This window comes from Streptomyces sp. NPDC037100, assembly GCF_055606225.1.
In genome coordinates, this window is the sequence record NZ_JBVJSX010000002.1 from 398,558 (window position 1) to 454,727 (window position 56,170).

The following is a 56,170-nucleotide window of genomic DNA, read 5'->3' on the forward strand; positions in this document are numbered from 1 at the left end:
CGCGGTCCTGCTGCGGATGACCAACACGTCGGTCCGGGTGGACTGGTCGAGCGTGCTGTCGATGACCGGCATCGGCGCCGGCGTCGTCCTCGTGGTGACCCTGCTGAGCCTGCCGCCGCTGCTGAAGCTGACGCGAGCGGACGGGCTTCGGACGGAGTAGGCCTTCGTACGGGCCGTCAGGCGTCCCGGTCGACGACCCGCACGGGCAGCGGCCGCAGGGCCTGGCGCAGGGCGGCCGCCAGTTCCTCGTACTCCCCGCCCCGCGCGGCCCCCGCCCGCATCGCCAGCGCGATCCGGCGGGTGGGGGCCGGGTCGGCGAAGTACCCGGTGAGGAGCTGGTTGCTGCGGGAGGTCTCGACCTTGAGGGCGGTGCGCGGCAGCAGGGTGACGCCGAGCCCGCCCGCGACGAGCTGGACCAGCGTGGACAGCCCGGCGGCGGTCGTGGTGACCGGCACGTCGTCGCGGCCGGCCTCTCGGCAGATGTCGAGGGCCTGGTCGCGCAGACAGTGCCCCTCGTCCAGCAGGAGCAGGTTCAGCTCGCGCAGCGCCTGACGCGGGATGCCCTCCCGGCCGCCGAGCCGGTGGTCGAGCGGGGTGACGAGCACGAAGTCCTCGTCGAACAGCGGCAGTTCGGTGACGCCCGGCACGCCCAGGGGCACGGCGAGCAGCAAGAGGTCGAGCCGGCCGCCGGCCAGGCCGTCGAGCAGGCTGGCGGTCTGCTCCTCGTGCACCTGGAGGTCGAGGTGCGGATACCGCTCGTGGACGAGCCGCAGCACCGTCGGCAGCAGATAGGGCGCGACCGTCGGGATCACTCCGAGCCGCAGCACCCCGGTGAAGGGCGCCCGGACCGCCTCGGCCTCCTCCATCAGCGCGCCCACCTCCCCCAGAACCGCCTTGGCCCGTACGGCGATCCGCTCACCCTCGGGTGAGAGCAGCACCTTGCGCGTCGTACGCTCGAGGAGCGTCACTCCGAGTGTTTCCTCCAGGGCCGACACGGCGCCCGAGAGGGCGGGCTGGCTCATGCCGATCGCCGCGGCCGCGTCCCGGAAATGAAGGTGCTCGGCCACCGCCGCGAAGGCACGGAGCTGGGCGAGACTGGGCTGCCTGCGCTTATTACCGACAGTCACTGATAGCTACCTCCGATCAACTCGACCGAGTGTAGCTATTTCCGTAATCAATCGAGCCTGTGCCAACATCAACACAGTCCAACCCATGGGAAACCCCCGCGATCCGGGAGTTTCTTCGCTGCAAGGAGTGTGTGTGCTCACCGTCGGTGACAAGTTCCCCGAGTTCGACCTGACCGCCTGCGTCTCGCTGGAGAAGGGCAAGGAGTTCCAGCAGATCGACCACAAGACCTACGAGGGTCAGTGGAAGGTCATCTTCGCGTGGCCCAAGGACTTCACCTTCGTGTGCCCGACCGAGATCGCCGCCTTCGGCAAGCTGAACGAGGAGTTCGCCGACCGCGACGCGCAGGTCCTCGGCTTCTCCGGTGACTCCGAGTTCGTTCACCACGCCTGGCGCAAGGACCACGACGACCTGCGTGACCTGCCGTTCCCGATGATGGCCGACTCCAAGCACGAGCTGATGCGCGACCTCGGCATCGAGGGCGAGGACGGCTTCGCCAAGCGCGCGGTGTTCATCGTGGACCAGAACAACGAGATCCAGTTCTCGATGGTGACCGCGGGCTCGGTCGGCCGTAACCCGAAGGAGGTCCTCCGGGTCCTGGACGCCCTCCAGACGGACGAGCTGTGCCCCTGCAACTGGTCGAAGGGCGACGAGACCCTCGACCCCGTCGCGCTGCTCTCCGGGGAGTGATCTGACATGTCGCTGGATGCCCTGAAGTCCGCGATACCGGACTACGCCAAGGACCTGAAGCTCAACCTGGGCTCGGTCATCGGCAACTCCGACCTTCCGGCCCAGCAGCTGTGGGGCACGGTGCTGTCGACGGCCATCGCCTCGCGCTCCCCGATCGTGCTGCGCGAGCTGGAGCCGGAGGCGAAGGCGAACCTGTCGCCGGAGGCGTACACGGCGGCCAAGGCCGCCGCCGCGGTGATGGCGATGAACAACGTCTTCTACCGCACCCGCCACCTCCTGTCGGACCACGAGTACGGCACCCTGCGCGCGGGCCTGCGGATGAACGTCATCGGCAACCCCGGCGTCGACAAGGTCGACTTCGAGCTGTGGTCCTTCGCGGTCTCCGCCATCAACGGCTGCGGCATGTGCCTCGACTCCCACGAGCAGGTGCTGCGCAAGGCCGGTCTCGACCGCGAGGTCGTCCAGGAGGCCTTCAAGATCGCCTCCGTGATCCAGGCGGTCGGCGTCACGCTGGACGCCGAGGCGGTTCTGGCCGAGTAATCCCCGGCTGCCCGCCTCACCCTCGCAGGGCCCCGCCCACCTGACCGGTGGACGGGGCCCTGTCGGCGTTCCGGCTATTCCGCGGGGGGCGGGGCCGGCTCCGCGCTCATCGCCGTGGCCCCGCGCGGTCGCACCGAGTGCCGCAGCGCCGACTTCTGTGAATACGACCGCAGATACCCGGCGACCGTGTTCGTCACCGCGACCAGCGGCACGGCGACCACCGCACCGCCGATCCCGGCCACCATTCCCCCGCACGCCACCGCCAGCACCACTGCCAGCGGATGCACCCGCACGGCCCGCCCGAGGATGAACGGCTGCAGGATGTGCCCCTCGATCTGCTGCACCGCCAGCACCACCACCAGGGTCATGACGGCCGTGAACACCCCCTGGGTGACCAGCGCGACGACCACCGCCAGCGCCCCGGAGACCACCGCGCCCACCAGCGGGATGAACGCGAACAGGAAGATGAACACCGCCAGCGGCACGGCCATCGGCACATCGAGGAAGTAGATCCCCAGGCCGATGAAGATCGCGTCGATCATCGCGACGATCACCGTGCCCCGCACATACGCCGTCAGCGTCCGCCACGCCGCCGGACCGGCCCCGGCCACCCCCGGCCGTGCCGCCGCCGGCACCAGCTTCAGCGTCCACTCCCAGATCCGCTTGCCGTCGTAGAGCAGGAACAGCGTGCAGAAGACCGTCAGCAGGATCCCGGTCAGCGCCTCGACGACGACCGTCACGCCCTCCAGACCCGCCGAGGTGATCTGGTCGGTGTTGGCCCCGACCGCCTCGCGCAGGTTCGTGGCGATCTCGTTGATCTGCTTGTCCGTGACGTGGAAGGGGCTGTTCAGCAGCCAGTTCCGCAACTCGTCGATGCCGTCCTGGATCTGGCCCGAGAGGTCGTCGATGTTCTCCATGACCTGCCAGGTCACGAACCAGCCGATGAGGCCGATGACGACGAAGCCGAGGACGGCCGTCAGCGCGGTCGCCGGTCCGCGCGGCACGCCATGGCGCCGCAGCCGCGCCACCGTCGGCTGCAGCATCGCCGTGATGAGCAGCGCGATGACGAACGAGAGCACCACGAGCTGGACGGCGCTGATGACCCGCATCAGCACCCAGAGGGTGCCCGCGAGGACGAGGAGCCGCCAGCCGGCCTCCGCCGCGACCCGCACGCCCCACGGCACGGCCAGCGCGGGATCGGGGCGGGCGGCGATGTCGGGGGCGTAGTCCGGGGGCGGCGGCACGTGGTCGTCGGCGAGCATCGGGGAGTCGGCGTCGTCCCGCTCCCGTTCGGCCTCGGCGCGGCGCTCGTTGTACCGCTCGCTCATCTCGGTCAGCCCGGCACCGAGCCGGCCGAGCCACCCTGGCACTCGCGACATGATCCGTCCTTTTCCCCCGTCTTGGCGCGCCACTCCCCCGAGGAGCCGTTCGTCCGACCGTACATGGCGCGAGCCCCGCACCGGACGACGGTGCGGGGCTCGCGCGAAGGACGGGATCGGCCGGGGCCGGTCGGCTCAGTACCAGTTGTTGGCCTGCCAGAACGACCAGGCGTCACAGGGGCTGCCGTAGCGGTCGTTCATGTAGCTGAGGCCCCACTTGATCTGGGTGGCCGGGTTGGTCTGCCAGTCGGCGCCGGCGGACGACATCTTGGACCCGGGCAGCGCCTGGAACATGCCGTAGGCCCCGGAGGAGGGGTTGACGGCCTTGTAGTTCCAGTCGGACTCGTGGTCCACGATGTTGCTGAAGCACTGGAACTGGCCCGACGGCACCATCTGCCGTGCCATCGCCTGGATCTGGGCGATGCTGTAGGAGCTCGCGACGGGGAAGTCGGAGACGTCCTTGGAGCGGCTGGCGGCGGCCTTGACCTCCGCGCGCTCCTTGGCTGCCTCCTCGGCGGCCTTGGCGGCCTTCTCGGCGGCTTCCTTCTTGGCGACGGCCGTCTCGGCGGCGGCCTTGCGGGCTGCCTCCTCGGCGTCCTTCTTGGCGCTCGCGTCCGCCTGGATGGCCTGCGCGTCGGCCTGCTGCGTCAGGGACGCGGTCTGCACCTGGGCCTGCTGACCCGCGGGGATGTCCGCGAGCAGGGTGGCGCCGCTGGCTGCCGCTTCGGCGTCGTTGTTCTGCGCGGTGCTGCCCGAGGCAACTCCGACGACGCTTCCGACAGCGGTGACCGCCGTGGCCGAAGCCACTGCGAATCCCCGGACCGAGATCCGGCTCACACGGTTTTCCTTCCAGCATCGCCCGCTTCGGTGACCCTCGCGGACGCAATCGTGCCCCTGGCACTGGCCTCCCCAACTGCGGGGTCACGGGAGGCGCGGGCCCGGTGGGCAACTCCCCCGAGGGGAGCGCCGCGTGTTGCTCGGGCGGCATACGACATCGCTATGCAGTTGATGCTGTTGCTCTTGTGGTGCCGTACCGCTGGGGGTACAGGTGTGTCGTATGCGGGGCCTGACAGGAGAGAGACTCTGCCGTAACACGGCGGGGCAAGGCAATTCCGAGTTGCGTGTGAAAGCTCACATCCCGTTTGGCGCAGGGAATTCCACGGAACGGCCACACGCGAAGGCGCCGCCCGGCTAGGCTCTTGGCCTTCTCCGGACGGCGCCAACTATCGCATAAGCGCTACTACTTACTGCGGTCGGTCAGATCTGCCCGTCTTCGAGCATTTCGGTCACAAGGGCGGCGATCTGGGACCTCTCGGACCGCGTCAGGGTCACATGCGCGAAGAGGGGATGCCCCTTCAGCTTCTCGACGACGGCGACGACACCGTCGTACCGGCCGACCCTGAGGTTGTCCCGCTGAGCCACGTCATGGGTGAGAACCACCCGTGAATTGGCCCCGATCCGGGACAGAACGGTAAGAAGCACGTTCCTTTCCAGCGACTGGGCCTCGTCCACGATCACGAACGCGTCGTGCAGCGAGCGGCCCCGGATGTGGGTGAGCGGCAGGACCTCCAGCATCCCGCGCGCGGTGACCTCCTCGATGACCTCCCGGGACGTGACCGCCGACAGCGTGTCGAAGACGGCCTGTGCCCAGGGGCTCATCTTCTCCGCCTCGGAGCCCGGCAGATAGCCCAGCTCCTGACCGCCCACCGCGTACAGCGGACGGAAGACCATCACCTTCTGGTGCTGACGGCGCTCCAGCACCGCCTCCAGACCGGCGCACAGTGCCAGCGCCGACTTGCCGGTGCCGGCCCGGCCGCCCATGGACACGATCCCGACGTCCGGGTCGAGCAGCAGGTCGAGCGCGATCCGCTGCTCGGCGCTGCGGCCCTTGATGCCGAACGCCTCACGATCCCCACGCACGACCCGGATGGTGCCGTCGGGCGTGACCCGTCCGAGCGCCTTGCCGCGCTCCGACTGGATCATCAGGCCCGTGTGCACCGGCAGGCCGGCGGCCTCGGGGACGTGGACGTGCCCCTCCTCGAAGAGGATGTCCACCTGCTCACCGGGCAGGGTCAGTTCGGACATTCCGGTCCAGCCGGAGGAGTCCGTGATGGCGAGTTCCGCGCGGTACTCCTCGGCGAGGAGCCCGACGGAGGACGCCTTGATCCTGAGCGGGAGGTCCTTCGACACGACGGTGACGTCGAACCCCTCGGCCTGCAGGTTGCGGGCGACCGCGAGGATGCGGGAGTCGTTGTCCCCCAGGCGGTAGCCGCTGGGCAGCACGCTGGGGTCCGAGTGGTTGAGCTCGACACGGAAGGTCCCGCCCAGATCTCCCGTCGGGATGGGTGCGTCGAGGCGACCGTGCCGGACCCGGAACTCGTCGAGCAGGCGGAGGGCCTGCCGGGCGAAGTAGCCGAGTTCGGGATGGTGCCGCTTCGCCTCCAGCTCCGTGACCACGACGATGGGGAGCACGACCTCGTGCTCGTCGAAGCGGTTCAGGGCGTTCGGGTCGGCCAGCAGGACGCTGGTGTCGAGAACATAGGTGCGCCGGTCGGGCTTGTGGCGCTTTGTGCTGGTCACCACGGAAGGACGTACCCCCTCGGATGAGGTCGGGGAGCGACGGTATGGAGCTGGACCGGTCGTCGGCCGCCCTGCGCGGGCCGAGAACCGGCCCTCCGCCTCTTCGTCCGTGCTGTGACCGCACGATCGGGCTGGTGCAAAGGGCCTCCCGGGCGGACGGCCCCGTGCCGTCCGCTGAGATCCGACACCCGTGGTTCGGGCGTCGACCTGTCTGGGTTATGCCCTCGAACGAGCGTCGCCATGCCACGGCATATGACGGCGAGCCGGTGAACTCGGCGTTACAGGCGTCGCCAAGGGGGTACCGGGAGGTGTTGTGACGTGGGACGTCCTGCGTCCGGGTGCCCGTCTGCGGGTACGTCAGCCGCCGTAGCGCCGGTGGCGGGCGGCGTAGTCGCGCATGGCCCGCAGGAAGTCCACCTTGCGGAACGCCGGCCAGAACACGTCACAGAAGTAGTACTCCGAGTGCGCGGTCTGCCAGAGCATGAATCCGGACAGCCGCTGCTCGCCGCTGGTGCGGATCACCAGGTCGGGGTCGGGCTGGTGACTCGTGTAGAGGTGACGCCCGATCATGTCGATGTCGACGGCCTCGGCGAGCGCCTCCATCGAGGTGCCCTTGTCCTGGGCGTCGAGCAGCATCGACCGCACCGCGTCGGCGATCTCCTGGCGTCCGCCGTAGCCGATGGCGACGTTGACCACTATGCCGTCGACGTTCGCGGTGGTCTCCTCGGCCTCCTTGAGGATCGTCTGCATCCCCGAGGGCAGCAAGTCGGGCGTGCCGACGTGGTGCACGCGCCAGCGGCCGTCGGCTGCCAGGGTGCGTACGACGTCCTCGATGATGCCGAGCAGGGGGACGAGCTCTTCCTGCGGCCGGTCGAAGTTGTCCGTGGACAGGAGCCAGAGGGTGACGACCTCGACGTCGGTCTCACTGCACCAGCCGAGGAACTCCTCGATCTTCCCGGCCCCGGCCCGGTGGCCGTCGACAGTGCTGGAACCGGCGGCTTTCGCCCAGCGCCGGTTGCCGTCCATGATGACGCCGATGTGCTTGGGCACCTGAGCGTGGTCCAGGTGACCTTCCACCCGGCGTGCGTACAGCCTGACCAGCAGGCCGCGCAGCTTGTCGCGCAGGTTCACGTGATTGTCAGCCCCTCCGTACGGATCGGACAGGCCGCGGCGTGCGGCCCTGTCGTGGCCGCGGGCGGTCCCTGCCCGTATGGCGGCCCCCGGAGGCGAAGCCTACCCTCGCCGCGGCCGTGGGCCGCCAACGGGGGCGGAACGAACGGTTCCGGCCGATGGTTCGAGCCGCCCGGCGGGCCAAGAAAAACGGGCCGGTCCGTGGGGGGGAGACGGACCGGCCCGAGGGGGGGTTTCCACCATAACCCTTCGTGAGTGCTGCTGCGTGCATCGGCGTGCCACAACTACTCTCCGGAGCCGCCCGGCGACGCGGCGATGCTCACGGAAGCCCTCGTTCAGGGCTCACTTCTGGCCGAAACACCGCGCATACGCTGGGGAATCGGGCTCCTGGGGGCGGAATCCGGAGGATTTGACGCACCTTGGGGCCCAGTCGGGTGACTTGTCACGGCATCCCCCCGATGGGTGAACCGGCCGCACACGCCCCCTTGACCGTCACCCGCCCTTCACCGCCCCCGGGTCGGCTCCGATTCGCCGCTTTGCCGACTCGACATCGCCGGTGGCCCGAATCGGCCGGGAGGCCCTGGCACCGCGCAGCCCCCTCCACTGCGCGGCACCGCCCGCGCAGCTTTGCTCACGCGAATTACCCTGGTCCGAACCTACGTGAGCGGCAGCGCGGAGGCGAGCTGTGAGCGATAACGATGTGAAAACCCTCGTCGGAAGATGCGCAAGTGCAGTGAGTGAAAGGAGTGACGCGCGAGCGGCATGGGCCGAGTCGGGGCGCAGGTCGCCATATAGGACGCAATCCGTCCTCTTTCTCGCCTGGCGTCGCACCATGACGACGACCGTGAAGACCGTGAAGATCACGTGGGACGCGGCGAGCGCGCGCCGGGCGGAGCGGCAGTTCCTGGCCGGGCCGGCCGGGACCGGCACACCGCGGCACACCGGTCGCCGAGGTGGTCGGCGCGATGCCGGGCGCGCACGCGCAGGTGCTCTCCGCGGCCGAGCTGTCGGTGGGGATGCGGGCGGACGGCGTGACACGGGCGGACGTACGGGCCGCCCTCTGGGACGACCGGTCCCTGCCGGCCGCATCGAGGAAGTCCTCTTCAAAGGGACACCGGCGTGGGTGGCGGCGGGCGACACCGACTTCCCGGAGGGCCCGGCGCGGGGTGTGCGGCTGCTCCCCTTCTTCGACGCGTACGTCATCGCCGGGCAGCCCCGGGAGCGGCTGTTCCCCGGGGCGGCGTACGAGCGCGCCCTCGGGGGCGGCCAGGCGGGCACCTACCCGGCGCTGCTCGTCGACGGTGTCGTGGCGGGGGTGTGGCACCAGCGGCGACGCGGCCGTCGTACGACCGTCACGGTCGAGCCGCTCGTCCGGCTGACGGCACGGCAGGAACGGGAGCTGGGCGAGCAGGTGGAGCGGGTGGGTGAGGTGCTGGAGGCTGCGCCGGAGCTGGTGGTGGGGAAGGTGACGGTCGGGCCGCACGCGTGAGGACGCGGGCCGCGGCGTCAGTCCGGCTTGCGTGCCTCGAAGAGGTGGCGGGTGCTGTGGGCGACGAAGGGGCCCTCGGCGCGGATGCGCTCGTGCAGCTCCCGCAGCCGCTGCTCATATGCCTCGACGGTGAAGCCGGGGACCATCCGGACCACCTTGCGCAGGAAGTGCACGACCGCGCCGATGTCATGGAACTCCATGCGCAGCCGCTCCGCCCGCAGATCGCCGACGTCGAGCCCGGCGGCCTCGGCGTCGGCACGCTCACGGTCGGGATGACGGGCGCCGCGCACGCCGTCCGGCTGGGGCCCGAGGAAGTACTCGACGAGTTCGAAGACGCTGCTCGGGCCGACGTGCTGGGCGAAGTACGTCCCGCCGGGCTGGACGGGGGCGTCACGCGATTTCCGCTCAAGCGAGGACGAGCATGACGTGCTCGTTGTCGCCGTGCCGGACAGTGCCGGTCCGCTGGAAGCCGTGCTTCTCGAGGAGGCGTACGGAGCCGGTGTTGTCGATGACGGGATCGGCGTGCAGGGGCCGGTTCCGCTCCCGCTCCAGGAAGAGGGCGAGGGCCCGGCTGCCGATGCCTCGGCCCCAGTACGGGCGGCCGAGCCAGTACCCGAGGAAGCGGCGGTCCGCGTCCCACCAGGCGACGACGCTGCCGGCGACTTCACCGTCGACGGTCACGGCCTGCACGAAGACGGTGTCGTCCCCGAGGACCTTGGTCTTCCAGTGCCGCAGGAACGCCTCGCGCGGCCGAGGGGTGAACCTCGACCGCCGAACGGCTTCCGGATCGTGCTCGTACGTCAGGAAGAACTCGAGGTCGGCCTCCACCACGTCTCGCAGGCGCACGTCCGCGTCGTCATCGCTCATGCCCGGAGTGTGGCAGCGACCACTGACAACGGGCCTCAGGGAACGAGCGGGCCTCAGGGAACGAGCGGGCCTCAGGGAACGAGCGGACGCACCTCTTCCGCCGCGAACCGCACGAACCCCTCCGGGTCGGGTTCGTCCGCCGTCGGTTGCAGGACGACGCGGTCGGCCCCGGCCTCGACGAGCCGCTCGACGGCCTTCGCGACGGCTCCGGCGTCCCCGGCGACTCCGAGGTCCGGTACGGAGTCGACTCCCTCGGCGACGAGTTCCGCACGCAGCCGGGTTTCGGCGTCGGGCCCGGTGGCGGTGAGCAGGTAGACGACGACGGGGTGGTGCCCGGCCCCACGGCCGGCCGCCGCCCGCCCCTCCTCGACGAGCCGCCGTGCCTTGCGCACGCCCTCGGCGTTGGTGGAGGCGGTGAGGATGGTGCCGTCGGCGGCCTCGCCGGTGAGCCGCAGCGACCGCGGCCCGGTGGCCCCGGCCAGCACGCCGCTGGGCGGGCCGTCCGGCGGCCAGTCGAGAGCGACGTCGTCGAGCTTGACGTACCGCCCGTCGACCGTGACCCGCTCGCCGGCCAGCAGGGCCCGCAGCGCGAGGAGATGCTCTCGCAGCAGGGTGACGGGCGACTCCACGCGGGCGCCGACCTGCCCCATCCAGTCCTGCACACCGTGCCCCACACCGAGGATCGCCCGCCCGGGGAACATCCGGTGCAGCGAGGCGGCCTCCATGGCGGTGATGGCCACGTTCCGCAGCGGCACGGGCAACAGCCCGACCCCGACCCGCACGCGCTCGGTCCACGCGAGGGCAGCGGCGGCGGTGGAGATACCGCCTTCTCTGAAACAGTCTTCCCAGAGCCAGAGCTCATCGAGCCCGGCGTCATCGGCGACCTGGGCTACAGATCGGATTCGTTCTGGGGCGAGTTGGGGACGGAATACTGCACCTAGTGCGGTCATATGTTCCTCCTATCCAGCGCAGATCGGCTTCACAACTCCCATAGTGGGAGGTAGCGAGCGCCTGACACGGCTGTGGCTGTCCCACAACCACAGGTGCGGGACATCACTCCGCACCCGCTACGAACGCTGGGCCGACCTCCATCAAGGCCAACTGGCACTGGGCTGCGCCATCATCTGCCTACACCGACTCGGCAGATCGCTCCGGGACAATCCGCAAACCGTGGTGCTTCTCAGCTGCAAGCAGCATAGCCAGCGGGTGATCGGACAGTTGTAGCCATCGTCATCGACTGCCCCAATCCATCAGGGCTCGCCGACTTCTACGGGAACTGCTGTCACTCTCACGGCATTCCAACGAACAGGGCCTGGCCGTCGTTCATGGCGGCCGAGATGGTGGCCATGTCCGTGATCACGTTGGTGACGTGGTCTCCGAGCGGCGCTCCTGTTCTGACCGTTTGCGCTGGCGGCATAACGCGTGCGTCCGGCCGAATTCAGGGTCTGGGACCAGGGCGCGCAGGCGCCGAGCCGCGGTGCTTCCGTCGGTTGTCATGACAGCGCGACTGCCATCCTGGACCAAGCGTGTCGGCACGTCGTCTGGAGAGGGCGGCCCACTTGCGATGAGCGTCAAGTCGCTGGTGGTCTCCCCTCTTCTCTCCTTCATCTGCGACTTCGCCTCGCCTCGCTGGAGAATGCCGCCCATCAAAGCCATCCTTGCTTCGCTGCGTTCACACCGGCTTGGAATCGGCTGGCCGCTCCGAGTCTCTCCATCAGGTGAGACATCATTCGGCGCACCGTACGCAAGGAGACGCCGAGCTTGCGAGCGGCTGCTTCGTCTGTGTCTCCGGCCGCGATCATCCCGAGCAGGGTTTTCTCTACCGGGGTGCATCCGTTGCTGTCAGCGAGTGGTTGTTCGCCGAAGTCGGTTCCCGCGGCCCAGGTTTGCTCGAATAGTGCACGCAGTGCTGTCACTACGCCGGCGCTGCGTACTTCGAGGGCGCCTGCACGGGGGGTGGCGGGGTCGAGGGGAACGATGGCCGCCCTGCTGTCTACGATGATCATTTGAATGGGCACCGTGGGTACTGTGCGCATATGGCCGCCGTGAGAAATGAGCCATCGTGCGTAGGCAAGGGTGTCGGCGTCGTTGCGGAAGCTCTCGCGGCACACCGCCTTTATGACGACTCCTCGCTTCAGGGCCTGCTCGTTCAGGGGGGTTGCGGCATTTCGCGCGTCGGGACGGTGCGCGCCGCCGGGGTTCAGGGAGAGGCATTCGGACTCAGTGGTCTTCTGGAGTTCCTCTAGTCGCGCCCGTACCGCGTCGATTCCCTCGAGGCGTGTGGCGGCGTCAGTCTCGCGACTTGTCCGGTGCTCCGCGGCGATGGCTGCGATCTCGGCGCGAGCCTTCTCCACCTGGGCGCGGCGGCCTGCGAGGTCCGCTTCGGCTGAGGCGAGGAGGGTCGACAGTCCTACTTCCGGGCTGACGGGACGAAGTCTGCCGCTGAACTGGTCCGACGGCTTGAGCAAGGCGAGCACCGCAAGTTCGTCCAGGGCTGCTCGGATGGCGGCTTCGCTCAATCCGGTGTCCTCTACCAAGGCTGTGACGCCGTGATCCGGCTGGCGAAGCGTTGCCCGGTAGACGACCTCGGCGTCGCCCGACAGCCCAAGTGACTGAAGCATGACGATCTCTGCCCCCCGTGATCATGGTTTCCCTATGCGGAAAGGCTTTCTCAGGGGTTGATGCGGATCAAGAGCCATTGGAGACAACGTTCCATCTGCCTGGCGAGATGGCTCCAAGGTGCCAGTCACCTTGAGGACGGCCGCCCACTAGTGACATGCCCGTTGGGGTCGGCCAGTCTTAAGCCATCGAAACGCAACACCCCGCAAAACGGGGTGGGGCGGGATAAGCACCGCAAAGTATTCAAACTACGGGGGGAACCTGCCATGCTCCGGATCGTCGCCGCAACACTCGTGACCGCCGCGCTCCTTACGGCGACCGAAACCGCTGGTGCCGCTGTGGGGCAACTGTCGACAGGCACTCAGCGCACAGCGGCCGGCGATGGATTCGGCTGGGGCGACAAACCTCGAAAGGGTGCCGCCGGCGATGGATTCGGCTGGGGTGGCTCCCGTGACAGCGCCTCTCTGCGACACCTCTGATCGAGCGCGACCGGGTCGGTCGCGACACCGGAGATGTCATGCACATGATTAGCGTCCAGTTGGTCAGCCCCCGTGAGTGGCCTGTCCCGGACATGCTCACTGACCTGTTCACCTCCTACTTCCTGCCAGCAGATCACATCGAGCACCTCTGGACCCGAGCAGGCCGCGGCCAGATCGACTTGGTTCTTTTCCTCCTGGCGGAGTGTGAGGCCGAGGCACTTCTCACCGCCCGTGCTGCCTGTCTGAGAGCACTCGCGAGCGCACAGCTCCGGGGCTGGCGACTCTCAGACGACCTGCACTTCACCGACAAGAGCCCTGACGGCCCCGGCGACTTCGACGAGTGACGCCCTTGCGGTAAGTGGCCCCGCGCCCTTCCTTCCACTACGGCCAACGCGTCGGCCACACCCCACAAACATCAGCAGAAGGGAACAGCCATGCTCGAAACGGCCGAGAGCGAGCCGGCCGCAGCGCTGGAACGGACAACCGAGCGCCGCCACATCGACACCTTCCATGTCCCTGACGACGTTACGAGCCTGGGCTTCTCCCTTCCCGGGGTCCGACTCGAGACGACGAACACGACCGACGGTGACGGTACTTACGGCGTGGTGCGCGTGGTCCGCATCACCAACGGCCCCGGCATCACTGACTACGTCACGCACGAGACGGACTTCACCTACTCCACCTTCGGCATCCACGTCGGCCAGGACGACCGACTCACCTTCTTCGGCGACGGCCAGCGCATCAGCGTGCACCTGATCGACTGTCGGGAGGACTCCCCTCAGCTCGGCGATGAGATCACCATCAATATGTCCGTGTCTCCTGACCGCGTACTGATCATCCCCAAGGGTGTCGCCCACACGCTCGACGGACTCGGCGGCGTGGTCACGCGCGACGAACCCGTTTGGTACGCAGATCAGAATCCGGACTGGGAACCGGACAACGACCTCATCTCCTTCCTGCGCACCGCCCCGACCGCACCAGTCGTGCAGACCAACCGCCATGAACTGCCGGTCTCCGCGCACATGCTGCTCTCGCGCATGTCTCAGCGAACCAACCAACAGGTCCGCGGCGCTTATGCCGCCCGCTTCCGGGTGTCCATCGGCGGCAAGACGACCTACGCGACGATCAGACCCAACTGGCGAGCGGCGGAGAGCGAGCCGGACGAACACGGGATGACCGGCCGGAACAACTTCGTGCTGACCGGCCCGGAATCCTTCACCGTTGTTCCGTCGACGGACAGCTGCACATCCGACGTTCTTGAAATGGAACTCGGCAGCGACAGCCGATTCGTCCGTCACGAGTACTCCAGCCGCCGGCTCACCTGGCTGGGTGGCAGCACGGACGCCCAGATCGAGGTGGTCGACGCTGACGGCCACCAAACCGCAGTGCAACTCGGCGACCCCACCATCGGTGCCCGCATCCCCCCCGGCACCTGGTACCGGCTGACCGGAAACGGCCGCATCTGGCTGCGCTCCGAAATGGAGCTCCTGGACCTTCCTTACGGGCCGGAGCACCAGCTCGGACGTGACGCCACGACAGCGGCTCCCTCCGAAGTAGGCCGCAGCAGACTCGAGCAGGAAAGCGACCGCTACCTGCCCGGCGCCACCCTGCATGCGCTGGCGCGCATGGAGGCCAAGGCGATCTCTCTCACCCACCGCTGAAAGGAAACCACCATGTCCATCACCACCACTGAGACCACGGCCTGGAAGAACGACCTCAACACCATGATCGAAGAGGTCGCGGACCCCGCCGCCCGAGCCGCTCTGGACAGCCTCCGCTCGGCTCTCGAGCCCTACTTCGAGACGCCGGAGTACTTCCGCAGCGTCCTCGGCAAGATCTCCAAGTCGGTGATCGACGCCGGCGTCGAGGAGGAGATCACCTCTCGCGCCTTCGGCAGCGTCGAGGAGTTCCAGGCTGCCCTGCCGGAGGGCGTCACGGTCAGCACCCTTCAGTAAGGCCTCTGCACTCGGGGGCGGGTGCGCCAAGCAGGTGCGCCCGCCCCCGCACACGTCCAGGAAGGATCCACGTCGTGCCTTCTCTCCCCAAGCCGCATGTGATCATGACCAAGACCCGGGCCACGGGGCACGACTCCGGCCTCCCGGGCGCACGGCACATCCGGTCCTCGCGCAACGACCGGCCCTACCACTACATGGTGCACAGCCAGCACTTCGCCTACGAGGAGTATGCCCTTCACCTCGGCCAGTACGACCGGTTGTCCTTCTATGGGGACGTCGACGCCCGGCCCGTCAAAGTGCACATGTACGACTGTCGCGAGAACTCGCTGGAGTACGATCGCAAGCTGGAAGTCGACGTGCCGGCAGACGGATCGAGTGTCCTGGCGATCCCTCCGGGATACGCGCACTGGTTCGAGGATCTCGGCGGCGTGACGACCCGGAACGACTACTCCATCCTCGGCCCCGCTGATCCGTCCTCGCCCTGGAACCCCCTTGAGGACAATGCCACCTACTCTGTGGACTCCATGCGAGTCTCACGGCCGAAGACCATCGCCAACTCGGTCGAACTGCCCACCCAGGCCCAGTTCCTGATGTCCAGGGCAGTGTCACAGAGCTGGCGGGGAGGGGCTACAGAACGAGGGGTCGTCGCCACGACCATGATAAACGGCCAACTCCACCGCTACTTCCTGGACACAGACCTCACCGGGCAACAGCCCGAACTGCCGACGTCGCAACTGGCCACTGTGTCAGCCGAGGTCGGCTCCTATCAGCACATCCGCGACGATTCGTTCGGCATCGGCTCCAACATCAGCAGCGGCCTGGCCGACACCATGGTCTTGGACATCCCCGCCGCATGGCCGGACGTTTTCAGCAGCCACCCCAACCTCACGCTGAAGCTGTCTGCGCTGCTGTACGACAATCCCGAGATGGAACTTCACCTGATCGACCGGCGCTGCGACTCCCCCACCTTCGGAGACGAACAGATCCTCCCCTTCCCTCGTGACCCGCGCGTGGTGCTCACCATCGCGCCCGGCGTGCTGATGCGAGTCCGCGGCACAGGCACCCTTCACTACCGGGTCGAGTACGAAGTGCACGGCTCTCAAGGCGCGAAGATGCCGAGGCTGTTCGAACCAGTTCCCTCCACTGCGTTACTGCCCTCTTATGACGCCCCAGGCGCCCCGCTCGGCGACGATGTCGTTCGAGAGCTGGCCTACCGATGACCTCCACCACGCAACAGCCGCAAGAACACACGGCCCGCTTCAACGCTCCCCGCTGGCTCGGGCTGTTGCTCGTGGTGCTCGCAGCACTCGTGCTGGCTCGCTCACTGAGCGAGGGCATCTACGACATCGCCTTCGCCAACCTCGCCCTGGACTTGACCGGCGCCGTCAGCACCGTCGGCCTGGTGTACTGCGTCGGGTACGGCGTCGAAGTCGTCGCCTCTATTGTGGCCGGCCCTCTGCTGGACCGCGGGAACCCCAAGGGCGTCCTCGTCGTCTCCTACCTGGTCAAGATCGGCGTCTTCGCCCTCATCGGTCTCGGATCGTCGTTCCTCTCCTCCCACCTGTGGGCGATCGTCGTCGCCGCGGCAGCAGTGGATCTCGTGCATCACATCGGAGAGATGGCGCTGTTCGTGCTTCTCCCCAGGCTCCTCGACGCGAAGACCCTGGTGCGGGTGCAGGGCATCTCCGGCAGTGTGCGCTCAGCCAGCGAGCTCGTCTCCCCCGTCGTGGCCGGCGGAATCATCGTTCTGCTCCCCGGCTCCAAGGGGCTCCTCGCCGCGGCCGGTCTACAGGTCCTCGCCCTGATCTTCTTCATCGCATTCATCGCCGTCGTGTCCCGACGTCCGGCTGTCCCCGGCGAGGACACCGTCGCGGGCAGCGAGTCTGACGCAGACCCCGAGTATTCAGCCGAGCCGGTCTCCCGGCGCACGGTCGCCAAGACCATGGTGGCAAGCCGCGCATGGCGGCGCTTCGCCGTGTTCCACAGCCTGTCCGTGCTCGCCCTTTCCACGGTGATCCTGTCCCTGCTTTCCCTTATGAGGGACACCCTGGACATGTCAGCGGCCCGCGCCGGATCCTTCCTGGCATGCTCCACCATCGGAGCCATCCTCGGCGGCCTGATCGTGGCCAAAGCCGGCCCCGACGGCATCTACCCCAGCATGCGATGGGCTCCAGCAGTTGCCGGTACCGGTGCACTGATTGCAGCGTTCCTCGGCCACTCGCAATGGCTCCTCGCCGCCGGATTGATCCTTTTCGGCCTCGGCTTCACCGTCTATCTTCGGTCAGCCGGCCTCGTCGTCCAGCTGCGTGCACCCTCAGCCATCCTCGGTACCTGGGATGGGCTTCTCGACGCCGTCATTCGCGTCGTATCCGCCGCTGCCATCCTGGCCACAGGGTTCCTCTTCGACCAGGTCGGAGGACGACCTGTGTACCTGGTACTGGGGGCCCTGCTCTTCCTGGTGGCCGGGCTCTGGTCCAGCTTCGGCACGCGGGACAGGGAAGGTCTGGGCACCACGCCCCTGCACGCCAAGCCGTCCCGTTCCTGAACAGCATGCCGCTCGACACTCATGCACTCAGTCGATCGGGCGGGCGGGGCGATCACCCTTACGGGTGATCGCCCTGCCGGGTGGGTCCGGGGCTCGGCTCAGCGGTTGACGGCCTGGATCTCCTGTACGACGACGTCCTGGGTCGCGCCGAACGTGCCGTCGGGGAGGTCGCCGCTTGCGCCGCCGCTGCCGGTCCAGTCGATCTCCCAGGTGACGGTGGCCTGGAGGGGGTACGTGCCGTTGCCCGAGGAGCGCAGGTACCTCACTCCGCAGGGTGGCGTCCGGTCCGCCTTGCCCTTCGCATAGGGCTCACCGATGCGGTCGTTGTTGATTCGGCAGACTCCTGAGGCCGGGTAGGTCTCGGCGTCCTTGGTGCCCGGTTCGATTCTGAGCGACGTCGGTCTCGCCGTCGCGGTCGCCGTGATACCGATCACCGGTACGGACGCGGTGACGGAGACCGGCTTGAAGTCGGCGGCGTCCAGCCAGGCCCAGGTCGGCAGGTTGACCTTGGTCTGTGCGGCGGGTGCCAGGGTGACTTCGGTGCTGGGGACGCGAATCTCCGCATAGGCCAGTTCGGCGAGGATCTTGGGCGTGACGGCGTTGTTGATGTTCGGGGGCGGCGGGTCGCCCTGGTCCACCCAGAAGGGCTCCTTAGTGCAGGAGTCCCAGCCCGGGGGGAAGTCCTCGTCGACGAACGAGTCCCAGAAGTAGCCCTTGCCGGTCTTGTCCTTGTTGAAGTCCTTGTACGGGTGTCCGTTGACGTACCGGTCGCGCTGCTTGGCGTCCCACTCGTAGCCGGTCGAACCGGCTTCCCAGACCGGCTCCATGGTCTTCTGGAGCTGTTCCGGGGTGTACTTCGGGGCGTACCAGCAGGGCGGCGGGGTCCAGGACGTGGTCGACGTGAGCGCGCCGGTGGACTTGCCGCTGCCGTTCTTCGAGCGGTCGAAGACGACGCCGCCCACGGTGACGGAGACGGTGCCGTCTTTGCCCGCGTTGGCCTCCTGTGTTTCACCGTCCGTGCCGCCGAACCCCTTTTCCGCGTAGGCGGGGCCGGCAGTGGCCATGACGACGGCTATGAGTCCTGAGGTGAAGAGCAGGCGTCTGGTACGGATCAAGGCTGGCACTTCGCGCTCCCCCGCTGCGAGATCAGTCGTTCGGTGACCCATACGCCGTCGCCGTTCTTACGCAGGGTGCCGGCGTAGACGACGTAGCTGTCCTTCGTCACCGATGTGACATCGGTCTTTCCGGACTTCAGGAATTTGTTGAACGCCTTGCTCTGGTCCTCGCAGTACACGAGTGCAGCCGTGCCGTCGTCCTTGAGGGTCAGGCTCTCGTTGTAGTAGCGGGTCAGACCGGTCGTGCGTGCCTTGTGGTCGACGAATTCCTGGATGTACTTCTGGCTTTCGGCAGCCGCCGTGCCCTCGGAGTAGAAGCGGTAGGCCTTGTCGAGCGGATCCTGCTTGGCGATGGCCATGTCCACGGCCCTGATGCGCTGCTCGGCATCGTTGAGCACGGCGTCCTTCTGGGCGTCTCCGGTCTTCTTCCATTCGAACTCGTAGGTCACGTCCGACGGCAGTTCGATCTTCGGCCGACCGCCCGCAGTCGGCTCGCTCGGGCTCGGCGAGGGCGACGCCTTGCCCCCGGTGTCGGCTCCCGCGATCTTGTCATTGTCCTTGGCCGCGGAGCTGTCGTCGCTCCCGCACGCGGACAGCGTCAGGGCCGCAGCGGCGGTCAGCGTGAGCGCTGCGAGGAGGGTGGGGCGGCGGTTCACGGTCGGCTCCCGGTCAGAGGCGAGGCTTCTCTTGAGCGAACCAAAGCTATACAGCGGGGTTCGGCGGCACCAGGGTGAAGCTTGTCAACTGGCGGGGTGTATGGGGAGGAATCGGCGTTTCGTCGTCCGGTTCGAGCCGTAACGGTTGCATAACGCGCCATTGGCGAACGCCAACAGCGGTGCTGTGTACGGCGTTTCAGTCAGGAATGAGCAAAGGGCGTGGGTCCGTGGGGCCCATGTGAGGGCTGCTGTCTGCGGATACCGTCGGGGACGGAGAGCCGTTGGCATGCGGCACGGTCGGAGGGGGCCCGGATGGGGCGGCGTTGGCGGGACGGACGTGGGGAACTGGTCGTGCACGGGGGTGGCGGGGAGGCTTCCGTCCGGGTGCCGTTGGAGATCGCCGCCTCCTATCGGGCCCGGACCAGGGGGCTGTTGGGGCGGGACTCCCTCGACGGTGCGATCCTGCTCTCGCCCGCCAACAGCGTGCACACGTTTCGGATGCGCATGGCGATCGACGTCGTCTATCTCGATCGGCACCTTCGCGTCGTCGCCGTGCGCACCATGCGGCCCGGGCGGCTGGGGCTGCCTCGGCTGCGGGCCCGGCATGTGGTGGAGGCGGAGGCCGGGGCGATGGGTGGGTGGGGGGTGCGGGAAGGGGCTCGGGTGGAGGTCGTCGTGTCGGGACTGAGGGAGGGAGAGTGAGGGAGGCCAGGGCCTCGGGTTGAGGCGTAGCCGGGGGGGTCTGGGGCCCGTCCGCAAGGGCTTCGCATGATCCGGTCTTGTCAGAGGCTCGTTCCCCCGCCGCCGCCAGCGTTGAAGCCTGCCGGCGTTCCCGTCGGGCCGCGAAGTGCCGACGCACTCCATCGCGGTCTCTTGCGGTCAGCAACGGGTGCAGGGGCGTCATGGCGACCACTCCTGCGCGGCGTTCCTCGTCGTGACCGGCAGGCTCGGGTCGAAGGCCAGTCGCGCCAGTACTTCCCGGCTGGCCGGCACGTCATCCGTGCAGTGGAGGAACCAGATGGCCTCCTGTACCGCGCTGCCGCACCGGACGCACCTCTCGGCGAGATCCGCAGCCCAGAGGGCCGTCGCCGACAGAACTGCCGGTTCCTTGTCGCCTGCCGCTCCTCCGTCTTGCGGGAGGTCGGCGAGCCAGCGGAAGACGGCTGCGGTGACCCGGTCAACGATCCTTTTGCACCAGACTTTGGCGAAGTATCCGGCGTCGATGCCTCGGAATTCGAACCCCAACGACTGGCACTCGCGCCACGCCTCGTTCATTCGCTCGCGAGTGACCAGCCGTGGGTACGGCATCAGGGCGCGCACCACCTCAGCGATGGCACTGCAGTCCGCCGGAGCGTCACTGCACATCTGCGCGTCATCCGGCACCCGCTCGACAGTCAGACACGCCTCCAGTGCTGAACGCGCCTGGGCGAGGCTGTGTGAATCCGGCGCGGTCGCGCCCCAGCCGAAGTCGTTCTGCCAGGAATACGGAAGGCCCTGCAGCCCCTCGGGCAGCAGCGGTTCCTCGTCGCGGGGGACTTCCCGAGCACGAACGTCGTACACCCGACGGCGCAGCCCGAGAAGCCGGGAACGCACATATGGGCGGAAGTCCCGGACCTCGTCGTCGTGTACGAGTTCCATCAGGGCCTGTTCGCCGCGCGGACGACCGAGCGAGACAAGCACGCGCACCGCCGCCTCGACCGCCACGCCGACCCGCACGAACGCGGCTGCGAGCAGCGCGGCGTCTTCAGCCTCCCCATCGTTCAGCAATCCGGCGGTGGTTGCACGCTCAATAAAAGCAAAGGCGTCGTACGCCAGCGCCTGCCGCACCGAGGCGGCCCACTCCGCCGCCACCCTGTCCACCCACTGTTCGGTCGGTCGCTCAGGCACCGTGGGAATCCCCAAGTCAGCCCAGGCTCCGACCACCTGCACCACCCGCTCCCGAGTGACCTGGGAAGTGGTCGGCATGATCCGGGTCAACCAGGCGTCTGCCTCATCCAAGGTGTGGTCATCGCGGTCATCGTAGAAGTCCCGTAGTTCCTCGTCCCAGTCGTGCACACTCTGCCGTCGGTCTGGCAGACACGCGCGCAGCACGTGCCGAGCCTGCTCACGTCTCTCCTCCGCAGGGGCAAGTGCCTCCAGAGCCTGAGACCTGCGGTATGTCAGATCGTGCCAAGGCGGTGGCAGCTCGCGCATCGCAGCGGGCAGCAGGTAGGTGTCCACAAGTCGCTCTCCGTCCGTGCCCCGGTAGCTTCCCAAGGCGCTGGCGTCATGAGACGCCCAGGTAATCCATCGCTTCTTTCGGATTCTTCATCCTGGACCATTCCATCGTCCCAGCCTGCTTCCGGGCCTGGATCTCTGCCTCCATCCGCTTGAGCTGACTCGGGGAGATGTCCGTACCCGCGATCCGTACGGGCACCCCGTTTTTCACCATTGTTCCGGCCGGTGTCCCTTCAGGCTTGTACTTGACACCGTCCCGCTTTCCGCTCTTGTAGCCGCTGAAGATATTGGTCCATTTCTCAGTGGTCTCGATCTCGACTCGTGTAGCCCTGCCTGGGCTGCCCTTCCCCTCCCAACTGGCCAGATCCTCGACCTGCCGTTCGAAGTCGGCCTTGATGGTGGCGTTACCCGTGTTCTTGACCTCCACGGCGTGGACTTTGCCGTCCTTGCCCCGATAGAGCACGTCGGCGTCGTTGATCTCGGAGATGTTCACCGTTTCGCCGTTGCCGAGATCGACGTTCTCCTTGCCGAAGTCCTTGCCGACAGCGGTGTGCACGGTCGTCCCAGGTGCTGCCTCGCTGTCGGCAGCCCGCTGGACGGCGTTCAGCTCAGCACGTGCCTGGCTGAGTTCGTCGGTGTTCTTGGCGTTCGTGACCTTGCTGGTCAGCGACGAACGTGCCTCCTTGGAGATGCTCTTCGTCCTTGCCAGTTTGGAGATGTCGTCGAGCGCTCGGGCCGCATCCTCCTTGCCGATCTCCTTCTTGTCCGGGTCCGGGTCGTCCTTTGCCCGCTGAACGAACTCGTCGATCTTCCGCGGTGCGTGCTGGACGCCCTCGTCGTCGAGTGCCTTCGTGGCGGCCTCATGGCGATCCGCCAACTCGGCCCCGTCTGCGGCCCTGTCCGCCTCGTCAGCCTGTTTGCGAGCGTCCTGGGCCTGCTGCTTGGCCTCCTCGTCGCAGCCGTCCTGGGCGAGGACGACGTACGGGGAGCCGGACGGGCCGGTGGCGAGGATCGTGGTGCCTGTGCCGGAGGAGCCGGTGGAGAGGCCAGTGGCGGTCCCAGGTGGGGTGCCGCCGTACGGGATCCGGCGAGCCGGCGCCGCGATGGTGCAGCCCGACTCGCGGGCCTGCTTCTCGGCCGCGTCCGCCGCCTCGTCGGCATCCTTCGCCGCCTTCCGAGCGCCCTCGGCATCGCCCGCCTTGGCGGCCTCGCGGGCCTTCCCCGCCGCGTCCGCCGCCTTGTCGAGGGATTCACCGACCTCGGCCAGATTCTTGAACTTGGTGAACTTCGTGATGGTCTTCGGGCTGAAGATGCCGACGACGTTGACCACGGTGTTGCCGATGGAGGCGCCGTAGTTGCCCTTCTTCCAGTTCTCCTTGTCGACGAACGTGTCGATCGCCAGGTCGGACACGAAGTCCTCGGGCGAGTTGACCCAGCCCCATACGGAGGAGAGGTAATTCCCCTTGTCCCACTCCTCGCCCAGTTCGTCGGCCTTGTCGCCCCACCAGTTCGTGGTGTAGCCCTTCAGGCCGTTCCAGGTGTCCTTGACCGAGCCGACGGGGTCGCTGACGACGTCCATGGTGCTGGCCAGGAAGCTCTTGGTCGGGGCCACGAAGAAGCCCCGGACATGGTCCATGAACGTCCTGTCGTGGCGTTCCTGGTCATGTACGTCGTCCCAGAGGGACCTGTCCTCGAACGGTCCCGGAGCGAGCGGAACCGTGTCGTTCGGGCCCGCGCCCTCGTAGGTGATGATCTGGGCCGACGCGGGGATGCCGCTGCCGCCCGTGTCACCAACGCCCGTGCCTGTGCTCGTGCCGCCGCCGGCCTCCGTGCCTCCCTGGCCACCCGCACCACCCTGGGTGGCCGACCCGCCTTGGGTGCCCGAGCCGCCTTGGGTGCCCGAGCCGCCTTGGGTGCCCGAGCCGCCTTGGGTGCCCGTACCACCCTGGGTGCCCGAGCCGCCTTGGCCACCCGCACCGCCTTGGGTGCCCGAGTCTCCCTGGGCGCCCGCATCGCCGTTCGTGCCCGTACCGCCGTCTGCGCCCGCACCACCGTCCGCGTGAGCACCGCCGTCCGGGCCCGCGCCATTGCCACCGTCGGCGCCGGTGTCCGAACCACCCGGCTGCCCGGCGTCGTTGTCCCCGGCCGCACCCGCCTCCGCACCCGTCTCCGCACCATCGCCCTGCGGAGCGGGGCAGGCCGTGCCCGTCACCGAGCAGACCGCCGACTGGATGCCGTCGGCGATACGCCCGCCGAGGCCGCCCACCGACAGCGCGACGATGATCGCGGCGACGACCGCTATGAGCCCCGCGTACTCCACCGCGGTCTGGCCCTCGTCCCGCCGCCAGCGGATCATCCTCGCCAGGCTGAACGCCCGGCGCTCCTCCCTGTCCTGCGGAGCGCTCTCGAACCACTCTCGCGACCGGGCCCGACGCAACAGCACGATGACCGCCACCGGCATCGCCGCCTGCGTGATGCCCCGCAGATCACCGTGCAACAGCGTGCCCAACGACAGCCACACGATCCACGCCTGTACGGCGATCAGAGCGCGACTCGTCCACACCCCGCCCCGCCACAGGCGCCGGGCCAGGTAGACCCCGGCCACGCTGGGCAGCGAGTCGTACACCAGGATCCCGAAGATCTCCCCGGAGTAGTACGTCACCACCGACAGCACGGTGACCACGTACAGCACCGTCAGCGCGAACTGCACCCACAGCAGTACCTGCGCCCAGCCCAGCTCCCTCGGCAACGGGGAACGCCGGTCCCAGTAAGCGCTGTTCTGTGCACCCCACATCCCGTTCGGGGGTATCGGGCTACCGGCAGGGGACATGCGTGACCTCAGCTCAGCTCGATAAACGGCCGTTCAAGACGGACATCGAGCCGAGGCTAAGGAAGGTCGATCACTCACGCATGGGCCCGTGGCCCCAACCCCGGGCCCACTTTCGGTGACTCAACTCTCTGTGCGTGGGAAGGAGACCTCGACGCGGCGGTTCTTCTTGCGGCCGGATTCCGAGGAGTTGTCGGCGATGGGGTACTGCTCGCCGTAACCGCGGACCTCGTACGTGACGTTGGAGTCCGTCAGTTCCTGGTCGAGGACGTTCTGTACGGCATCTGCGCGCTTCTTGGACAGGACGTCGCCGTGTGCCGAGGAGCCGAGGTTGTCCGTGAAACCGAAGACGCGGATCTTCGTCGCGTTCTGCGTCTTGATCTCCTCGGCGATCGCGGAGATACGGGCCTTTGCCTCGCCGCTGAGTTTCGCGCTGTCCTTGCCGAAGAGGACCTCGGCCTGGAGGGCGAACTTGACGTCGGCGTTGGTGTCTTCGCGGCGTTCGTCGCCGCTTTGGTCTTCTACGACCTGTTTGATGTCGAGGACTTTGGCAGCGGCCAGAGTGGCGCCCTCGGGGAGCTTCAGGTCCGGGTCGTTGGGGTCGACCTTGACCGGCGCGCTGGCGGAGGGTTCGGTGCCCGGAGGGACGCTGGGGCCTTCGTCGGCGTGGGCGCTCACTGCGACGTTGAGGTGGGTGGTGATCACGAGGGCAGCGGCAGTGACGATCAGAGAGAGGCGCTGCGCCGCCACGCGGCCCGAGGCTGGTGTACTGGTCACAGTGCGCCTCACCCAGAGATCTTGATGAGCGCGCTCGGGAACAGCGGCAATTGGAAAGTGGCTTCGGTCGTGCTCGCCGGGGGCGCGGGGAACTGCAGGAACACAGCCATGGCTTCCCCGGCCTTGAGTGCCGAGAAGCCCGTGGTCGTCAAAGGGCGCCCATCCGTGTCACGCAGCACGTAGTACCGCTTTTTGCCCTTCGAGTCGACGAGCGTGGCACCTCCGAACGACCTGCCATTGTTAATGATCTCGGTCTCGTTGCCGCTCAGCTCGGCCGGGATCGTGACAATGTCGGAGCCGTCGTTCTTCAAGTTGCCGTTCACAGTGATGAACCCACCGGAGTCGCGCTCCGCGGAATCGATTTGAAGAAGGAGGCCGCTCGGCCCCTTCACCTCGGCCAAGGGCTCACTGTCCTGGCCCTCCTGAGCACTCGGCTTGGATCCACTGGCCTTGGAGGCGGATGCCGAAGGCTTCGGCTTCTCGTCATCGCCGCCACCACCTCCACAGCCGGCCACAGCCATTCCGGCCGCGACGGTCAAGGCGACAGCCCCCGTGCGGACCTTCGTAGTGAACCGAATGCTCATTACTCTGCTTCCTTCAACTCGTCGTTCGCTGTCAGTCGGCCAGATGGACGTCGAAGAGGTCCTCGGGTTTCGGAAGAGTCTCTGGAGGGTCGCCCGGCTTCAGGTCCCAATGCACGCCTTTGCAGGAGAGCCGCGGCAGTACGTCCTCGGCCGCATCCGCAGCAGGCGGGTCGAACGTGCAGCGCTTCTCGATCACGGCAGTGGCGAAGGCGTGTGACTTTCGCTCCGCCGTGGCGGGGACGATCGACTCCCCTACGGGCTTATTGGTCTCGACCTCGACCGTGTAACCGAGGAGGCCCTCCGGATTGCAGCCGAGCACTCGGGCGTCGTTCCACTCGGCCAGCTGATGTGCCCGCCAGCACGACTCGCCGGTTGCTTCGGCGTTGCCGTTGAAGATGTCCTGCCACTTCGCCGGGTCGAGTACGTCGTTCAGCCACGCCCCGGCGAGTTGGTCCCGCCTGTCCTGCGCCGCCGCAAGAGCCGCCGCGTCCGCGGCCGTCTGGGCGCCGTTCCGATTGACCGCGGCCTGGCCGACCGCAAAGTACGCGAACGCGAGGAAGAGCAGGCTCCCCACCACAGTGATGTAGATGGGGAATGCCTGCCCTGCGTCGCTGTACCGGTGAGGTCGGATCAAGGGGCGACCTTGTTGATCTGCGTGGTCAGCTTGTTGACGATCGTCTGACCGATGTTCGTCGAGGCGATCAGAACCACGATCGCGACGACCACTGCGATGATGCCGAGGTACTCGACCGCCGTCTGTCCCTTGTCGTCGGCGCGGCGCTGCATCGCCTCGACCGTCGTGTTCTTCCAGCCGTTCACACGGACCTTGGTCGCGACGGCGGTCTTCAGCATCAGGTCGCTCATGGTGTTCCCCTCCGGTTGCGGCTGTGTCGTTCTCGACACGAGGAACGTACGGCGGGACGCACTGTCCGCCAGAGGGCCCCAGGGCCCAATTCCGGGCCCAATCGCTCGGGCCCAACGGGTTGTTCCCCCATCGCGGCACCGGAGGTCACCCCAGTCCCCGACGCGTGTCCGGCGCTGTGCCGATCCACTTCGCGGCGGCCTCGGAGCGGCTGGTGCTGTGGAGCTTGGCGAAGATGCGGTTGATGTGGTTCTTGACGGTCTTCTCGCTGATGAAGCACGTGGCGGCGATCTGCTGGTTGTTCATGCCGGACGCGATGAGGTCCATGATCTCCGCCTCCCTCGTGCTCAGTTGGAACCGCGACCTGTCGGGAGCGGCCGGACGGCCACTCGTCCACTCAGACGAAGACTGTCCCACATGCGGTTGCACTTGCGAAAGGTTTTCTGAAGAAGAGTGTGAAGGCCCGCTGAAATGCACTGGTGGAGCGGATGATTGAGTCTGCATATACGATTGGGCGGAAGCGGAAAGTCCGTATGCAGTCGCACTCGATGACCGCCCCAGGCGCCCAGGGAGGGGCGGGGTCGGGGCCCGGTCCTGGCGGAGTTGGGCCAGCAGGGCGCCCGCCGCCGTGGGGGTGAAATGGGGCCGACCCTCCTTGATGTCCCGTACGGCATCGACCAGCTGGTCGGCCGTGAACTCGCCGTGGACCAGGTAGCCGCCCGCTCCCCGGCGCAGAGCCTCCTGGACGACCTCCGACTCCCTGCTGTAGGTCAGCATCACCACCGGCGCGATCCCCACGAGGTAGGGCAGGGCCGAGATGCCGTCCACGCCGGGCATGCGCACGTCCAGGAGGACGACGTCAGGGCGGTGCTGCTGGGCGGCCTCGTAGGCCTGGCGGCCGTCGGCGGCCTCCGCCACGACCTCGATGTCCGCGCGGCCGGAGAGCAGGGCGGTGAGGCCGGCCCGGACGACCGGATTGTCGTCCGCCACGACGACCCGGAGACGACGGGCCGGTTGTGCCGGTTGGGGGAGGTCGGCGAACGGGTGGGGCGGGGGCGGCTGCGGGGCGCCGGTCGGGTGGGGCGGGGGCGGCTGCAGGGCGCCGGTCGGGTGGGGCGTCTGGTCCGGCATCAGGGCCTCCTCTCGGGTCGTGGGGTCATGCGGTGGGGGTGGTCAGGGCGGCCAGGGGGAGTTCCAGGCGGACCTCCGTGCCCTGGGGGTGGCCGCCGCGGCCTATACGGATGCGGGCGCCGACCGAGGCGGCGCGTTCGACCATGCCGACCAGGCCGAAGTGGCCCGCTCGGCGGAGTTGTTCGAGGGTGGTGCCCGGCGGGAGGCCGCGGCCGTCGTCGTAGACGCTGATGCGGAGCAGGTCGCCGTGGACGCCCGCGCTGACGTCGACGCGGGTGGGGTGGGCGTGGCGGTGGGCGTTCTCCATGGCCTCCGAGGCGATGGTGAGGAGTTGGCGGGCCACGGCCGGGGGGACGGGCGGTACAGCGTGAGCGCCGGTGGGGCGGTAGACCGCCGGGAGGCCGGTGCGGGTGCTGAAGTCGCGGGTGCGGGCGGCCAGCTCGACCAGGACGTTCGTGGCCTGGGACGGGTCCGATTCGCGGCGCAGGTCGGCCAGGAGTTCCCGGGACTCCGCGGCGGCCCGGCGGGCCGAACGGGCGACCAGTGCTGCCTGCTGTCTCACCAGGGCCGGGTCCATGCGGTCGGCGTTCGCCGAGGTGGTCAGGCCGTCGGCGGCCAGGGCCACGCCGTGCAGGGTCTTCGCGACCGAGTCGTGCATCTCGCGGGCCAGGCGGGCTCGTTCGGCGCTGACCGCTTCCGTCACGGCAAGGCGGGCCTGGACGGTGGTGAGGGCCTGGGTGGCCGCGCCGAAGCGGAGCATGAGGTTGCGGAGGCTGGAACCGACCGCGCCGGCGATGACGCACAGGCCGGGCAAGAGGGACGACTCAGCGATGCTGGCGTGTACGCCAGGCGATGTCGCGTGGACCAATAGGAGGACCAGTGACTGGAGCGAGGCGAAGACACCTGCGCCGCGCCAGCCGTAGACGAGGCCTGCGAGCAGGGGCGTGCACACGCTGACGTACGCCAAAGTGGTGTCCGGGCCCGCAGAGATCAGGAGCAGGGAGCCGAAGAGAGTGTCAAGGGCCAGCAGGGAAGGATGACGGAGGAGCAGGGGCCCGAAGCGCTCCCAGTCCCTGAAGAGGACGTACGAGGCCATGAAGGTGACGACCACAGCGATGCCGACCAGGCGAGTGCTCAGCCCTGGGCCGGCGTTGACGAGGGCCGCGGGGGCTGCCAGGGCGATCATCGCCAGGCGGAAACCGAAGACCTGTCGGCACAGTGCCTGGAGGGCGTTGATCTGGATGGGAATGGTGGCGGTTTCCGGTGTTGCTGTCAGAGCTGCGGGCCATTGGGAACGTTGAGTGCCATCGACGGTAGCCCCACCGTGGGAATGTGTCGCCAGGTCGTCACCGCGCCCCGTCGTCGTTGGCCGTCCCGCCGGCGCCTCACCGGTCTGCGCGGGTGCCACTGCCTCGGGCGACCGCTCGAGATGCGGCACCTCGTGCCGGTGGCTTTCTCCCCCGCTCTCCCCCTTCCGGATCCGCACCGTCCGCCCGGGTTTGACCTCGCCTCCTGCCTCCGGCCGCCAGGCGGCCGACCCGGTGAGCCCTGTGGCCACCGAGGTGTCCGCGCGGACCCAGCCCGGCGGGAGTGCGGGCGTCGCGGACGTCACTGGGATGTCGGGCGCACCCGTCCTCACGTGGGCAGGGAGGACCGTGCCTGTCGGTGGAGTGGTGATCTCCGGCGTCTTGGGGCGGCGGCGCAGCAGTTTGGTGCGTTCCGATGTCGTCGACATGCCGTCACCCACGTCCTACTCGCCCGTGATGGAACTGAAGTCCGTCCCGGAGCCAAGCAGCATCCCCGCGCCGAGGAGGATCATCGTGGCCGGAACCATGAAGGTCGTGATCATCAGTGTTGCCTTCGGGACCGCGCGCGCAGCCTTGCGACGGGCGTTCTGCGCATCCGTGCGACGCATGTCTTTCGCAAGCGCGACGAGCGTGTCCACGATCGGTGCGCCCAGTTCCTCGCCTTGTTGGAGCGCCGTCACGAACATGGCCACTTGCTCCGAGTCATTGCGCCTGCGCAGTTCGTCGAAGGCCTGACGGCGGCTCATACCGAGATCCATCTGACGCAGAGTGATCCGGAGCTCGTCGGCCCAAGGCCCCTCGTACTTGGAGGCCACCCGATCGAGCGCCTGACGGAAGCCCAACCCTGCGCTGACGACGACCGCGAGTACGTCGAGGAAGTCCGGCAGCGTCCGCTCGATGGCGTCCTTGCGGATGCGGATCGCGGACCAGATCCCGACGTCGGCCCAGAAGACGGCGAAGGCGAACATCAGGAGCGCGGCGAAGAGACTGCCCTTGGTCAGTGCGATGAAGCAGCCCAGGCCGCCGATCGCCCCGTACACAGCGCGCCTGGACGCGTACCGGTCGATCGTGAGGCCTCCGGGGTTACCCGCGAGGTCGATTTTTCGCCGGTACTTCGCGACCCGCTGCGGCCCCATCAACCGCAGCACGGAGGGCGCGTACCGCATGCCGAGCCGGTCGACGAGCGACCCCACGGCGTTGGTGCGGGATCCACCGATCTCCAGAGCAACCGCCAAGTCGCCGGGGAGCTGCGTTTCCGCTCGGTACATGCGGATGCCGGCGATGGCGCCCCACACGCTGAGGCCCATGACGAGTGCCAGCAGAAGTCCCATGTGGCGCTCCCTCTCCTTCGGCTCGGTGGTTCAGACGTCGATGCGCGACAGGCGGCGAATGAGAAAGAAACCGATGGCATACAGACTGAATGCGATGATTACGCAGGCCTGACCGATCGGCGACCCCGTCATACGGTCGAGCGAACCGTCATTGATGGCGTTCAACATGAACAAGGCGCCCACGCCCAGTACCGGCACCGCGTATGACGTCATGTTCACCTGCGACAACTGCGTCCGAACCTCGCGCCGCGTCTCCTTCCGCTCCTCCAACGTCTCCGTCAGGTTCCGCAAGGCGCTCACCACCTGCCCGCCTGCCCTGTTCGACAGCATCAGCGTGGTGACGAGAACGACCAGTTCGCGGGACGGAAGGCGGTCCGCCAGTTCCCCCAGTGCGTCGTCCAGGGGGGCGCCCACCGCCAACTGTGCGGAAACCTTGGCCAGCTCCTCACCCGCAGGGGCCTCCAGTTCCTCCGCCGCCATTCCGATGGCCGTACGCAAGGCCAGCCCTGCCTGCGTGGCATTGGCGAGGATCCGGGCCAATTCGGGGAGTTGACTGATGAACTTCTCGATGCGCTTCTGACGCTGCCAGTTGAGGAACTGGAAGGCCACCCACGTGCCCAACAAGCCCGCCAACGGCCCGAAGAACGGCGCCAGGGCCGCCTGGCCGATCAGCCACAGGCCCGCGACCGTGGCGAGCATGTAGACGAAGAACTCACCCGGTGTGATGTCCAGGCCGGTCGCCGCCAGGCGCAGTTCCAGTTTCTTGCCGAGCCTGGTGCGTCGCAGACGGCGGTCGATCCCGCGGAAGTTGCGGCGGCGGCCGCCGGCCGGGACCTGGCCCGTGGCGGACAGGCGGTCGACCAGGGCCTGCCGTTGTGCCTTGCCCATGGCGTAGGAGTGCAGGCCGACGACCACCAGGACGCAGGTCAGCAGAGTGACGCCGGTGGTGAGCGTGATGAGCGATTGCAGTTGCATCGGTCGGTCCTACCTGGCTTCTCGGGTGGCTAGCTGGTCCGACGACCGAGCGATGCCGAACGCCTGTGGGAGGGGCTGGCTCGCCATGTAGAGGCGGTCGGCGGTGCGGCGCGGGAGCGGGAAGTACTCGAAGGCTCCGTGGATACGGCCGTCGGAGGTCATGGGCTGCGCGTTGAATCGGGCGACCGTGACCAGGCGGTACGGGTCGCTGCCGTGGCTGTCCATCAGTGCGATCTCGGTGATGCGGCGGGCGCCGTCCGCGAACCGGGTCAGCTGCACGATGACGTCGACCGCGCTGTTGATCTGGTCGTGCAGCGCCACGAAGGGGATCTCCACGTCCGACATGGACGCCAGGGTCTGCAGCCGCATCAGCGCGTCCTCGGCGCTGTTGGCGTGGACGGTGGCCAGCGAGCCGTCGTGGCCCGTCGACATCGCCTGGAGCATGTCGAGGGACTCGCCGCCGCGGACCTCACCGACGACGATCCGGTCGGGGCGCATGCGCAGGGAGTTGCGGACCAGGTCGCGGATCGTCACCTGGCCCTTGCCCTCGACGTTCGGCGGGCGGGACTCCAGGCGGATCACGTGGGGCTGCTGGAGCTGGAGTTCGGCGGAGTCCTCGATGGTGATGATGCGTTCGCCCTCGGGGATGAGACCGGAGAGGGCGTTGAGCAGCGTCGTCTTGCCGGTGCCGGTCGCGCCCGAGACGATGATGTTGAACTTCGCCTGTACCAGGCCCGCCAGCAGGTACAGCATGTGCTCGTCGAGCGAGCCGAGGCCGATCAGCTCCTGGAGCGTGAAGGAGCGCGGGAAACGGCGGATGGTGAGGGTGGCGCCCGTCAGGGACAGGGGCGGGATGATGACGTTGACGCGCTCGCCGGAGGGCAGGCGGGCGTCGACCATCGGGTTGGACTCGTCCACGCGCCGGTTGACCGTCGAGACGATGCGCTCGATGGTCTGCATGAGCTGGTCGTTGGAGGCGAAGCGCAGGGGCAGCTGCTCGACCCGGCCGCCGCGCTCCACGAAGATCGCGTCCGGGCCGTTGACCATGATCTCGGTGATGGACGCGTCCTCCAGGAGCGGTTCCAGGATGCCGAGACCCAGTGCCTCGTCGACCACCCTGCGGATCAGCTGCGCGCGCTCGACCGTCGACAGGACCGGGCCCTCGCGGCTGATGATGTGCCCCAGCACCCGCTCCAGCCGGGCCCTGCGTTCGGCGGCGGCCAGGGAACTCATCTCCGCGAGGTCGATCTCCTCCAGGAGCTTGGCCCGGTAGGAGGCGACCATGTGGCCGTCCTCGCCCCGGTTGCCGTTCTCCTCGGGGGTGTTGATGCGTGCTCGCAGGCTCATGAGTGCGGTGCTCCTAGCTGTCGCTCAGTGGTCGCGCGGCATCGTGGCGGTCTTGCGGGCCGTTCCGAAGTCGTCCTTGCCCGGGAAGATCGACGGGATGGTGATCTCGGCGGTGACCGTGACCTCCTCCCCCCCACCCGATTCCGGGCATGTGGTCTTCCCTGCCAGCCAGTCGCTCACGGCGGCTCGGCAGTCCCGCTCGCTCGGCCCGTCCAGCGAGGCACTGCGCGCCCCCGCCCGGGCCGCCGTACCTGCCTGCTGCGCCGTGTACGCGATCAGCCCGAGCTGTACGGCCGCCATGGCGACCAGGAGCAGGATCGGTAGAAACCCGAGGTATTCGATGGCCACTTGGCCTCGATCGCGACGCTGCCGGACGTCGGACATCTCAGTCCTCCTCTTCCTCGACCGCACCGGCGTGGCCCTTCACCTCGAACGGGAAGGCGATGGTGCCGGGGAAGAGGACGGGCACTTGGAGCCGGACGTCAGCCGTCACGTAGCCGGTGGACGGAGGGCAGTCCACCGAGGCTCCGCTCTTCCATGCGTCCGACAGCTTGTCCTTGCCCGCCTGCTCGCATGCGGCCTGCCGCTCCCCGCGTTCTGCCGCCGTCCCCGCACGCACCGCTTCATCGGCGGCGTTCCCCGCGAGCGTGAAGGTGTAGCCGACCAGTACGAGTTGCCACACGACCACCAGCGTCACGATGATCGTCGGCGTCATCCCGAGGAACTCGATGGTCACCTGCCCCCTGTCCCGCTCCCTTGAAAACACCCTCACCCCTCCCTCCTCCGCCGAAAGCCCACCGCCCCCCGGCCCCCCTTCTGGGCACCGTCCGGGGCCTTGACCAGTCCCAGCTCCCCCGCCAGACCCCACAGGGCCTGCTTCACGGAGCTCTTGTTCTCCAGTTCGTGGATACGTCCCGCGTCCACGACGCTCTGCAGTTCCTTGAAGTTGGCGGGGACCACGGTGGCCGCGACCGCCGTGCCGGTGATCTTCTGGATCAGGGGCGGCTGGATCTCCGTACCGCGCGAATGCCGGTTGACGACGACGGTCGTCTCCTCGGCCTTGCGGATCTGCAGCCGGTCCCACATCCGCACGGCCCGTTTCGCGCCCCGTACGGCCACCACGTCCGGCGTGGTGACCAGCAGGGCCCGGTCGGCCATCTCCACGGCCGCCGCGCCGGCGCCGCCGAGCTGGGCTCCGCAGTCGATGACGACGACCTCGTAGCGGGAGCGCAGGGCGCTGACGATCTGCCGGGCGGCGCGGTCGGTGACGTCCTCGCCGCGTTCCCCTTCGGCGGGGGCGAGCAGCAGGACGAGGCCGGTGTCGTGGCGGAAGACCGCGTCGGCGAGGACGCGCGGGGAGATGTCGGTGATGGCTGCGAGGTCGACGACGGAGCGGCGGAACTGGACGTCCAGGTAGGAGGCGACGTCGCCGGTCTGGAGGTCCATGTCGACCAGGGCGGTGCTGCGGCCGGAGGCCTGTGCGGCGAGGGCCAGTTGGATCGCCGTCAGGGTCGTGCCCACGCCGCCCTTGGCTCCGCTCACCGTGACCACCGTGCCTCCGACACCGGTGAACACGTCGCCGCCGGCGCCCAGGTGCCGTCGTACGCCGACGGACCACTGGGCGACGGCCTGGACGCGGCTGGCGAGTTCCTCGTAGCTGAGGGGCAGGGCGACCAGGCCGCGGGCGCCGTAGTCCATGGCGGCCTGGAAGAGGCCGGGGCCGGCGTCGGAGGTGACGAGGATGACGCCGACGGCCGGGAAGCGCAGGGCCACTTCGCGGATCAGTTCCAGCGCGGGGACCGGGCCGATCCGCTCGTGGACGATCACGACCTCCGGCAGCTCGTCGACGGACTCGGCGGCCAGCCGGGCCAGGGTGTCGATGAGCTGGGTGGAGTCGACCACGGGGGCGACGGGCTCGGCGTCCGGGAGCTGGCTGAGCAGTGTCGTGACGGACCGGGCCGCGTCCGTGTCACCGACCGCCGGGAGGATCCTCGTGGGCATGGCAGCCTCTCACTTGTCCTTCGCGAGTTCGTACGTCCGGTCCCGGTCGGGGACGGTGGTGTCGCTGCCGGGCGCGACCAGGGCGAGCCGGACCCGCTTGGCGAACGACTCGGCGTAGGTGATGCGCTGGGCGTCGAGGGCGGACAGTGCGAAGGTGATCGGGACGGCGTCGGTGGGCTGCTGGGTGCGGTTGCTCTCGTCGGGCTTGAGCGCGGTGAGTTCGCCGACGTCGAGGACCTTGGCGCTGGTGACGATGATCTTCGACTGGTCGGGGTCGCCCTCGCGCGCGCCCTCGAAGGTGGCGTAGACGTTCACCGAGGCGCCGGGCGTGATCTTGCCGGCCACGCCGGTCGCCGCGTCGATCATGATGGCGACCTCCTGCTGGCCGGGCTGGAGGGCCGGCCGACGGACGATCATGTCGGACTGGAGCAGGGAGCCCGCGCGCAGCGTGGTGACGGCGATCTTGCCCTGTATCTCGCGCAGATCGGTGACCGCGTTGTCGGACAGCCACCGTTCGGGCATCTTGATCTTCTCGAACTGGCCCGTGCTGAGGGTGGTGTAGGGCGGCACCTCGGACTTGAGCCGGTAGGCGGTGACCTCGGGGCCGACCTTCGACTCCACGTCGCTGATGACGGAGAGCACGCCGGCGAAGGCGCCGAGGGCGCAGACGACCGACAGGAGCAGGAGAATCACGCCGCGGCGCTGACGGGAGTTCATGAGCCGTACAACCTCGTTGGGGATATCGGTCGAGCGGGATCGGAACAGTGCTGACGAGCGGTGTCAGGCCTCAGCCGACGGCCGTTCGGCTCTCGAGCTGCTTGGGGGGTGGGCTGTCGTGGACGGGTGGCATGGCCGAGCAGAACACGCAGCGGTCCCCGATGACGTCGATGCCGCACCAGTGGCACCGGCTGCGCCGGACGGAGGCGACCAGCTGGTAGAGGACGGACAGGTCGGGCAGGTAGCTGCAGAACTCGATGAGCCTGCCGGTGCCCCACCAGCCGGGTGATTCGGCCGGGAGCGGGGTCTCGCGCAGCCCCTGCACCTTCCAGGAGGGGGCGAGGGTGCCGGTGACCCAGTCGGCTTGGAGCTGACCCTTGGCGACCAGCATCCAGGTGCCGAACTCGGGGCCGGGGAGCCGGGCCTCGGGGGTGATCCTCACGAGGTGCGGCTCGGGGTGGGCGAGGACGCCGAACTGACTGCCGGGCACCCAGGACTTGGCGTGCGACTTCAGGCCGACGGGGACACGGTCGAGGCGGGCCACGGAGTTCAGCAGCGCGCCGGCGTGGATGTAGTGCACGAGCAGCCGGCCGGCCGAGGCGAGCACGCCGGGGCTGATGTCGCAGGAGGCGAGCTGCCGTAACTGCCGGGCCAGGACGGCCAGTCCGAGGGGTGGCAGGTCCGGCCGGAACAGGGCGATGCGGTCGCTCTCCATGAGGGAGCGCAGGGTGTGCAGCCGTCGCTGCACCGCAATGGGCGCGGCCTGCGAGCAGACCACGATCACATGCCCGTGGTGCTCGACCAGGGCCTGCATCTCGGCCAGCACCTGCTCCAGGGGCCGTCGGTCGACGTCCCGCAGCACGACCGCGGGCAGGGTGCGTTCGTCCTGTGGCGGCAGCGCCATGTCGGCGCTGGTCACGGCAATGGCAGTTGGCACGCGCAGCTCCCCGTTTCCCCATGCCGGTCGGAACGCCGGGTGTCACTCCGGCGCACCGTGTCGACTTCACTGCGTGACTACCTCAGCACTGTATCCACGCCTCTGTGACCGGAGAACAGCGTTTGTGTAGCTGGAGAACAACTGCCGTTGCACAAGAGGCGTCAAAACGGGGCAGGTTGAGCATCTTGCCGGTCGTCTCGGCGGGCCCGGGGCGGTCCCGGGCGTGGGCCCGGCGGGCCCGGCGGTGACGGTGGGCCTTCGCCTGGGTCCTGAGGCCCACGCCTGACGCATCGTCGCGTACCTACGTTCGCCGTCCGAACGAGACTCGGACCGGGTGAGGAGGGGGCCGTATGGCGGGCGGGGGCGACCTTCGGACGTACGGGGGCAGACCGGTCTTCGACGACCGGGGGGCGAGACGTACGGGCACAGACCGGTCTTCGACGACCGGAGGGCGGCCGGCACCGAGCACCTCGGGGTGGTCGTCGCCAGCGCGGCGATCGTCCTGGCCCTCTCGGCCGCCGGTGTCGGGCAGTCGATCGGGTCCACGGAGGCGAACTCGGCCGAGCAGGTTGGGTTCACGGAGGCGAACTCGGCCGAGCGGGCCGCGATCGTCGCCGGGGCGGGCATTCAGCGCGGGTGCGGCGTTCTGGATGTCCACGGGTGTGCTGCTCGCGGGATGCGCGGCGGGAGTGCTGCTCGACAGGTTGGTCCAGACCTCTTGACAGTCGCTTTGGTCTGGACCATTTTCTTGTCATGTCCCCACACAGACGATCCCTGCGGCTGTGGTCGGGTGCCGTCACGGCTGCCCTGGCCCTCACTGTCACGACCGTCGGCCAGGCGAGGGCCGCCGACGTCGACAACGCCAGGAACGCCGGCTTCGAGTCGGGCCTGAGCGACTGGACCTGCTCGGCGGGCAGCGGCACGACCGTCCCCTCCCCGGTCCGCACCGGCGCGGCCGCGCTGCGGGCGACCCCGTCGGGGCAGGACAACGCCCGGTGCGCCCAGACGGTCCGGGTGAAGCCCAACGCGACGTACACGCTGGGCGCCTGGGTCCGGGGCGGGTACGCCTACCTCGGCGTGACGGGTACGGGCACGACGGACGTGTCCACCTGGACGCCCGACTCCGCCTCCTGGAAGCATCTGTCGACCACCTTCACCACGGGCTCCTCGACGACCTCGGTGACGGTGTACACGCACGGCTGGTACGGGCAGGCGGCCTACTACGCGGACGATGTGTCGGTGTTCGGCCCCGACGGCGGCGGGGGCACGGACCCGGGCCCGACGATCCCGTCCGCGCCGGGCGGCCTGAACGTCTCCGGCACGACCTCCTCGTCGGTCTCCCTCACCTGGAACACGGTCTCCGGGGCGACGGGTTACACCGTCTACCGCGACGGCACGAAGGTGACGGCCGTCTCCGGCACCTCGGCGACGGCGAGCGGGCTGGCGGCTTCGACGTCGTACTCCTTCCAGGTCACGGCGACGAACGGGGCCGGTGAGTCGCCGAAGTCGGCGGCGGTGACGGGGACCACGAACCAGCCGAACGGCCCGGGCCCCGCGCTGCCCGAGCACGCGGTGACCGGCTACTGGCAGAACTTCGACAACGGCGCGACGGTCCAGCGCATCTCGGACGTCCCCGCCGCCTACGACATCATCGCGGTGGCCTTCGCCGACGCCACGGGCACGCCAGGGGCGGTGTCCTTCACCCTGGACTCGGCCGGGCTGAACGGCTACACGGTCGACCGGTTCAAGGCGGACGTGAAGGCGAAGCAGGCGGCCGGCAAGAAGGTCATCATCTCGGTCGGCGGGGAACGCGGCACGGTGTCGGTCAACGACGCGGCGTCGGCGGCGAACTTCGCGAACAGCGTGTACTCCGTGATGCAGACCTACGGCTTCGACGGCGTCGACATCGACCTGGAGAACGGCCTGAACGCGACGTACATGACGCAGGCGCTGCGCGCCCTGTCGGCGAAGGCGGGCCCCTCGCTCGTCCTCACGATGGCACCGCAGACGATCGACATGCAGTCCACGTCCAACGGCTACTTCCGGACCGCGCTGAACGTGAAGGACATCCTCACGGTCGTCAACATGCAGTACTACAACAGCGGTTCCATGCTCGGCTGCGACGGCAAGGTCTACAGCCAGGGCACGGTCGACTTCCTGACGGCTTTGGCCTGCATCCAGCTGGAGAACGGTCTCGCCCCGTCCCAGGTGGGTCTGGGCCTGCCGGCCTCGACGCGCGGGGCGGGCAGCGGCTACGTCTCGCCGGCCGTGGTGAACAACGCCCTGGACTGCCTGACCAAGGCAACCGGCTGCGGCACCTTCAAGCCGCCGCGGACGTACCCCGACCTGCGCGGTGCGATGACCTGGTCGACCAACTGGGACGCCACGGCGGGCAACGCCTGGTCCGACGCGGTGGGGCCGCACGTGCACGGGCTGCCGTAACAGCCCCTATCCCGTCGGACGGTAGTGGCCGAGCACCCAGGCCAGCTGCGGGAACCACTCCTGGAGCCGCGACCTGGGCTTGGCCTCCACCACGCACTCGAAGAACCGGCCGTCCATGTGGATCACGGCGACCATCAGCGCCTTGCCGCTCGGGCTCGCCTGGTAGTGGACGCTGCGGATCTCGGGCCAGCGGAACTCGATCGAGAGACCGGACGACTCGAAGGCGACGCCCGACGCGTCGACGACGACCGCGTTGCGCTTGTCGACGGCCAGGAAGTCCGGGCCGTCCCCCGCTGGCTGCGGGGGACCCTGGACGTACGGCGGCTGCTGCGGAGCCTGGACGTACGGCGGCTGCTGCGGGGGCGCGTACGGGGGCGGCGTCGGCGCGTACTGCGGCGGGGGCGGGCCGAAGCCGGGGCCGGGTGGTGGGGGCTGCTGGGTCATCCGGCCATTCTTCCGCCTCAGAAGAACTCCCCCCACGGCTGGTCCCAGATCTGCTTCACGCACAGGATCAGGAACAGCAGGCCGGCGACGGCGAGCATGGCGTTGCTGAGGGCCCCGTTGCGCCATTCCCGCGGGGTGCGGGAGGAGTTGAGGAGCCAGATCAGGGTGCCGGCCAGGAACGGCAGGAAGGCCGCGCCGAGGACGCCGTAGATGATGATCAGGCGGAAGGGCTGGCCCTCGAAGAGCAGGATCATCGGCGGGAAGGTCAGCCAGAGCAGGTAGGCGCGGAACGGCCAGGAGCGCTCGCGTGTCCCCGAGGCGACCTCGTCGCCCTTGGCCTGGCCCGTACCCGACAGCCGGGCCACGAAGTCGGCGAACATCAGGCTCACGCCGTGCCAGACGCCGATCAGCGAGGTGAAGGACGTGGCGAAGAAGCCGATCAGGAAGAACTTCGCGGTGGCCTGGCCGTACTCCTTCTCCAGGATGTCGCCCAGCTGGATCAGGCCCTTGTCACCGCTGGCGATGGCGACGTTCGCCGAGTGGAGCAGCTCCGCGCCGACGAACAGCATCGCGACGACGAAGATGCCGGTGGTGGCGTAGGCGACACGGTTGTCCAGGCGCATGACCTTCATCCAGCCGGTGTCGGTCCAGCCCTTGGCGTTCACCCAGTAGCCGTACGCCGCGAGGGTGATGGTGCCGCCCACACCGCCGATCAGGCCCAGCGTGTTGAGGATCGAGTCCTTCTCGTCCGGCAGTACCGGCAGGAGTCCGGCGAGGGCGTCGGGAATGTTCGGCGTGACCCGGATCGCCAGGTACACCGTCACCACGAACATGACGCCCACCAGGACCGTCATGACCTTCTCGAACACCGCGTACTTGTTGAACCAGACGAAGACCAGGCCGACCAGACCGCAGGCGATGCCCCACCACTTGAGGTCCATCACGTCCGGGAACAGCGCCTGCAGCGGCAGCGCGCTCGACGACATCGCCGCCGCGCCGTAGACGAAGCCCCAGACCACGACATAGACGGCGAAGAACCAGGTGATCCAGCGGCCGAGGCTGGCCCAGCCGTCGAACAGGGTGCGGCCCGTGGACAGATGCCAGCGGCCCGCCGCCTCGGCCAGTGAGATCTTCACCAGACAGCCGATGATCGCGGCCCACAGGAGGGTGTAGCCGAAGTTGCTGCCCGCGATGAGTGTGGCGACCAGGTCGCCGGCGCCGACGCCGGTCGCCGCGACGACGATGCCCGGCCCGATGTACTTCCAGCTCGCCTTCCGGGGCTGCGGGGGATGCGTGGCCGCGCTTTCCGTGGTGTTTCCCGTGGTGTCCGCCATGAAGGTCAAGAAACCGCAATGAGGCCGGGCCGACAAGAGGGCCTGAGCGGAATCACCCCCGGGGGTGCGAGACCTGCGCGAAACCCCCACGATGAACGAGCGGACCGGAGCCGGGCCCGGGCGGCTGGACGCACCGCCCGGGGGCCCGGCCGGCGGAGCGTCACGGCTGTCGCCGACCGCAGCCGTCCGATCCGCACGTGCCGAGCTCGAACCACACGGTCTTGCCCGGCCCGTCCCGGTGGCAGCCCCAGCGCTGGGCGAGCGCGTCCACCAGGAACATCCCACGGCCGCTCTCCCCGGTGCCCGCGTCCAGGACCCGCGGCACACGGCGTGCGGCGTCGGCGACCTCGCAGCGCAGGAAGCCGTGCGCGGCGAAGAGGGTGAGCCGGAAGGGGCTCCCGGCGTGCACCAGGGCGTTGGTGGCCAGTTCGCCGACGAGCAGTTCGGCCACGTCCGCGACGTCACCGCGCTCGGCGAGCCCCCAGCACTCCAACTGCCTGCGGACCTCCGCGCGTGCCTCACGGACGGCGGAGGGCCGGGGTGCGTACTCGACCCTCAGTTGCCCCGCTCCCAACGGTGGTTGCGGGAACGGGCCGTAGCGGGCGTCGGGGTCGGGGAGGTGGTGCCGCCCGGAGAGTTGCAGCATGGGTCCAGGGTGATCCCCTCGGGCGGTCCCGCGCACGGGGAGGACTACCCGATCCCCTACCTGCTTGTGCAGGTGAGAAGGTCACGCGTACTGGAGACGGACCGTCGCTCCGTCGGCGTCGTCGCGGATGTCCACGTAGGCGCAGACCTGACGCGCGTACCACAGCCCCGGTCCCGGTCCCGGTTCCGTTCCGGCGGCCGGGGGGACGAAGCCGGCGAGCGCGTCGTCGAGACGGTGGGCCGAGCGCAGTTCGCAGACGCAGCCGGGTGCATCGCCCCACAGCCGGAGGTCGCCGTCGAGGGGCGCGAGGGCCGCCGCGCTCTCCGCCACGGCGGCGGCGAACAGCTCGGCGTCCGCGGCGGGCAGCCCCCGCCCCACGCCCCAGCTCTGCACGGCCGCGCCGTGCGGCTGCGGGAGGCGCAGCGCACCGGTCGGCGGCAACGGCAGCGGTACGGCGTCGAGTTCGGCCACGAGCCGCAGCGGGTCCTCGTACACCTCGGTGTCGGGGTGGGTGCGGCGGGCCGCGGCGACGACGGCGGGACCGGCGGTGCGGGTGTCGTACGCGCACAGCGCGGTCGTGGACATGGGGGCGAAGAGAAGGTTGGCGAGGGCCTCGTAGCGGATCCACTCGGTGGTCTCGCGGGCCGAACGGCCGGCGCGGCCGCTCCAGACGGGCTCCATGACGAGGTGGAGCCGGCCGCCGGGGCCGGCGTGCGCCGTGAGGTACGCGGCGGCCCGGGCGACGGCGTTGGCGGCGGAGCCGGTGTACCAGTCGGTGTGCGGGATGCAGGTGACGTCCTTCGCGCCGGAACCGAGGGCGTCGCGCAGGAGGTCCAGATGGTGCGGGGCGGCGATGGCCACCGGCGGCGGTTCTCCGGAGGCGTCGAGGCCCTCGCCGAGGAAGGGCAGGGCGGCGGCCAGGAAGCCGTCGTCGGAGTCGAAGACGGCCATGCGGTGGTCGAACGGACTGAGTTCTCCGGTGGTCACGTGGTCCCCTCGGGTGGGTGGGTGGAGGTGGGGGCGGGGCAGCGCCGAGCCGTCACCCAGGCGGCGATCTGGCTGCGGTTGCTGAAGCCGAGCTTGCCGAGGATGCGTTCCACATGACCCTCGGCGGTGCGGCGGGCGATCACCAGGCGGTCGGCGATCTGCTGGTTGGCCAGCCCTTCGGCGACGAGCTGGGCGACCTCGCTCTCACGGCGGGTCAGACGGACCGTGCCGTCGTCGTGCGGGGGCGCGGTGGCGGTTTCCGTGGGGTGCGGGCGGCCCGGGTCCTGGAGCTCGTGGCCGGCCAGTTCCGCGAGACCCAGGGCCCCTCCCCGGCGATGGGCCCGCTCGAACGCCTCGCGTCCGAGGGCCCGGCCCGCCCGCTCCTCGCTGTCCCGGCGTACGGAGTTGAGGGTGTGGGAGCCCCAGCGGCCGGTGTCGATGTCGGCCCAGACGCGGTCGGCGCCGCCCAGCAGCACGGCGGCGTGCTCGTGGTCGCCGCGTGCGGTCGTGATCGAGGCGAGCAGATCGAGGGTGAGGGCGATGCCGATGACGTCGTGGACGGCGAGTTTGAGCCGCAGGGCCTCCTTGGCGTGCCGTTCGGCCCGGGGCCAGTCGCCGCGCACGGAGTGGGCGAGGGCGAGGATGCGCAGCACGTAGGACCGGACCCACTGTTCGCCGTGCCGTTCGCACAGCCCGAGGACCCGCTCGCAGACCTCGACGGCCCGCTCGGCCTCGCCCAGGTAGCCCAGCGAGCAGGCGAGTTCGACCTGGTCGAGGCAGACGAGGCTGAGGTGCTGGCCGGGCACGGGGCCGCGGGCGACGGTGGTCTCGAAGTGCCGCAGTGCTCCGGGCAGGTCGTCTCCGAACAGCCGGATGACGCCGATGACGTACTCGGCGTGCGCGGCCTCGGCGTCGTCGCCGAGGGTGCGGGCGAGGGCGAGTGCGTCGGTGGCGTGACGGCGGCCCCGGGGGAAGTCCCGGGTGGCGGCGGCCAGCAGCCCCGCGACCCACAGGCCACGGGCCCGTTCCCGGGTCGGGCCGGGGGCGGCGGTCAGGGCCCGGTCGAGCCAGTACAGGCCCTCGCGGGTGGCGCCGCAGGCGTGCCAGTGGAACCAGAGCGTGCCGGCGAGACGCAGCCCGGCGAGGGCCTCGCCGGGGGTGGAGAGGCTGAAGTCGAGGGCGGCGCGGAGGTTGTCCCGGTCGGCGCGCAGCCGGGCGACCGTCTCCGGCTGCCCGGGCCCGAACCAGCCGCGCTCGCACTCCTCGGCCCGCCGCGCCATCCAGTCCCGCTGCCGCCGCCGGGCGGCCTCCTCCTGCCCGGCGTCCCACCGCAACTGCTCCAGCCCGTACTGCCGCAGGGTGTCGAGCAGCCGGTAGCGCACACCGCCGGGCCCGGGCTCCCGGCAGAGCACGGACTTGTCCACGAGCCCGGCGACGGCCTCCAGGACGTCGTCCGTGCTCAGGCCGGGGGGCCCGGTGCGCGCTGCCGCGGGCCGAGTGGCGGGAGCGGAGTCGTCCGTGAGCCGGTCGGGCAGGGCGGGCAGGGCGGGCAGGACAGCACGCCGGAGCGCGAGGAGTTGCCCCCGGCCCTCCGGAGCCGCGACGACGCCCCCGAGAGGGCGGGTGCTCTCCAGAGGCCGGGCACCACCCGGAGACCCGGCACCATCCGGACACCCGGCACCGCCCGGAGGCCGGCCTCGGACCGGAGGTCGACTGCTCTCCGGACACCCGGCACCACCCGAAGGCCCGGCACCACCCGGAGACCCGGCACCATCCGGACACCCGGCTCCACCCGAAGGCCCGACACCACCCGGACACCCGGCCCCACCCGCACACCCGGCACCATCCGGACACGCGGCACCGCCCGGAGGCCGGGCACCACCCGCAGGCCGGGCCCCAACCGGAGGTCGGGCCCCAACCGGAGGTCGGCTGCTCTCCGGGGCAGTGTCGTCCGCGCACACCGCCTCCGCCGTCTCCAGGTCGAAGCTGCCGGGCAGGACCGACAGCCGGGCCCACACCGTCTGCTCGGGGACGGTGCACAGGTCGTGGCTCCAGGCGACCGCCGCGCGCAGGGTCTGGTGGCGGGGCAGGGCCGCGGGGCTGCCGGTGGTGAGGAAGCGGTAGCGGTCGTCGAGGCGGTCCAGGAGCTGGTCGACGTCGAGGACCCGCATGCGGACGGCGGCGAGTTCGATGGCCAGGGGCAGACCGTCCAGGCGGTGGCACAGCCGGGCGACGGAGGCGCGGTTGGCCGGGGTGAGGCGGAAGCCGGGGACGACGGCGGCGGCCCGGTCGCTGAAGAGTCGGAGGGCGGGGTAGCCCTCGGCGGCGGACAGGTCGCCGTCCGGGTCGGGCACCGGCAGCGGCCGTACCTCCAGCAGGTGTTCCTCGGTGAGACCGAGCCGGTGCCGGCTGGTCGCGAGGATCCGGACGCCCTCGGAGCCGTGCAGCAGGGCCGCCGCGAGCCGGGCGCACGCGTCCGCCAGGTGCTCGCAGTTGTCGACGACGAGGAGCAGCCGCCGGTCCCGTACCTGTTCGACGAGGGCGTCCAGGGGTGGCTGGGCGGAGCGGTCGTGGAGCCCGAGCGCGTCGGCGACGGCCAGCGGGACGAGGGCCGGGTCGTGCAGTCCGGACAGGTGCACGTAGCGCACGCCGTCCGGGAAGGCACGCTGCACCCGGGCCGCGATGCGCGCGGCGAGCCGGGTCTTGCCGACGCCGCCCGGTCCGGTCAGCGTCACCAGCCGCGTGCGGGCCAGCAGTTCGCGGCCCTGGGTCAGTTCGCCACGCCGGTCGACGAAGCTGGTCGTCTCGGCCGGCAGGTGATGGTCCCGTCGTGGCGCTGATCCGCCCATGATCAGCCAGTCCTCTGAGGGGTGGGGGTCCGGGATCCGGACACTCCGGATCCCTGTGCGCGGACCTCACTCTCTCCGAGGCCCGTACATATATGCACGCCGGAGCCACCCCTGGGGGTGCACTTCCGCCGTGACACCTCGACCGTGACTCCGCGCGCGTACACTGCGCGGCCGCTTTCAGTCTTGACCTGCTCATGCCATTAGCAGAACGATGTGCGCCACCCGCACCCGTACGTCGCACGGAACAACCCCACCTCCCACAAGGAGATTTCATGCGACTTCGCACAAGAGGCTCCGGTGCCCGCACCGGCAGACGCACCGCCGCCCTCGCCGGCCTCCTCGCCCTCGTCCTCGCGGCGCCCCTGTCCGCGACGACCGGTGACGCCACCGCCGACAGCGCCGGGAAGCCGGCCGCCTCGGCGGACGACGTCCGGCAGTACGAGATCCATCTGCACTCGACGGCCCAGGACCGCACGGCACTTCAGCGCACGGGCGTGACCGTGGACGAGGTCCACGGTCACGGTGTCGTGGTCTCCGGCCGCGCCGACCAGATCAAGAAGCTGCGCACCCTGGGTTACGAGGTCACGCCGCTCGGCGCCGCGCCCGACCGGTCCGCCGGCGAGGACGACGTCCGGCTCCTCGACTTCCCGTCGGCCGACTCGAAGTACCACAACTACGCGGAGATGACGAACGAGATCAACTCGATCGTCTCGGCCAACCCGTCCATCGCGAGCCAGCGCGTGATCGGCAAGTCCTACCAGGGCCGGAACATCGTCGCCATCAAGATCAGCGACAACGTGAGCGCCGACGAGTCCGAGCCGGAGGTGCTGTTCACGCACCACCAGCACGCCCGCGAGCACCTGACCGTCGAGATGGCGCTCTACCTGCTGCGCGAGCTGACCTCCGACTACGGTTCCGACTCACGCGTCACCGGCATGGTGAACAACCGTGAGATCTGGATCGTCCCCGACATCAACCCGGACGGCGGCGAGTACGACATCGCCACCGGCTCGTACCGCTCCTGGCGCAAGAACCGGCAGCCCAACTCCGGTTCGTCGTACGTCGGTACGGACCTGAACCGCAACTGGGACTACCGCTGGGGCTGCTGCGGCGGCTCCTCGGGGTCGACGTCCTCCGACACGTACCGGGGTTCGGCTGCGGAGTCGGCGCCCGAGGTGAAGGTCGTCTCCGACTTCGTGCGCAGCCGGGTCGTCGGCGGCAAGCAGCAGATCAAGGCCGGGGTCGACTTCCACACCTACAGCGAGCTGGTGCTGTGGCCGTTCGGCTACACGTACTCCGACACCACGACCGGGATGACCGCGGACGACAACGCGGCGTTCAAGGCGGTCGGGCGGAAGATGGCCGCGAGCAACGGCTACACGGCGGAGCAGTCCAGCGACCTGTACATCACCGACGGGTCGATCGACGACTACCTCTGGGGCACGCACAAGATCTTCGCGTACACCTTCGAGATGTACCCCCGGTCCGGTGGGGGTGGGTTCTACCCGCCCGACGAGGTGATCGAGCGGGAGACCTCCCGTAACCGCGATGCGGTGCTGCAGTTGCTGGAGAACGCGGACTGCATGTACAGGTCCATCGGGAAGGAAACCCAGTACTGCAGCTGAGGCGTGCCCGGGCGGGGGCGCCACACATCGGCAGCGCCCCCGCCCCTTACTCCGCGTTTTCCTCGAAGTAGGCGTCCAGTACCGCGTCCAACTGCTCGTCCCACTCCTTGAAGTGGCTCCTGGCCGGCGCCTCGATCTCGATCGGGTACCAGCGCCGGTCAGGGGTGTGGACGGTGACGGTGTACCGCTTGCCGAAGCGGGCCGTCTCCGTCTCCACCGCGCCGATCTCGTCCCAGCGGAACTCGCACTCCTGGTCGTCCAGGGACATGCGTACGCCTCTGTGGTCGGCGACCAGCCGGGCGCGGCGGTCGGACGCCTCGAAGACGGGGCCGTCGGGCTCGGTGTCCTCCTCCTCTTCGGAGGGTGCCGTCTCCGCCGTGTCCTCCGGCTCGGGGACGGCCTCCTCGGCCTCCTCGACCTCCTCGGCCGCTGCGACCTCAGGCTCCTTCTCCGGCCCGTCCGCCTTCGTCCGTTCGGACGCGGGTGACGTGAGCCCGGGGATGAAAGCCGGGTCGAATCCGGCGCCTTCCAGGGGCTGGCTGCTCGAACCTATGCGCTGCTCCACAGCGGAGCAGTATGGTCGACAAACCCGTGCGGCACACAGTCGACCCCGACTTCGTTATCAGACGCCTACACGAACAGACTCAGCACCGCAGCGACCGCGAACCCGGCCACGGACAGCACGCTCTCCAGCACGGTCCAGGTCTTGAGGGTGTCCCGCTCGCTGATGCCGAAGTACTTCGCGACCATCCAGAAGCCCCCGTCGTTCACGTGTGAGGCGAAGATGGAGCCGGCCGAGATGGCCATGATGACCAGGGCGACGAAGGCCTGGGAGTGGTTTCCCTCGGAGAGGAGCGGGGCCACGATGCCCGCCGTCGTCACGATCGCCACCGTCGCCGAGCCCTGGGCCACGCGCAGGACCACGGAGATCAGGTAGGAGAGGACGAGCACCGGCAGGCCCACGTCGTGGAACGTGTCCGAAAGGGCCTGGGCGACGCCGCTGGCCTTGAGGACCGCGCCGAAGATGCCGCCCGCGCCGACCACCAGCAGGATGTTGCCGACCGGCTTGAGGGACGCGGTGGACACCGTCTCCAGGGACTTGCGGGACCAGCCGCGGCGGATGCCGAGCAGGTAGTACGCGAGGAACAGGGCGATCGTCAGCGCCACGAACGGGTTGCCGAAGAACTCGATCACCGAGCGTGGTGTGGACGGCTCCAGGGCGATCGAGGAGAACGTCGCGGCGAGGATGAGGACCAGCGGGGTGCCGATGATGCCGAGGACCGTGCCGAGGGAGACCGGCTGCTCGCTGGGGGCGACCCCGGCGGCCCGCTGCTCGTCGACGACGGCCTGCTTGGCTTCCTCGGCGGCCTCGACCATGTCCTGCGGCACGGCGACGAAGATGCGGCGGCCCACCCACGCCGAGTAGCCCCAGGCGGCCACCACGGCGGGCAGACCGCAGACGATGCCCATGAGGATGACCCAGCCGAGGTCGACGTCGAGGAGACCGGCGGCGGCGACCGGGCCGGGGTGCGGGGGCAGGAACGCGTGGGTGACCGACAGTCCCGCGAGCAGCGGCAGGCAGTAGAGCAGGATCGACTTGCCGGAGCTCTTGGCGGCGGCGTAGACGATCGGGGCCAGGACGAAGATGCCGACGTCGAAGAAGACCGGGACACCGAAGATCAGGCCGGTGAGGCCCATGGCGAGCGGGGCGCGCTTCTCACCGAACAGGCCGAGCAGACGCCCCGCCAGCACCTCGGCGCCGCCGCTGACTTCGAGGATCGCGCCGAGCATGGTGCCCAGACCGATGATGATCGCGACATGACCGAGGATGCCGCCCATGCCGGACTCGATGGTGGAGACGGCGTCCGACTTCTGGACCGTGCCGAAGAGTTCGGTGACCGAGAGTCCGGCGGCGAGGCCGACGGCTATGGAGACCGCGAGCAGGGCGACGAACGGCTGGAGTCTCATCCTGATGATGAGGAAGAGCAGCAGCACGATGCCGAGCGCGGCGGTGAGCAGGAGTCCGGCCGTGCCGTCCACGAGGAGGAGCAGGCCTCCGGTGTGGGGTGGGGTCTCGGCAGGGGCGGACGCGGCGAGCGAAGGAGACATTCGGGGGTCCTCTGCGTAAGGGCATGCGGCTTCTGGGCAGGGGGGAGCGCGGCGCGGCGCATCGAACGGCGCCGCGCCTCGAAAAGGCCGGTTGGGGGGGGTGGGGTCAGGCCGGTGGGGGGTGAGGTCGGCCGAGGACGGCCAGCGCGTCGATCTCGAAGAGGAGACCCGCCGGCCGGTGGGGGGTGAGGTCGGCCGAGGACGGCCAGCGCGTCGATCTCGAAGAGCAGACCCGCCGGCCGGTGGGGGGTGAGGTCAGCCGAGGACGGCCAGCGCGTCGATCTCGATGAGGAGACCCGCGGGGAGACCGACGTAGACCGTCGTGCGCGCGGCGGGCGGCTGGGTCAGCCCCTGCTCCTCGAAGTACGCGTTGTAGATCTCGTTCATCTCGGCGAAATGGGCCACGTCCGTCAGGTAGACGCGGATCATCATCACGTCGTCCCAGCCGGAGCCGCCCTCCTCAAGGATCGCCTTGACGTTGGCCAGGGTCTGGAGGGTCTGCTCGCGCAGGCCCGGCCCGGCGGGCGTGGGCGCCTTGCCCTCCTCGGCGGGCAGGAAGCCGACCTGGCCGGCGACCTGGAGGATGTTGCCCTTCCTCACACCGTGGGAGAACTTCGCCGGCGGGGTGGTGTGGGTCTTCGGGGTGAGTGCGATCTTGTCCGTCATGCGGTGCCCTTCACTGGTGTCCTGCCGGAGTACTCGCCGCTGATGGCGTCCGCCGTGCGGCGCACCAGCGGCAGGAGGGTGAGGAGTTCGTCGGCGGTGACGACGACGTTGGGCGCGGAGACCGACATCGCGGCGACGACCCGGCCGTCGGCGCCTCGGACGGGCGCCGCGACGCAGTTGATGGACTCCTCGTGGCCGCCGAGGTCGGTGGCCCAGCCCTGTTCGCGCACCTTCTCCAGCTCGCGCAGGAACGCGGCCGCGTCGGGGGTCGAACGGGACGTGTAGGCGGGGTAGTCGAGCTTCTCCGCGATCGTCCGCCGCTCGTGCTCCGGCAGGTCGGCGAGGAGCAGCTTCGCGACCGCGGCGACGGTGATGGCGACGGGCTTGCCGATGCGGGAGTACATCCGCACGGGGTAGCGGCTGTCGACCTTGTCGATGTAGAGGACCTCGTTCTCCTCGTACACGGCGAGGTGCACGGTGTGTCCGCAGCTCTCGTTGAGGCGCACCAGGTGGGGGTGGGCGATCTCGCGGACGTCGAGGTTCTCCATCGCCTCCTGGGCGAGGGCGAAGAGCCGGGCGCCGAGGCGGTAGCGCTGGTCGGACTGGCGGTAGACGAGTCCGTGCTCGTGGAGGGTGCGCAGCAGGCGCAGGGCCGTGGACTTGTGCACACCGAGGCGGTCGGCGACCTGCCCCAGGTCGGCGGGGCCCTCGGCGAGCAGCGGCAGGATGCTCAGCGCGCGGTCGACGGTCTGGCTCATGACGTACGTACCTCCTCGTCGGCCCGCTGTGTCTCCTCGGTCCAGCCCGGGCCGAGTCGCAGTCTCCCCCATGCCGCGTCGTCCAGGGCGGCGAGCCGGTCGGCGTGGTCCCGGGCGGGCGGGGCGGCGAGGTCGCCGGGCACGGTGAGGGCGGCGGCGGCCATGATGTGCCCGTGCCGCAGCCGGTCCCGCACGGGAAGTCCGCGCAGGGTGGCGGAGAGGAACCCGGCGGCGAAGGCGTCTCCCGCGCCGACGGCGGCGACGACGTCGACCCGGGGTGCGGGCACGAAGGTGACGTCCCGCCTCTCGAAGGCGGTGGCTCCCGCGGCGCCCTGCTTGACGACCAGCACCTCCGGTTCGGGCAGGGCGGCGCGGACGGCTTCGGCGCTGTGCAGCCCCCAGGCCTCGTCCTGTCCGACGAACACCAGGTCGGCGCCCCGGGCGAGGTCGCGCAGGACCGTCGGGGGGTCCCCGTCGCGCCACAGGCCGGGCCGGTGGTTGACGTCGAAGGAGACCAGGGGGCGGCCGGGGCCGCGGGTGGTCAGCTCGTGCATCAGGCCGAGGCAGGTCCCGGACAGCGCCGCGGTGATCCCGGAGAGGTGCAGTACACGGCCCGCGCGCACCGCCGCCGGGTCCACGGTGCCGGCGGACATCGCCGAGGCGGCCGATCCGGCCCGGTAGTAGGCCACCTCGTGGGCGTCGCCGGCCCGGTCCCCGGCGGTGCGGAAGTAGATGCCGGTGGGGCGGTCGGGATCGCGCCGGACGTGTGCCACGTCGACTCCGTACCCGCCGATCGTCTCGACCAGGTGGTCGCCGAAGGGGTCGGCCCCCACCCTGCTGATCCACCGCACGGAGTGCCCCGCCGCCGCCAGGACACAGGCGACGTTCGACTCCGCCCCGCCGATCCCCCGCTCGAAGGACGGCACGTCGGCGAGGCGTCCCGGCCGGGACGGCAGGAACGTGACCATGGACTCGCCGAGCGCGACGACGTCCACGACGTCGGGGGCGTCGCAGGGTCCGGTGGGGGTCACGATGCTCTTGGCTCCTCGTCGGGGGCGCCGGGGCGGCCGCTGGCGGTTTCATTGACCGGGGGTGGCCGAGATGTTAGACAGCGTTCAGCGCTCTACGCAATGACGGTTGCAGAGACTGCAACACCGCAGATCAGGAGGCTCCATGACGGCCGACACCGCCCAGTCCCTCGCCCGGCTCGCCGCCGAGCGCGTCGACCACCGCTTCAAGGGCCTCCCGCCGGACGCCGACGGGCTGACCGTCGCCGAGCTGGCCGGCCAGCGCCGCAACCTCTTCACCGGCGGCTTCGCCACCCCCGTGCTCGCGTTGTCCGCCGAGCGCCTGGAGCACAACCTGAAGCTCATGGAGGCGTACGCGGCCCGGCACGGCCTGGCCTTCGCGCCGCACGGCAAGACCTCCATGGCCCCGCAGCTGTTCCAGCGGCAGATCGAGCACGGGGCGTGGGGCATCACGCTGGCCGTGCCGCACCAGGTGCGGGTGGCGCGGGCGTTCGGGACCCGGCGCGTGTTCCTGGCGAACGAGCTGGTCGATGCGGCGGCCCTGCGCTGGATCGCGGCCGAGCTCGACGCCGACCCGGATTTCGAGCTGGTCTGCTACGTCGACTCCGTGCGCGGCGTCGAGCTGATGGACGCCGCGCTGCGGGACGCCGGCGCCACGCGCCCCGTGGACGTCGTGGTCGAGCTCGCCGCGGGCGAGGGCGCCCGGACCGGTGTCCGTACGGAGACCGAGTGCGCGGCGGTCGCGGACGCCGTGGCAGATACCCGGACTCTGCGGCTCGTCGGTGTCGCGGGCTACGAGGGCGAGGTGCCGAAGGCCGACACCGGGCGGGTGACGGCGTGGCTGCGGCGGCTGGTGGCGCTCGCCGCCGACTTCGACAAGGCGGGCCGCTTCGCGGGCCTGGACGAGATCGTGGTCAGCGCGGGCGGCAGCGCGTGGTTCGACGCGGTCGCCGACGTCTTCGCGGAGATCCCCGAACTGTCCCTGCCGGTGCTGAAGTTGCTGCGCTCGGGCGCCTACGTCTCGCACGACGACGGTCACTACCGCAAGCTGACGCCGTTCAACCGGGTCCCCGAGGAGGGCGCCCTGGAGCCGGCGTTCCGCCTGTGGACGCAGGTGGTTTCGCGGCCCTCCGCCGAGCAGGCCTTCGTCAACGCGGGCAAGCGGGACGCGGCCTACGACCTCCACCTGCCCTTCGCCCAGGTGATCCGCCGGGACGGTGCCGAGCGCCCGGCCACCGGCGTGTCGGTGACGGCCCTGTCCGACCAGCACGCCTGGCTCGCCACAGCGCCGGAGGCGGATCTGGAGGTCGGCGACTGGGTCGGGCTCGGGCTGTCCCACCCGTGCACCTCGTTCGACAAGTGGCAGCTGATCCCCGTGGCGGAGGCGGACGGCACGGTCGTCGACTACGTCCGCACGTTCTTCTAGGAGGCAGCGATGGAAGAACTCGTCATCCGGGACGCCGACGTCGTCGACGGCTCGGGCTCGGACGCCTACCGGGCCGATGTCGTGGTCGACGGCGGCCGGATCGTCTCCATCGTCAAGGAGGCCGCCGCGGCCGGCTGCCAGCGGCCGAAGGCACGCCGGGAGCTGGACGCCGAAGGGCTCGTCCTCTCCCCCGGGTTCGTGGACATGCACGCCCACAGCGACCTGGCGCTGCTGCGCGACCCCGACCACAGCGCCAAGGCCGCGCAGGGCGTGACCCTGGAGGTCATCGGCCAGGACGGGCTGTCCTACGCGCCGGTCGACGACCGCACCCTCGGCGAGGTGCGCCGGGCGATCGCCGGGTGGAACGGCCCGGGGGACGACATCGACTTCGACTGGCGCACGGTCGGCGAGTACCTGGACCGGCTGGACCGGGGGATCGCCGTGAACGCGGCCTACCTGATCCCGCAGGGCACGGTCCGGGCGCTCGCCGTCGGCTGGGAGGACCGCGAGGCGACCCCGGACGAGCTGGACCACATGCGCCGGCTGGTGGCGGAGGGCATGGAGCAGGGCGCCGTCGGCATGTCGTCGGGGCTGACGTACACGCCCGGCATGTACGCGCGGGACGCCGAACTGACCGAACTGTGCCGGGTGGTGGCCTCCTACGGCGGCTACTACTGCCCGCATCACCGCTCCTACGGCGCCGGGGCCCTGGAGGCCTACGAGGAGATGGTCGCCCTGACCCGGGAGGCGGGCTGCTCCCTCCATCTCGCCCACGCCACCATGAACTTCGGCGTGAACGAGGGCCGGGCACCCGAGCTGCTGACCCTGCTGGACGAGGCGCTGGCGGCCGGGTCCGACATCAGCCTCGACACCTACCCGTACACCCCGGGCTGTACGACGCTGGCGGCCGTGCTGCCGAGCTGGGCGAGCGAGGGCGGCCCCGAGCAGGCCCTGAAGCGGCTGGCGGACGAGGAGACGGCGGAGCGCATCCGCCACCACCTGGAGGTCACCGGGTCCGACGGCTGCCACGGTGTGCCGGTCGAATGGGACACCATCGAGATCTCGGGCGTGAACGATCCGGCCCTGGCCGATTTCGTCGGCCGGACGGTCAGGGAGTCGGCGGACCGGCGGGGCGAGACGCCCTGGGTGACCGCGCGCGGACTGCTGCTGGCCGACCGGCTGGCCCCGACGATCCTCCAGCACGTGGGCCACGAGGAGAACGTCCGGGCGATCATGCGCCACCGGGTGCACACCGGCGGCTCGGACGGCATCCTCCAGGGCGCGAAGCCCCACCCGCGCGCCTTCGGCACCTTCCCGCACTACCTCGGGCACTACGTCAGGGAGTTGGGGGTGCTGTCGCTGGAGGAGTGCGTCGCGCACCTCACCTCGCGCCCGGCCGCGCGGCTCCGGCTGCCCGACCGGGGTCTGGTCCGCGAGGGCTACCGGGCCGACCTGGTGCTCTTCGACCCGGCGACGGTCGCGGCGGGCTCCACCTTCGCGGAGCCGCGCACGCTCCCGACGGGGATCCCGCACGTCCTGGTCGACGGCCGGTTCGTCATCGAGGACGGCCGGCGCACGGACGTGCTGGCGGGCCGGGCGGTCCGCGGGACTCCTCCCACGTGACCGCCCGGCCGGCACCCTGCCTTACGGCTTGGGCAGGGTGCAGCCGCTCGCGCTCAGGTCGAGCTTGTTGTCGATCCCGAAGCAGGCCGGGATCCCGTAGGTCTCCTGGGCGTAGTTGATGCCCTTGCGGACGGTCACGTTGCCGTTCGCGTCGACCTCGCACGGGTTGTTCACCGTGCAGCGCTCACCGTCCTCGTTGCCGGTGTTGTTGATGGCGACGACCTTGTTGGTGGCCTGGTCGACGACGGGCGAGCCGGACGTGCCGCCGATGGTGTTGCAGGCGGAGGTGTAGCGGACCGAGTCCTTCCAGGTCCAGTCGCCCTCCTTGAGGGTGGGCACGAACCCGTCGATGTTGCAGCTGTAGATCCGCTTCCAGTAGCCGGAGGGGATGCTGATGGCGGTGCCGGCGACAGGGTGGCCGTCGTTCAGCGTCAGCGCGTTGATGTTGTACGAGCTCTTGATCTGCGCGTACGTGGTGGTGAGCTGGTACAGCGCGACGTCCGTGTCGGTCATCGTGCCGTAGGCGAGCTTGGCGGCGCGCAGGGTGGCGACGCGCGAGCCGGAGGCGTTGAGCAGGGTGAAGGTGCGGCTGGAGGCCTTGTCGACGAGGACCTGGCCGGGACCGGGGAATCCGGACTCCAGACAGTGGCCGTTGGTCATCACGAGCGCCGGGTCGTCGGCCTCGGAGTCCGGCATGCGGACGACAGAGCCGGAGCAGTTGCTGAGCGCGACGGTGCCGGCGAAGTTCACGGCCTTGGTCTGAGGGCCGCGGAGCCCGGACAGCGTCTGCTCCACGGACGTGACCACGCCGGAGACGGCGGACGTGGCCGAGCCCGTGTCCGCGGCCTTGCCGACGCCCGTGGGGGCGGCCTCGGCAGCGGTCGCGGGGGCCGCGCCGGCCCCGGCTATCGCCAGGGCGCAGAACGCGGCGGCGAGAGGTTTTCTCATGGGGGGTCCCCTCTTGCGACGGAGGCGGCCGGAAATCCTCCGGCCGCCTGCACGATTGTCATGTGCATTGTGATCGCGAAAAGGGGGGTGGCACAAGAACCTGTTCCACAACCGGAATCCCGGCGTCCTGAACGACCCTACTCAACCGCCCTCACGGAAAGGTCACTTGGGTCCCTTGGTGCCGCCGGGACCATGTCCGGGTTTTCCGTCGGACCTGCCGGGAGCCGAAGCCGTGGCGGTGGGGCCGGAGTCCGCCGGGGCAGTGGTCGTGGAGGTGCCCGCCGGGGGCCGCGCGCCTTCCGTGGCGGACGCGGACGGGTTCCGGCTCACCGTGGAGGACGAACTCGGGGACGCGGCGCCGGACGGCCCGTCAGAGTTCCCCGGCCGGCCCGCGAGCGGGGCGGCCGGGCTCGCCGCCGGACCGGTGTCCGCCGGTGACGCCGTCGAGGACTCCCCCGCCGTCGGATCGGTGCGGCCACCCTCGCCGCCCCGGGTGCCACCGGAGGACCCACCCGAGAAGGAGACCCCGGCGATGAGCACGGCCGCCGACACGGCACCCACGGCAGAGGCGGCGACCGCCACACGGCGCGACCGCCGCGCGGGCGGCTTGCGCCGGCCCCGGTGCCCGGCCCCGGACCGGCCACCCGGCGCCGGCACCACCGGCAGCTCGCGAGTCTCACCGATGCCGTCCGCGCCCTCGGGGTGCGAGTGAGCGAGGGCGCCGCCGGGGTAGACCGGTTCGCCGGCGCCACCGGGGTACGCGGGGTCACCGATGTCGCCGGAGTACGCGGAATCACTTCTGTCGCCGGAGTACACCGGCCCACCACCGGGGTACGCGGGGTCACCGATGTGCCCGGAGTACGCGGAATCACTTCTGTCGCCGGAGTACACCGGCCCACCACCGGGGTTCGCGGGGTCACCGATGTCGCCGGAGTGCACCGGCCCGCCACCGGCGCCGTCCGCACCGGCTCCCGAAGGGGCGGCCGTTCCGCCCTCGCCGGCCGCGCCGCCGTCCTGATACGGGGTGCTCCCGGAAGCCGCCGGGTCCGTCGGGCCGTACACGTCCTGCCATCCGTGTGCGGCAGCCGGATCCGCGTAGGCG

The 56,170-nt window shown here is 69.6% G+C and carries 52 protein-coding genes and 1 pseudogene (2 of these 53 cut by a window edge); 14 read left to right on the forward strand and 39 right to left on the reverse strand.

Translation table 11 applies throughout. The annotated features are described in order from the left end of the window. Positions 1-160, forward strand: the end of a protein-coding gene (locus ACZ7EG_RS06935) for an ABC transporter permease (protein ID WP_471073404.1). 2,174 nt of this gene lie to the left of the window's left edge; the window shows 160 of its 2,334 coding nt (coding positions 2,175-2,334); its start codon lies beyond the left edge, outside the window; it ends in the stop codon at positions 158-160. Between the two features lie 16 nt (positions 161-176). On the opposite strand, the gene ACZ7EG_RS06940 is transcribed toward ACZ7EG_RS06935, so the two are convergent. Continuing rightward, the gene (locus ACZ7EG_RS06940) at positions 177-1,127 is read right to left on the reverse strand and encodes a LysR substrate-binding domain-containing protein (protein ID WP_401865078.1); all 951 of its coding nucleotides are present in this window, start codon (positions 1,125-1,127) and stop codon (positions 177-179) included. A gap of 133 nt (positions 1,128-1,260) precedes the next feature. Between ACZ7EG_RS06940 and ACZ7EG_RS06945 the strand changes: the two genes are divergently transcribed. Together ACZ7EG_RS06945 and ACZ7EG_RS06950 are read left to right on the forward strand one after the other, a co-directional pair. After that, the gene (locus ACZ7EG_RS06945; RefSeq protein ID WP_030842656.1) at positions 1,261-1,815 is read left to right on the forward strand and encodes a peroxiredoxin; all 555 of its coding nucleotides are present in this window, start codon (positions 1,261-1,263) and stop codon (positions 1,813-1,815) included. A 6-nt stretch (positions 1,816-1,821) separates the two neighbouring features. After that, entirely contained in the window at positions 1,822-2,355 is a 534-nt protein-coding gene (locus ACZ7EG_RS06950; protein WP_031103031.1) for an alkyl hydroperoxide reductase, read from the forward strand. A 74-nt stretch (positions 2,356-2,429) separates the two neighbouring features. On the opposite strand, the gene ACZ7EG_RS06955 is transcribed toward ACZ7EG_RS06950, so the two are convergent. From ACZ7EG_RS06955 to ACZ7EG_RS06970, 4 genes are all read right to left on the reverse strand, one after another. Further along, a complete protein-coding gene (locus tag ACZ7EG_RS06955) occupies positions 2,430-3,734 on the reverse strand; it encodes an AI-2E family transporter (protein WP_471073409.1) in 1,305 nt (434 codons plus the stop codon). A 135-nt stretch (positions 3,735-3,869) separates the two neighbouring features. Next, positions 3,870-4,571, reverse strand: a complete 702-nt coding sequence (locus ACZ7EG_RS06960) for an aggregation-promoting factor C-terminal-like domain-containing protein (RefSeq protein ID WP_471073412.1) — start codon at positions 4,569-4,571, stop codon at positions 3,870-3,872. 420 nt (positions 4,572-4,991) lie between these two features. Then, a complete protein-coding gene (locus ACZ7EG_RS06965) occupies positions 4,992-6,317 on the reverse strand; it encodes a PhoH family protein (protein ID WP_471073415.1) in 1,326 nt (441 codons plus the stop codon). A 354-nt stretch (positions 6,318-6,671) separates the two neighbouring features. Beyond that, positions 6,672-7,445, reverse strand: coding sequence for an isoprenyl transferase (locus ACZ7EG_RS06970; RefSeq protein WP_471073418.1), 774 nt, complete (start codon positions 7,443-7,445; stop codon positions 6,672-6,674). A 733-nt stretch (positions 7,446-8,178) separates the two neighbouring features. Between ACZ7EG_RS06970 and ACZ7EG_RS06975 the strand changes: the two genes are divergently transcribed. Beyond that, a complete protein-coding gene (locus ACZ7EG_RS06975; RefSeq protein WP_471074827.1) occupies positions 8,179-8,934 on the forward strand; it encodes a DNA glycosylase AlkZ-like family protein in 756 nt (251 codons plus the stop codon). A 17-nt stretch (positions 8,935-8,951) separates the two neighbouring features. Here the strand turns inward: ACZ7EG_RS06975 and ACZ7EG_RS06980 are convergent. From ACZ7EG_RS06980 to ACZ7EG_RS06995, 4 genes and pseudogenes are all read right to left on the reverse strand, one after another. After that, positions 8,952-9,317, reverse strand: a pseudogene (locus ACZ7EG_RS06980) (SAM-dependent methyltransferase); the annotation flags it as partial. A 22-nt stretch (positions 9,318-9,339) separates the two neighbouring features. Then, positions 9,340-9,801, reverse strand: a complete 462-nt coding sequence (locus tag ACZ7EG_RS06985; RefSeq protein WP_471073420.1) for a GNAT family N-acetyltransferase — start codon at positions 9,799-9,801, stop codon at positions 9,340-9,342. Between the two features lie 71 nt (positions 9,802-9,872). Further along, on the reverse strand, positions 9,873-10,751 hold the full coding sequence (locus tag ACZ7EG_RS06990; protein ID WP_471073422.1) for an LLM class flavin-dependent oxidoreductase: 879 nt from the start codon (positions 10,749-10,751) through the stop codon (positions 9,873-9,875). A gap of 696 nt (positions 10,752-11,447) precedes the next feature. After that, positions 11,448-12,422, reverse strand: coding sequence for a LuxR C-terminal-related transcriptional regulator (locus ACZ7EG_RS06995; RefSeq protein WP_471073424.1), 975 nt, complete (start codon positions 12,420-12,422; stop codon positions 11,448-11,450). A gap of 569 nt (positions 12,423-12,991) precedes the next feature. On the opposite strand from ACZ7EG_RS06995, the gene ACZ7EG_RS07000 reads away from it, so the two are divergent. The 5 genes from ACZ7EG_RS07000 (at position 12,992) to ACZ7EG_RS07020 (ending at position 17,399) form a co-directional block, all read left to right on the forward strand. After that, a complete protein-coding gene (locus ACZ7EG_RS07000; protein ID WP_471073426.1) occupies positions 12,992-13,243 on the forward strand; it encodes a hypothetical protein in 252 nt (83 codons plus the stop codon). Positions 13,244-13,333: 90 nt separating this feature from the next. Continuing rightward, a complete protein-coding gene (locus ACZ7EG_RS07005) occupies positions 13,334-14,560 on the forward strand; it encodes a hypothetical protein (protein ID WP_471073429.1) in 1,227 nt (408 codons plus the stop codon). A gap of 12 nt (positions 14,561-14,572) precedes the next feature. Further along, entirely contained in the window at positions 14,573-14,854 is a 282-nt protein-coding gene (locus ACZ7EG_RS07010; RefSeq protein WP_471073432.1) for a hypothetical protein, read from the forward strand. 74 nt (positions 14,855-14,928) lie between these two features. After that, positions 14,929-16,074, forward strand: a complete 1,146-nt coding sequence (locus tag ACZ7EG_RS07015) for a hypothetical protein (protein WP_471073435.1) — start codon at positions 14,929-14,931, stop codon at positions 16,072-16,074. After that, entirely contained in the window at positions 16,071-17,399 is a 1,329-nt protein-coding gene (locus ACZ7EG_RS07020) for an MFS transporter (protein ID WP_471073438.1), read from the forward strand. The genes ACZ7EG_RS07015 and ACZ7EG_RS07020 overlap by 4 nt, the downstream gene beginning before the upstream one ends. A gap of 98 nt (positions 17,400-17,497) precedes the next feature. Here the strand turns inward: ACZ7EG_RS07020 and ACZ7EG_RS07025 are convergent, their stop codons facing one another. Beyond that, positions 17,498-18,463, reverse strand: a complete 966-nt coding sequence (locus tag ACZ7EG_RS07025; protein ID WP_471074830.1) for a hypothetical protein — start codon at positions 18,461-18,463, stop codon at positions 17,498-17,500. Between the two features lie 47 nt (positions 18,464-18,510). Further along, positions 18,511-19,170: a hypothetical protein gene (locus tag ACZ7EG_RS07030; protein ID WP_471073441.1), complete on the reverse strand. Its 660-nt coding sequence runs from the start codon at positions 19,168-19,170 to the stop codon at positions 18,511-18,513. 312 nt (positions 19,171-19,482) lie between these two features. Between ACZ7EG_RS07030 and ACZ7EG_RS07035 the strand changes: the two genes are divergently transcribed. Next, positions 19,483-19,872: a DUF192 domain-containing protein gene (locus ACZ7EG_RS07035; protein ID WP_471073444.1), complete on the forward strand. Its 390-nt coding sequence runs from the start codon at positions 19,483-19,485 to the stop codon at positions 19,870-19,872. Between the two features lie 198 nt (positions 19,873-20,070). Here the strand turns inward: ACZ7EG_RS07035 and ACZ7EG_RS07040 are convergent, their stop codons facing one another. The 16 genes from ACZ7EG_RS07040 to ACZ7EG_RS07115 all read right to left on the reverse strand — a co-directional run bounded on the left by ACZ7EG_RS07040 (position 20,071) and on the right by ACZ7EG_RS07115 (position 36,150). Further along, on the reverse strand, positions 20,071-21,390 hold the full coding sequence (locus tag ACZ7EG_RS07040) for a hypothetical protein (protein WP_471073447.1): 1,320 nt from the start codon (positions 21,388-21,390) through the stop codon (positions 20,071-20,073). A gap of 46 nt (positions 21,391-21,436) precedes the next feature. After that, the gene (locus ACZ7EG_RS07045; RefSeq protein ID WP_471073450.1) at positions 21,437-24,181 is read right to left on the reverse strand and encodes a hypothetical protein; all 2,745 of its coding nucleotides are present in this window, start codon (positions 24,179-24,181) and stop codon (positions 21,437-21,439) included. Between the two features lie 156 nt (positions 24,182-24,337). After that, the gene (locus tag ACZ7EG_RS07050) at positions 24,338-24,943 is read right to left on the reverse strand and encodes an OmpA family protein (RefSeq protein ID WP_471074833.1); all 606 of its coding nucleotides are present in this window, start codon (positions 24,941-24,943) and stop codon (positions 24,338-24,340) included. Between the two features lie 56 nt (positions 24,944-24,999). After that, positions 25,000-25,575, reverse strand: coding sequence for a hypothetical protein (locus ACZ7EG_RS07055; RefSeq protein WP_471073453.1), 576 nt, complete (start codon positions 25,573-25,575; stop codon positions 25,000-25,002). 31 nt (positions 25,576-25,606) lie between these two features. Further along, positions 25,607-26,206, reverse strand: coding sequence for a pilus assembly protein TadG-related protein (locus tag ACZ7EG_RS07060; RefSeq protein WP_471074836.1), 600 nt, complete (start codon positions 26,204-26,206; stop codon positions 25,607-25,609). Beyond that, positions 26,206-26,439, reverse strand: coding sequence for a Flp family type IVb pilin (locus ACZ7EG_RS07065; RefSeq protein WP_471073456.1), 234 nt, complete (start codon positions 26,437-26,439; stop codon positions 26,206-26,208). Before ACZ7EG_RS07065 ends, ACZ7EG_RS07060 begins: the two co-directional genes overlap by 1 nt. A gap of 145 nt (positions 26,440-26,584) precedes the next feature. Further along, positions 26,585-27,568, reverse strand: a complete 984-nt coding sequence (locus ACZ7EG_RS07070) for a response regulator (RefSeq protein WP_471073459.1) — start codon at positions 27,566-27,568, stop codon at positions 26,585-26,587. Positions 27,569-27,593: 25 nt separating this feature from the next. Beyond that, positions 27,594-29,303: a sensor histidine kinase gene (locus ACZ7EG_RS07075; RefSeq protein ID WP_471073462.1), complete on the reverse strand. Its 1,710-nt coding sequence runs from the start codon at positions 29,301-29,303 to the stop codon at positions 27,594-27,596. A 15-nt stretch (positions 29,304-29,318) separates the two neighbouring features. Continuing rightward, positions 29,319-30,206: a DUF5936 domain-containing protein gene (locus ACZ7EG_RS07080; RefSeq protein ID WP_471073465.1), complete on the reverse strand. Its 888-nt coding sequence runs from the start codon at positions 30,204-30,206 to the stop codon at positions 29,319-29,321. Between the two features lie 30 nt (positions 30,207-30,236). Beyond that, the gene (locus ACZ7EG_RS07085) at positions 30,237-31,181 is read right to left on the reverse strand and encodes a type II secretion system F family protein (RefSeq protein WP_471073468.1); all 945 of its coding nucleotides are present in this window, start codon (positions 31,179-31,181) and stop codon (positions 30,237-30,239) included. 9 nt (positions 31,182-31,190) lie between these two features. Continuing rightward, the gene (locus ACZ7EG_RS07090; RefSeq protein ID WP_471073471.1) at positions 31,191-32,528 is read right to left on the reverse strand and encodes a CpaF family protein; all 1,338 of its coding nucleotides are present in this window, start codon (positions 32,526-32,528) and stop codon (positions 31,191-31,193) included. A 24-nt stretch (positions 32,529-32,552) separates the two neighbouring features. Continuing rightward, positions 32,553-32,912 carry a TadE/TadG family type IV pilus assembly protein gene (locus tag ACZ7EG_RS07095; protein WP_471073474.1) on the reverse strand — a complete coding sequence of 120 codons (360 nt, stop codon included), beginning with the start codon at positions 32,910-32,912 and terminating at the stop codon, positions 32,553-32,555. A gap of 1 nt (position 32,913) precedes the next feature. After that, a complete protein-coding gene (locus ACZ7EG_RS07100) occupies positions 32,914-33,243 on the reverse strand; it encodes a pilus assembly protein (RefSeq protein WP_471074839.1) in 330 nt (109 codons plus the stop codon). Between the two features lie 53 nt (positions 33,244-33,296). After that, positions 33,297-34,529, reverse strand: a complete 1,233-nt coding sequence (locus tag ACZ7EG_RS07105; protein WP_471073477.1) for an AAA family ATPase — start codon at positions 34,527-34,529, stop codon at positions 33,297-33,299. Between the two features lie 9 nt (positions 34,530-34,538). Further along, a complete protein-coding gene (cpaB, locus tag ACZ7EG_RS07110; protein WP_471073480.1) occupies positions 34,539-35,246 on the reverse strand; it encodes a Flp pilus assembly protein CpaB in 708 nt (235 codons plus the stop codon). 70 nt (positions 35,247-35,316) lie between these two features. Continuing rightward, positions 35,317-36,150 (reverse strand): hypothetical protein, encoded by an 834-nt coding sequence (locus ACZ7EG_RS07115; RefSeq protein WP_471074842.1) that lies wholly within the window; start codon positions 36,148-36,150, stop codon positions 35,317-35,319. A 786-nt stretch (positions 36,151-36,936) separates the two neighbouring features. Between ACZ7EG_RS07115 and ACZ7EG_RS07120 the strand changes: the two genes are divergently transcribed. Further along, positions 36,937-38,625 carry a chitinase gene (locus ACZ7EG_RS07120; protein ID WP_471073483.1) on the forward strand — a complete coding sequence of 563 codons (1,689 nt, stop codon included), beginning with the start codon at positions 36,937-36,939 and terminating at the stop codon, positions 38,623-38,625. Between the two features lie 6 nt (positions 38,626-38,631). Here ACZ7EG_RS07120 and ACZ7EG_RS07125 read toward each other — a convergent pair whose 3' ends face one another. The 5 genes from ACZ7EG_RS07125 to ACZ7EG_RS07145 form a co-directional block, all read right to left on the reverse strand. After that, entirely contained in the window at positions 38,632-39,069 is a 438-nt protein-coding gene (locus ACZ7EG_RS07125) for a hypothetical protein (RefSeq protein ID WP_471073486.1), read from the reverse strand. A 17-nt stretch (positions 39,070-39,086) separates the two neighbouring features. Then, entirely contained in the window at positions 39,087-40,403 is a 1,317-nt protein-coding gene (locus tag ACZ7EG_RS07130) for an Nramp family divalent metal transporter (RefSeq protein ID WP_471073489.1), read from the reverse strand. Positions 40,404-40,563: 160 nt separating this feature from the next. Beyond that, complete coding sequence (locus ACZ7EG_RS07135) at positions 40,564-41,049, reverse strand: ATP-binding protein (protein WP_471073492.1); 486 nt, start codon at positions 41,047-41,049, stop codon at positions 40,564-40,566. Between the two features lie 81 nt (positions 41,050-41,130). Further along, positions 41,131-42,036, reverse strand: coding sequence for an anti-sigma factor RsbA family regulatory protein (locus ACZ7EG_RS07140; RefSeq protein ID WP_471073495.1), 906 nt, complete (start codon positions 42,034-42,036; stop codon positions 41,131-41,133). Then, on the reverse strand, positions 42,033-44,885 hold the full coding sequence (locus tag ACZ7EG_RS07145) for an ATP-binding protein (RefSeq protein WP_471073498.1): 2,853 nt from the start codon (positions 44,883-44,885) through the stop codon (positions 42,033-42,035). Before ACZ7EG_RS07145 ends, ACZ7EG_RS07140 begins: the two co-directional genes overlap by 4 nt. 272 nt (positions 44,886-45,157) lie before the next feature. Between ACZ7EG_RS07145 and ACZ7EG_RS07150 the strand changes: the two genes are divergently transcribed. After that, positions 45,158-46,510 (forward strand): M14 family metallopeptidase, encoded by a 1,353-nt coding sequence (locus tag ACZ7EG_RS07150; RefSeq protein ID WP_471073501.1) that lies wholly within the window; start codon positions 45,158-45,160, stop codon positions 46,508-46,510. A 46-nt stretch (positions 46,511-46,556) separates the two neighbouring features. Here the strand turns inward: ACZ7EG_RS07150 and ACZ7EG_RS07155 are convergent, their stop codons facing one another. The 5 genes from ACZ7EG_RS07155 to ACZ7EG_RS07175 all read right to left on the reverse strand — a co-directional run bounded on the left by ACZ7EG_RS07155 (position 46,557) and on the right by ACZ7EG_RS07175 (position 51,074). Beyond that, positions 46,557-47,075, reverse strand: a complete 519-nt coding sequence (locus tag ACZ7EG_RS07155) for a hypothetical protein (protein WP_471073504.1) — start codon at positions 47,073-47,075, stop codon at positions 46,557-46,559. A 65-nt stretch (positions 47,076-47,140) separates the two neighbouring features. Continuing rightward, a complete protein-coding gene (locus ACZ7EG_RS07160) occupies positions 47,141-48,619 on the reverse strand; it encodes a GntP family permease (protein WP_471073507.1) in 1,479 nt (492 codons plus the stop codon). Positions 48,620-48,874: 255 nt separating this feature from the next. Continuing rightward, positions 48,875-49,285, reverse strand: coding sequence for a RidA family protein (locus ACZ7EG_RS07165; protein WP_471073510.1), 411 nt, complete (start codon positions 49,283-49,285; stop codon positions 48,875-48,877). Beyond that, positions 49,282-50,043 (reverse strand): IclR family transcriptional regulator, encoded by a 762-nt coding sequence (locus ACZ7EG_RS07170; RefSeq protein ID WP_471073513.1) that lies wholly within the window; start codon positions 50,041-50,043, stop codon positions 49,282-49,284. Before ACZ7EG_RS07170 ends, ACZ7EG_RS07165 begins: the two co-directional genes overlap by 4 nt. Continuing rightward, a complete protein-coding gene (locus tag ACZ7EG_RS07175; RefSeq protein WP_471073517.1) occupies positions 50,040-51,074 on the reverse strand; it encodes a sugar kinase in 1,035 nt (344 codons plus the stop codon). Before ACZ7EG_RS07175 ends, ACZ7EG_RS07170 begins: the two co-directional genes overlap by 4 nt. Before the next feature lie 142 nt (positions 51,075-51,216). On the opposite strand from ACZ7EG_RS07175, the gene ACZ7EG_RS07180 reads away from it, so the two are divergent. Both ACZ7EG_RS07180 and ACZ7EG_RS07185 read left to right on the forward strand, forming a co-directional pair. After that, positions 51,217-52,497, forward strand: coding sequence for an amino acid deaminase (locus tag ACZ7EG_RS07180; RefSeq protein WP_471073520.1), 1,281 nt, complete (start codon positions 51,217-51,219; stop codon positions 52,495-52,497). A 9-nt stretch (positions 52,498-52,506) separates the two neighbouring features. Next, positions 52,507-54,120: an N-acyl-D-amino-acid deacylase family protein gene (locus ACZ7EG_RS07185; protein ID WP_471073523.1), complete on the forward strand. Its 1,614-nt coding sequence runs from the start codon at positions 52,507-52,509 to the stop codon at positions 54,118-54,120. A gap of 21 nt (positions 54,121-54,141) precedes the next feature. On the opposite strand, the gene ACZ7EG_RS07190 is transcribed toward ACZ7EG_RS07185, so the two are convergent. Together ACZ7EG_RS07190 and ACZ7EG_RS07195 are read right to left on the reverse strand one after the other, a co-directional pair. Next, positions 54,142-55,068, reverse strand: a complete 927-nt coding sequence (locus ACZ7EG_RS07190) for a S1 family peptidase (RefSeq protein ID WP_471073526.1) — start codon at positions 55,066-55,068, stop codon at positions 54,142-54,144. A gap of 162 nt (positions 55,069-55,230) precedes the next feature. Then, positions 55,231-56,170, reverse strand: the 3' portion of a protein-coding gene (locus ACZ7EG_RS07195; RefSeq protein ID WP_471073528.1) for a hypothetical protein. 101 nt of this gene lie beyond the right edge of the window; the window shows 940 of its 1,041 coding nt (coding positions 102-1,041); its start codon lies off the right edge, out of view; its stop codon occupies positions 55,231-55,233.

What these genes read in the sequence shown, in the direction of transcription:
- ACZ7EG_RS07045 (WP_471073450.1), bottom strand. Translation starts at nt 24,181, where the DNA reads ATGTGGGGTGCACAGAACAGCGCTTACTGGGACCGGCGTTCCCCGTTG.
- ACZ7EG_RS07100 (WP_471074839.1), bottom strand. Translation starts at nt 33,243, where the DNA reads ATGACGCCGACGATCATCGTGACGCTGGTGGTCGTGTGGCAACTCGTA.
- cpaB (WP_471073480.1), bottom strand. Translation starts at nt 35,246, where the DNA reads ATGAACTCCCGTCAGCGCCGCGGCGTGATTCTCCTGCTCCTGTCGGTC.
- ACZ7EG_RS06955 (WP_471073409.1), bottom strand. Translation starts at nt 3,734, where the DNA reads ATGTCGCGAGTGCCAGGGTGGCTCGGCCGGCTCGGTGCCGGGCTGACC.
- ACZ7EG_RS07125 (WP_471073486.1), bottom strand. Translation starts at nt 39,069, where the DNA reads ATGACCCAGCAGCCCCCACCACCCGGCCCCGGCTTCGGCCCGCCCCCG.
- ACZ7EG_RS07135 (WP_471073492.1), bottom strand. Translation starts at nt 41,049, where the DNA reads ATGCTGCAACTCTCCGGGCGGCACCACCTCCCCGACCCCGACGCCCGC.
- ACZ7EG_RS07080 (WP_471073465.1), bottom strand. Translation starts at nt 30,206, where the DNA reads ATGGGACTTCTGCTGGCACTCGTCATGGGCCTCAGCGTGTGGGGCGCC.
- ACZ7EG_RS07170 (WP_471073513.1), bottom strand. Translation starts at nt 50,043, where the DNA reads ATGAGCCAGACCGTCGACCGCGCGCTGAGCATCCTGCCGCTGCTCGCC.
- ACZ7EG_RS07160 (WP_471073507.1), bottom strand. Translation starts at nt 48,619, where the DNA reads ATGTCTCCTTCGCTCGCCGCGTCCGCCCCTGCCGAGACCCCACCCCAC.
- ACZ7EG_RS06950 (WP_031103031.1), top strand. Translation starts at nt 1,822, where the DNA reads ATGTCGCTGGATGCCCTGAAGTCCGCGATACCGGACTACGCCAAGGAC.
- ACZ7EG_RS07190 (WP_471073526.1), bottom strand. Translation starts at nt 55,068, where the DNA reads ATGAGAAAACCTCTCGCCGCCGCGTTCTGCGCCCTGGCGATAGCCGGG.
- ACZ7EG_RS07145 (WP_471073498.1), bottom strand. Translation starts at nt 44,885, where the DNA reads ATGGGCGGATCAGCGCCACGACGGGACCATCACCTGCCGGCCGAGACG.
- ACZ7EG_RS07090 (WP_471073471.1), bottom strand. Translation starts at nt 32,528, where the DNA reads ATGAGCCTGCGAGCACGCATCAACACCCCCGAGGAGAACGGCAACCGG.
- ACZ7EG_RS07120 (WP_471073483.1), top strand. Translation starts at nt 36,937, where the DNA reads ATGTCCCCACACAGACGATCCCTGCGGCTGTGGTCGGGTGCCGTCACG.
- ACZ7EG_RS07095 (WP_471073474.1), bottom strand. Translation starts at nt 32,912, where the DNA reads ATGTCCGACGTCCGGCAGCGTCGCGATCGAGGCCAAGTGGCCATCGAA.
- ACZ7EG_RS06985 (WP_471073420.1), bottom strand. Translation starts at nt 9,801, where the DNA reads ATGAGCGATGACGACGCGGACGTGCGCCTGCGAGACGTGGTGGAGGCC.
- ACZ7EG_RS07055 (WP_471073453.1), bottom strand. Translation starts at nt 25,575, where the DNA reads ATGAGCATTCGGTTCACTACGAAGGTCCGCACGGGGGCTGTCGCCTTG.
- ACZ7EG_RS07000 (WP_471073426.1), top strand. Translation starts at nt 12,992, where the DNA reads ATGCTCACTGACCTGTTCACCTCCTACTTCCTGCCAGCAGATCACATC.
- ACZ7EG_RS07025 (WP_471074830.1), bottom strand. Translation starts at nt 18,463, where the DNA reads ATGGCCACTGCCGGCCCCGCCTACGCGGAAAAGGGGTTCGGCGGCACG.
- ACZ7EG_RS07165 (WP_471073510.1), bottom strand. Translation starts at nt 49,285, where the DNA reads ATGACGGACAAGATCGCACTCACCCCGAAGACCCACACCACCCCGCCG.
- ACZ7EG_RS07115 (WP_471074842.1), bottom strand. Translation starts at nt 36,150, where the DNA reads ATGGCGCTGCCGCCACAGGACGAACGCACCCTGCCCGCGGTCGTGCTG.
- ACZ7EG_RS07065 (WP_471073456.1), bottom strand. Translation starts at nt 26,439, where the DNA reads ATGAGCGACCTGATGCTGAAGACCGCCGTCGCGACCAAGGTCCGTGTG.
- ACZ7EG_RS07085 (WP_471073468.1), bottom strand. Translation starts at nt 31,181, where the DNA reads ATGCAACTGCAATCGCTCATCACGCTCACCACCGGCGTCACTCTGCTG.
- ACZ7EG_RS07020 (WP_471073438.1), top strand. Translation starts at nt 16,071, where the DNA reads ATGACCTCCACCACGCAACAGCCGCAAGAACACACGGCCCGCTTCAAC.
- ACZ7EG_RS07005 (WP_471073429.1), top strand. Translation starts at nt 13,334, where the DNA reads ATGCTCGAAACGGCCGAGAGCGAGCCGGCCGCAGCGCTGGAACGGACA.
- ACZ7EG_RS07180 (WP_471073520.1), top strand. Translation starts at nt 51,217, where the DNA reads ATGACGGCCGACACCGCCCAGTCCCTCGCCCGGCTCGCCGCCGAGCGC.
- ACZ7EG_RS07070 (WP_471073459.1), bottom strand. Translation starts at nt 27,568, where the DNA reads ATGCCGGACCAGACGCCCCACCCGACCGGCGCCCTGCAGCCGCCCCCG.
- ACZ7EG_RS06990 (WP_471073422.1), bottom strand. Translation starts at nt 10,751, where the DNA reads ATGACCGCACTAGGTGCAGTATTCCGTCCCCAACTCGCCCCAGAACGA.
- ACZ7EG_RS07105 (WP_471073477.1), bottom strand. Translation starts at nt 34,529, where the DNA reads ATGCCCACGAGGATCCTCCCGGCGGTCGGTGACACGGACGCGGCCCGG.
- ACZ7EG_RS07185 (WP_471073523.1), top strand. Translation starts at nt 52,507, where the DNA reads ATGGAAGAACTCGTCATCCGGGACGCCGACGTCGTCGACGGCTCGGGC.
- ACZ7EG_RS06995 (WP_471073424.1), bottom strand. Translation starts at nt 12,422, where the DNA reads ATGCTTCAGTCACTTGGGCTGTCGGGCGACGCCGAGGTCGTCTACCGG.
- ACZ7EG_RS07150 (WP_471073501.1), top strand. Translation starts at nt 45,158, where the DNA reads ATGCGACTTCGCACAAGAGGCTCCGGTGCCCGCACCGGCAGACGCACC.
- ACZ7EG_RS07130 (WP_471073489.1), bottom strand. Translation starts at nt 40,403, where the DNA reads ATGGCGGACACCACGGGAAACACCACGGAAAGCGCGGCCACGCATCCC.
- ACZ7EG_RS07010 (WP_471073432.1), top strand. Translation starts at nt 14,573, where the DNA reads ATGTCCATCACCACCACTGAGACCACGGCCTGGAAGAACGACCTCAAC.
- ACZ7EG_RS07075 (WP_471073462.1), bottom strand. Translation starts at nt 29,303, where the DNA reads ATGTCGACGACATCGGAACGCACCAAACTGCTGCGCCGCCGCCCCAAG.
- ACZ7EG_RS07035 (WP_471073444.1), top strand. Translation starts at nt 19,483, where the DNA reads ATGGGGCGGCGTTGGCGGGACGGACGTGGGGAACTGGTCGTGCACGGG.